At 62.6% G+C, this 56,231-nt stretch carries 52 protein-coding genes (2 of these 52 only partly in view); 24 read left to right on the top strand and 28 right to left on the bottom strand.

What is annotated here, in order from left to right:
- Window positions 1-513 carry the start of a tyrosine--tRNA ligase gene (gene tyrS, locus RPE78_RS13510; protein WP_406720850.1) on the bottom strand. The gene continues 738 nt to the left of window position 1, outside the view, so the window shows 513 of its 1,251 coding nt (coding positions 1-513); it begins with the start codon at window positions 511-513; its stop codon lies beyond the left edge, outside the window.
- Between the two features lie 59 nt (window positions 514-572).
- Between tyrS and RPE78_RS13505 the strand changes: the two genes are divergently transcribed.
- Window positions 573-1,670, top strand: coding sequence for an anhydro-N-acetylmuramic acid kinase (locus RPE78_RS13505; protein ID WP_406720849.1), 1,098 nt, complete (start codon window positions 573-575; stop codon window positions 1,668-1,670).
- A gap of 140 nt (window positions 1,671-1,810) precedes the next feature.
- Window positions 1,811-2,143: a hypothetical protein gene (locus RPE78_RS13500; protein ID WP_406720848.1), complete on the top strand. Its 333-nt coding sequence runs from the start codon at window positions 1,811-1,813 to the stop codon at window positions 2,141-2,143.
- Here the strand turns inward: RPE78_RS13500 and RPE78_RS13495 are convergent, their stop codons facing one another.
- From RPE78_RS13495 to RPE78_RS13480, 4 genes are all read right to left on the bottom strand, one after another.
- Window positions 2,144-2,569: a cupin domain-containing protein gene (locus RPE78_RS13495; protein WP_406720847.1), complete on the bottom strand. Its 426-nt coding sequence runs from the start codon at window positions 2,567-2,569 to the stop codon at window positions 2,144-2,146.
- Window positions 2,566-3,480, bottom strand: a complete 915-nt coding sequence (locus tag RPE78_RS13490; RefSeq protein WP_406720846.1) for a DMT family transporter — start codon at window positions 3,478-3,480, stop codon at window positions 2,566-2,568. The genes RPE78_RS13495 and RPE78_RS13490 overlap by 4 nt, the downstream gene beginning before the upstream one ends.
- A 222-nt stretch (window positions 3,481-3,702) precedes the next feature.
- Window positions 3,703-4,977 carry a phosphopyruvate hydratase gene (gene eno, locus RPE78_RS13485; RefSeq protein ID WP_406720845.1) on the bottom strand — a complete coding sequence of 425 codons (1,275 nt, stop codon included), beginning with the start codon at window positions 4,975-4,977 and terminating at the stop codon, window positions 3,703-3,705.
- A 219-nt stretch (window positions 4,978-5,196) separates the two neighbouring features.
- On the bottom strand, window positions 5,197-5,904 hold the full coding sequence (locus tag RPE78_RS13480) for an endonuclease/exonuclease/phosphatase family protein (protein WP_339107436.1): 708 nt from the start codon (window positions 5,902-5,904) through the stop codon (window positions 5,197-5,199).
- A 176-nt stretch (window positions 5,905-6,080) separates the two neighbouring features.
- On the opposite strand from RPE78_RS13480, the gene RPE78_RS13475 reads away from it, so the two are divergent.
- A complete protein-coding gene (locus tag RPE78_RS13475; protein WP_406720844.1) occupies window positions 6,081-6,761 on the top strand; it encodes a hypothetical protein in 681 nt (226 codons plus the stop codon).
- 2 nt (window positions 6,762-6,763) lie between these two features.
- Here RPE78_RS13475 and RPE78_RS13470 read toward each other — a convergent pair whose 3' ends face one another.
- Window positions 6,764-8,197: a protein adenylyltransferase SelO gene (locus RPE78_RS13470; RefSeq protein ID WP_406720843.1), complete on the bottom strand. Its 1,434-nt coding sequence runs from the start codon at window positions 8,195-8,197 to the stop codon at window positions 6,764-6,766.
- Between the two features lie 120 nt (window positions 8,198-8,317).
- Between RPE78_RS13470 and RPE78_RS13465 the strand changes: the two genes are divergently transcribed.
- The gene (locus RPE78_RS13465) at window positions 8,318-8,536 is read left to right on the top strand and encodes a DUF2945 domain-containing protein (RefSeq protein WP_339107433.1); all 219 of its coding nucleotides are present in this window, start codon (window positions 8,318-8,320) and stop codon (window positions 8,534-8,536) included.
- Between the two features lie 39 nt (window positions 8,537-8,575).
- A complete protein-coding gene (locus RPE78_RS13460) occupies window positions 8,576-9,601 on the top strand; it encodes a DNA topoisomerase IB (protein ID WP_406720842.1) in 1,026 nt (341 codons plus the stop codon).
- Here RPE78_RS13460 and RPE78_RS13455 read toward each other — a convergent pair.
- Window positions 9,598-10,533 (bottom strand): nucleoside hydrolase, encoded by a 936-nt coding sequence (locus RPE78_RS13455; RefSeq protein ID WP_406720841.1) that lies wholly within the window; start codon window positions 10,531-10,533, stop codon window positions 9,598-9,600. The genes RPE78_RS13460 and RPE78_RS13455 overlap by 4 nt on opposite strands.
- A 133-nt stretch (window positions 10,534-10,666) precedes the next feature.
- The gene (locus RPE78_RS13450) at window positions 10,667-11,668 is read right to left on the bottom strand and encodes a Fe(3+) ABC transporter substrate-binding protein (RefSeq protein ID WP_406720840.1); all 1,002 of its coding nucleotides are present in this window, start codon (window positions 11,666-11,668) and stop codon (window positions 10,667-10,669) included.
- 237 nt (window positions 11,669-11,905) lie between these two features.
- On the opposite strand from RPE78_RS13450, the gene RPE78_RS13445 reads away from it, so the two are divergent.
- Window positions 11,906-12,757, top strand: a complete 852-nt coding sequence (locus tag RPE78_RS13445) for a MipA/OmpV family protein (RefSeq protein ID WP_339107429.1) — start codon at window positions 11,906-11,908, stop codon at window positions 12,755-12,757.
- Window positions 12,758-12,876: 119 nt separating this feature from the next.
- The gene (locus tag RPE78_RS13440) at window positions 12,877-14,280 is read left to right on the top strand and encodes a tetratricopeptide repeat-containing sulfotransferase family protein (protein WP_406720839.1); all 1,404 of its coding nucleotides are present in this window, start codon (window positions 12,877-12,879) and stop codon (window positions 14,278-14,280) included.
- Between the two features lie 12 nt (window positions 14,281-14,292).
- Here RPE78_RS13440 and RPE78_RS13435 read toward each other — a convergent pair whose 3' ends face one another.
- From RPE78_RS13435 to RPE78_RS13415, 5 genes are all read right to left on the bottom strand, one after another.
- Window positions 14,293-16,146 (bottom strand): ABC-F family ATP-binding cassette domain-containing protein, encoded by a 1,854-nt coding sequence (locus tag RPE78_RS13435; RefSeq protein ID WP_339107427.1) that lies wholly within the window; start codon window positions 16,144-16,146, stop codon window positions 14,293-14,295.
- Window positions 16,147-16,224: 78 nt separating this feature from the next.
- Window positions 16,225-16,872, bottom strand: a complete 648-nt coding sequence (locus tag RPE78_RS13430; RefSeq protein WP_406720838.1) for a hemolysin III family protein — start codon at window positions 16,870-16,872, stop codon at window positions 16,225-16,227.
- A gap of 110 nt (window positions 16,873-16,982) precedes the next feature.
- Window positions 16,983-18,167: a hypothetical protein gene (locus RPE78_RS13425; protein ID WP_339107425.1), complete on the bottom strand. Its 1,185-nt coding sequence runs from the start codon at window positions 18,165-18,167 to the stop codon at window positions 16,983-16,985.
- 42 nt (window positions 18,168-18,209) lie between these two features.
- Window positions 18,210-18,650, bottom strand: coding sequence for a hypothetical protein (locus tag RPE78_RS13420; protein ID WP_339107424.1), 441 nt, complete (start codon window positions 18,648-18,650; stop codon window positions 18,210-18,212).
- Window positions 18,651-18,904: 254 nt separating this feature from the next.
- On the bottom strand, window positions 18,905-19,951 hold the full coding sequence (locus tag RPE78_RS13415) for an extracellular solute-binding protein (RefSeq protein WP_339107423.1): 1,047 nt from the start codon (window positions 19,949-19,951) through the stop codon (window positions 18,905-18,907).
- 163 nt (window positions 19,952-20,114) lie between these two features.
- Here RPE78_RS13415 and RPE78_RS13410 point away from each other — a divergent pair, with 163 nt between their 5' ends.
- The 5 genes from RPE78_RS13410 to RPE78_RS13390 all read left to right on the top strand — a co-directional run bounded on the left by RPE78_RS13410 (window position 20,115) and on the right by RPE78_RS13390 (window position 27,197).
- Window positions 20,115-21,530: a cryptochrome/photolyase family protein gene (locus RPE78_RS13410; RefSeq protein WP_406720837.1), complete on the top strand. Its 1,416-nt coding sequence runs from the start codon at window positions 20,115-20,117 to the stop codon at window positions 21,528-21,530.
- A gap of 80 nt (window positions 21,531-21,610) precedes the next feature.
- Window positions 21,611-22,087: a TrgA family protein gene (locus RPE78_RS13405; protein WP_406720836.1), complete on the top strand. Its 477-nt coding sequence runs from the start codon at window positions 21,611-21,613 to the stop codon at window positions 22,085-22,087.
- Window positions 22,088-22,155: 68 nt separating this feature from the next.
- The gene (locus tag RPE78_RS13400; RefSeq protein WP_406720835.1) at window positions 22,156-23,295 is read left to right on the top strand and encodes an NUDIX domain-containing protein; all 1,140 of its coding nucleotides are present in this window, start codon (window positions 22,156-22,158) and stop codon (window positions 23,293-23,295) included.
- 339 nt (window positions 23,296-23,634) lie between these two features.
- The gene (locus RPE78_RS13395; protein ID WP_339107419.1) at window positions 23,635-24,666 is read left to right on the top strand and encodes a cysteine synthase A; all 1,032 of its coding nucleotides are present in this window, start codon (window positions 23,635-23,637) and stop codon (window positions 24,664-24,666) included.
- Window positions 24,663-27,197 (top strand): DUF3772 domain-containing protein, encoded by a 2,535-nt coding sequence (locus RPE78_RS13390; RefSeq protein WP_406720834.1) that lies wholly within the window; start codon window positions 24,663-24,665, stop codon window positions 27,195-27,197. The genes RPE78_RS13395 and RPE78_RS13390 overlap by 4 nt, the downstream gene beginning before the upstream one ends.
- A gap of 199 nt (window positions 27,198-27,396) precedes the next feature.
- On the opposite strand, the gene dld is transcribed toward RPE78_RS13390, so the two are convergent.
- A complete protein-coding gene (gene dld, locus RPE78_RS13385) occupies window positions 27,397-29,076 on the bottom strand; it encodes a D-lactate dehydrogenase (RefSeq protein ID WP_339107417.1) in 1,680 nt (559 codons plus the stop codon).
- A 179-nt stretch (window positions 29,077-29,255) separates the two neighbouring features.
- Between dld and prfA the strand changes: the two genes are divergently transcribed.
- The 3 genes from prfA to RPE78_RS13370 all read left to right on the top strand — a co-directional run bounded on the left by prfA (window position 29,256) and on the right by RPE78_RS13370 (window position 32,281).
- Window positions 29,256-30,311, top strand: coding sequence for a peptide chain release factor 1 (gene prfA / locus RPE78_RS13380; protein ID WP_339107416.1), 1,056 nt, complete (start codon window positions 29,256-29,258; stop codon window positions 30,309-30,311).
- A 5-nt stretch (window positions 30,312-30,316) separates the two neighbouring features.
- Entirely contained in the window at window positions 30,317-31,150 is an 834-nt protein-coding gene (prmC, locus tag RPE78_RS13375) for a peptide chain release factor N(5)-glutamine methyltransferase (RefSeq protein ID WP_339107415.1), read from the top strand.
- A gap of 333 nt (window positions 31,151-31,483) precedes the next feature.
- Window positions 31,484-32,281: a DUF4167 domain-containing protein gene (locus RPE78_RS13370; RefSeq protein WP_406720833.1), complete on the top strand. Its 798-nt coding sequence runs from the start codon at window positions 31,484-31,486 to the stop codon at window positions 32,279-32,281.
- A 69-nt stretch (window positions 32,282-32,350) separates the two neighbouring features.
- Here the strand turns inward: RPE78_RS13370 and rsmA are convergent, their stop codons facing one another.
- The 6 genes from rsmA to lptF all read right to left on the bottom strand — a co-directional run bounded on the left by rsmA (window position 32,351) and on the right by lptF (window position 40,145).
- On the bottom strand, window positions 32,351-33,193 hold the full coding sequence (gene rsmA, locus RPE78_RS13365; RefSeq protein ID WP_339107413.1) for a 16S rRNA (adenine(1518)-N(6)/adenine(1519)-N(6))-dimethyltransferase RsmA: 843 nt from the start codon (window positions 33,191-33,193) through the stop codon (window positions 32,351-32,353).
- Between the two features lie 113 nt (window positions 33,194-33,306).
- Window positions 33,307-34,278, bottom strand: coding sequence for a 4-hydroxythreonine-4-phosphate dehydrogenase PdxA (gene pdxA / locus RPE78_RS13360; protein ID WP_339107412.1), 972 nt, complete (start codon window positions 34,276-34,278; stop codon window positions 33,307-33,309).
- Window positions 34,279-34,337: 59 nt separating this feature from the next.
- A complete protein-coding gene (locus RPE78_RS13355) occupies window positions 34,338-35,603 on the bottom strand; it encodes a SurA N-terminal domain-containing protein (protein ID WP_406720832.1) in 1,266 nt (421 codons plus the stop codon).
- A gap of 76 nt (window positions 35,604-35,679) precedes the next feature.
- Window positions 35,680-37,899: an LPS assembly protein LptD gene (locus RPE78_RS13350; protein WP_339107410.1), complete on the bottom strand. Its 2,220-nt coding sequence runs from the start codon at window positions 37,897-37,899 to the stop codon at window positions 35,680-35,682.
- A 3-nt stretch (window positions 37,900-37,902) separates the two neighbouring features.
- Window positions 37,903-39,018, bottom strand: coding sequence for an LPS export ABC transporter permease LptG (gene lptG / locus RPE78_RS13345; protein ID WP_339107409.1), 1,116 nt, complete (start codon window positions 39,016-39,018; stop codon window positions 37,903-37,905).
- Window positions 39,015-40,145 (bottom strand): LPS export ABC transporter permease LptF, encoded by a 1,131-nt coding sequence (lptF, locus tag RPE78_RS13340; protein ID WP_406720831.1) that lies wholly within the window; start codon window positions 40,143-40,145, stop codon window positions 39,015-39,017. Before lptF ends, lptG begins: the two co-directional genes overlap by 4 nt.
- A 210-nt stretch (window positions 40,146-40,355) precedes the next feature.
- On the opposite strand from lptF, the gene RPE78_RS13335 reads away from it, so the two are divergent.
- From RPE78_RS13335 to tgt, 4 genes are all read left to right on the top strand, one after another.
- On the top strand, window positions 40,356-41,819 hold the full coding sequence (locus tag RPE78_RS13335; protein WP_406720830.1) for a leucyl aminopeptidase: 1,464 nt from the start codon (window positions 40,356-40,358) through the stop codon (window positions 41,817-41,819).
- Window positions 41,820-41,822: 3 nt separating this feature from the next.
- Window positions 41,823-42,290, top strand: a complete 468-nt coding sequence (locus RPE78_RS13330; protein ID WP_406720829.1) for a DNA polymerase III subunit chi — start codon at window positions 41,823-41,825, stop codon at window positions 42,288-42,290.
- 215 nt (window positions 42,291-42,505) lie between these two features.
- Window positions 42,506-43,273: a YoaK family protein gene (locus RPE78_RS13325; RefSeq protein WP_406720828.1), complete on the top strand. Its 768-nt coding sequence runs from the start codon at window positions 42,506-42,508 to the stop codon at window positions 43,271-43,273.
- Between the two features lie 193 nt (window positions 43,274-43,466).
- Window positions 43,467-44,597, top strand: a complete 1,131-nt coding sequence (gene tgt, locus RPE78_RS13320) for a tRNA guanosine(34) transglycosylase Tgt (RefSeq protein WP_406720827.1) — start codon at window positions 43,467-43,469, stop codon at window positions 44,595-44,597.
- A 55-nt stretch (window positions 44,598-44,652) separates the two neighbouring features.
- Here tgt and RPE78_RS13315 read toward each other — a convergent pair whose 3' ends face one another.
- Together RPE78_RS13315 and RPE78_RS13310 are read right to left on the bottom strand one after the other, a co-directional pair.
- Window positions 44,653-45,357 carry a hypothetical protein gene (locus RPE78_RS13315; protein WP_406720826.1) on the bottom strand — a complete coding sequence of 235 codons (705 nt, stop codon included), beginning with the start codon at window positions 45,355-45,357 and terminating at the stop codon, window positions 44,653-44,655.
- Window positions 45,358-45,394: 37 nt separating this feature from the next.
- On the bottom strand, window positions 45,395-46,015 hold the full coding sequence (locus RPE78_RS13310; RefSeq protein ID WP_339107401.1) for a thiamine phosphate synthase: 621 nt from the start codon (window positions 46,013-46,015) through the stop codon (window positions 45,395-45,397).
- A 128-nt stretch (window positions 46,016-46,143) separates the two neighbouring features.
- On the opposite strand from RPE78_RS13310, the gene RPE78_RS13305 reads away from it, so the two are divergent.
- The 5 genes from RPE78_RS13305 to RPE78_RS13285 all read left to right on the top strand — a co-directional run bounded on the left by RPE78_RS13305 (window position 46,144) and on the right by RPE78_RS13285 (window position 51,696).
- Window positions 46,144-46,911 carry an RNA methyltransferase gene (locus tag RPE78_RS13305; RefSeq protein WP_406720825.1) on the top strand — a complete coding sequence of 256 codons (768 nt, stop codon included), beginning with the start codon at window positions 46,144-46,146 and terminating at the stop codon, window positions 46,909-46,911.
- Window positions 46,912-46,962: 51 nt separating this feature from the next.
- Entirely contained in the window at window positions 46,963-47,217 is a 255-nt protein-coding gene (locus tag RPE78_RS13300; protein ID WP_339107399.1) for a hypothetical protein, read from the top strand.
- Window positions 47,218-47,424: 207 nt separating this feature from the next.
- Entirely contained in the window at window positions 47,425-48,567 is a 1,143-nt protein-coding gene (gene ctaA, locus RPE78_RS13295) for a heme A synthase (RefSeq protein WP_339107398.1), read from the top strand.
- 4 nt (window positions 48,568-48,571) lie between these two features.
- Window positions 48,572-50,044: a carboxypeptidase M32 gene (locus RPE78_RS13290; RefSeq protein ID WP_339107397.1), complete on the top strand. Its 1,473-nt coding sequence runs from the start codon at window positions 48,572-48,574 to the stop codon at window positions 50,042-50,044.
- A gap of 197 nt (window positions 50,045-50,241) precedes the next feature.
- Window positions 50,242-51,696, top strand: a complete 1,455-nt coding sequence (locus tag RPE78_RS13285) for a sugar porter family MFS transporter (protein ID WP_406720824.1) — start codon at window positions 50,242-50,244, stop codon at window positions 51,694-51,696.
- A gap of 27 nt (window positions 51,697-51,723) precedes the next feature.
- Here RPE78_RS13285 and RPE78_RS13280 read toward each other — a convergent pair whose 3' ends face one another.
- The 6 genes in view from RPE78_RS13280 to RPE78_RS13255 are tightly spaced (at most 57 nt apart) and all read right to left on the bottom strand, a layout consistent with a single transcriptional unit that may run on beyond the window.
- Window positions 51,724-53,085 (bottom strand): cytochrome P450, encoded by a 1,362-nt coding sequence (locus tag RPE78_RS13280; protein ID WP_406720823.1) that lies wholly within the window; start codon window positions 53,083-53,085, stop codon window positions 51,724-51,726.
- The gene (locus RPE78_RS13275) at window positions 53,082-54,320 is read right to left on the bottom strand and encodes a hypothetical protein (RefSeq protein WP_339109511.1); all 1,239 of its coding nucleotides are present in this window, start codon (window positions 54,318-54,320) and stop codon (window positions 53,082-53,084) included. Before RPE78_RS13275 ends, RPE78_RS13280 begins: the two co-directional genes overlap by 4 nt.
- A 57-nt stretch (window positions 54,321-54,377) precedes the next feature.
- Entirely contained in the window at window positions 54,378-55,106 is a 729-nt protein-coding gene (locus tag RPE78_RS13270) for a M48 family metallopeptidase (protein ID WP_406720822.1), read from the bottom strand.
- The gene (locus tag RPE78_RS13265; protein ID WP_339107393.1) at window positions 55,103-55,771 is read right to left on the bottom strand and encodes a DedA family protein; all 669 of its coding nucleotides are present in this window, start codon (window positions 55,769-55,771) and stop codon (window positions 55,103-55,105) included. The genes RPE78_RS13270 and RPE78_RS13265 overlap by 4 nt, the downstream gene beginning before the upstream one ends.
- On the bottom strand, window positions 55,768-56,139 hold the full coding sequence (locus RPE78_RS13260; protein WP_406720821.1) for a hypothetical protein: 372 nt from the start codon (window positions 56,137-56,139) through the stop codon (window positions 55,768-55,770). The genes RPE78_RS13265 and RPE78_RS13260 overlap by 4 nt, the downstream gene beginning before the upstream one ends.
- Window positions 56,136-56,231, bottom strand: the 3' portion of a protein-coding gene (locus RPE78_RS13255) for a vWA domain-containing protein (protein WP_406720820.1). It continues 1,086 nt past the right edge of the window; only the last 96 of its 1,182 coding nucleotides appear in the window; its start codon lies beyond the right edge, outside the window; the stop codon is at window positions 56,136-56,138. The genes RPE78_RS13260 and RPE78_RS13255 overlap by 4 nt, the downstream gene beginning before the upstream one ends.

The following is a 56,231-nucleotide window of genomic DNA, read 5'->3' as shown; positions in this document are numbered from 1 at the left end:
GGACAGCGATTGTTCACGGTCCAGACGCGATTTCACCGACTCGAACGACAGCATGCGGTTGACCGAGAAATGCCGCCCGATATCGCGCAGGAACTCGAGGTAGTTCAGGCTGTCGAGCCATTCGGCATTGTTGAGCATCAGCGCGCCATTGCCGCCCTCTTTGTAATCGAGGTAGCGGGCGAAGACTTTCTGCATGCCGTCGATATTGGCCTGGATCTGCTCCGGCCCCAGAAGCGGGCGTTCATCCGAGCGGAAGGAGGGGTCGCCCACTTTTGTCGTGCCGCCGCCCATCAGGGTGATCGGCTTATGGCCGCATTTCTGGAACCAGCGCAGCAGCATGATGTTGAGCAGGTGGCCCACATGCAGTGAGGCGGCCGTGGCGTCATAGCCGATATAGGCAGTGACCGTCCCGGAATAGAGTTTCTGGTCCAGCTCCTGCAGGTCGGTGCAGTCGGCCAGGAATCCGCGCTCGATAATGGTGCGCAGGAAGTCCGATTTGGGATGGTATGTCATCTGGCTTGTTCCTTTCTTATGGGCATGCGTATATCCTTGTGTCACGTAAAGGGGAAGCCATGTTGAAAGCAGGTCCTGTCTGGGCAGTGGGCGCGATGTCGGGCACGTCACTTGATGGCGTGGATGCGGCGTTGCTATTGACCGATGGTCTGCGGATTCTGGATTTCGGGCGCTCCGATTACCGGCCCTATAGCGAGGCCGAGCGGGGCGTTCTGCACAGCGCATTGGGGGCATGGCAGGGAGAGACTGCGGTCGAGCCTGCCGCTGAGGTCGTCGAGACGGCGCATGCCGAAATTCTCAGTGCCTTTTCCGAGGCCGAGATCGTGGGCTTTCATGGCCAGACGCTGGCGCATGAGCCGCGCGGGCGGGGGACCCATCAGGCAGGCGATGGGGCGGTGCTGGCGGAGGTGCTGGGCAAGCCTGTGGTCTGGGATTTCCGCACGGCGGATGTCCGGCTTGGCGGGCAGGGGGCACCGCTTGTGCCCTATTTCCATTTTGCCTGCGCCAAATGGGCGGGGCTGGACGCGCCTTGTGTCTTTCTCAATCTGGGCGGGGTTGGCAATGTCACATGGGTCGATCCGCGCCGCGACGCCCCCGAGGAGGAGGAAGCGGTGCTGGCCTTCGATACCGGCCCTGCCAATGCTCCCATCAATGACCTGATGCGGCTGCGCTTCAATCTCGGTCAGGATGAAGGTGGCGCGCTTGCCGCGCAGGGCAAGGTTGACGAGGCGGTTGTCGAGGCGTTTCTTGCCCATCCGTATTTTCTGAAAATACCGCCGAAATCTCTGGACCGGAACGATTTTCATGGCGTGCTGGAACTGGTTTCGGGGCTGGGCGATGCCGATGCGGCGGCCACGCTGACGGCCTGTTCTGCGGCATCGGTCGCCCGCGGGTTCGAGCATTTCAGGGAGATGCCGCAACATCTCTATCTCTGCGGCGGCGGGCGGCTGAACGAGGCGCTGGTGGCAGAGATCGCGAGGCGTGTGCCCTGTGCGGTGGCCCCTGTCGAGGATCTGGGGCTGGATGGCGATATGCTGGAGGCGCAGGCGTTTGCCTATCTGGCCGTCAGGGTGGCGCGGGGCCTGCCGACCTCGGGTCCGGCGACCACGGGTGTTGCTGCGCAAGTCGGGGGCGGGCAGATCAACTACCCCGTGTAAAGGCGCGATTTTCCGGCAACAGAATTAATCATTCATTAACACCTTCGGGATCTCGGGTTTGTGAGCCCGCGTGATCGGCATAAATTTGCCCGGCTTTTCAACGATAAAAATACGTAAAGGCCGAGTGGATGAACAAGTTTATGATTTTGTTACCCTTTCTTCTTTGGGGATGTGGGCACACACCCGAGATCGCCTCGCGCATCGCGCCGCCCAATTTCCTGCCACATCTTCCCGATCTTCCCGCTTTGCCCGATCTTCCCAGACCGGCCCTGATGGCGGGGCAGGAGGCTCCGGGCTATATCTATAACGGCCAGATGATCACCTTCTCGGAAATCGATCACGACTTCGACGAAGACGCGCCTGCGGGCGAGAATTATGCGCAGGCGCGCGGCCTATGCAGCGATCACGGTTTCGATTTTGTCGAATACTGGGGGGTCACGGATACGGGGCAGCGGTTTTTCTGCACCAACTGATCAGCCGCGCGCGATGTCGAACCCTTCGGGCGCCAGCGTGAAGCCCTCGAAGCGGAAGCCGGGGGAAACGGTGCAGCTGACAAGGCTATAGCTGCCTGTGCTGCGGGTGGCCTGCCAGTGATGGGGCGGCACAATCACCTGCGGGCGGTCGCCCGACAGAATGTCGGGGCCAAGCCGGTGGTCGGTTGCAGGCCCCGCGTCGCTGGCCGAAAGCGACAGCGTCAGCGGTGCCCCTGCATGCCAGAGCCAGATTTCGGTGGAATCGATCCTGTGCCAGTGGCTGCTCTCTCCGGCTTTCAGCAGGAAATAGATGCAGGTGCCCGCAGCACGGCCCGTGCCCTCGGCGATCCATGTCTGGCGGTAATGGCCCCCTTCGGGATGGGGGGCCAGATCCAGGGTTCTGATGATTTGATCGGCAATGCTCATGATGCGATTGGGCCGCGGGACGGGCGTGCTGTCAAGCGCGACAGGCGCATTTGCGTCAGGGCGACACCGAGGATCGTGATGGCCGTGCCGAGGATCTGCAGCGGCGCGGGGGCTCGGCCGATGCCCCAGCCGATCAGCATGGCAAAGACCGGCACGAGATTGAACAGGATCGCCGTGCGCGCCACGCCCCGTCCTGCAATCGCGATCGTCCAGAAAATATAGGCCAGCGCCGAGCCCACGATGCCCATCCAGAGCGAGGCCAGCAGCGCGTCGGGAGCGGCCCGCCACGCGGCGCGGAGCGGGTTTCCCTCTGTCAGCGACGTCAGCACCAAGGCAATCGTGCCGAACAGCATGGTCCAGCTTGAGATGGCCAATGGCGAGGCGTCCTTTACGAAGCGTTTGCACCCCACACCATAGGCCGCCCACGCCAGAGAGCCTGCCAAGATCACCAGATCTCCCGGTGTCAGCATTGCCCCTATCGTCGCGAAATGGCCACGGCCAAGCACCAGCGCCACCCCGAACAGGCTCAGCGCCATACCGCAGAAGGTTTGCACCGCAGGCCATTTGCGCGTCAGAAGGCTTTCCAGAAGCGTCGAACTGAGCGGCGTTGTGGCCATGATTAGCGCCCCCGTCAGCGGGCTGGAGCTTTGCAGCCCGATACAGAGCGCGGCATTGAACCCTGCCACCCCCAGAATGCCCAATGCGGGGAAGGCCAGAAGATTGCGGCGCAACGGGGCCAGTGCCAGCCCCTCGGTGCAGGCCAGAAGGGTCATGATGGCGATGGTCGCAATGACAAATCGCAGGCTGGCGGCGGTCAGGGGGGCAAGGCTTTCAAGCGCGATGCGGGTGGCGTCGAAATTGCTGGCCCAGAAGGCGGTGGCCAGAATGCCCAGAAGAAGCGGTCGTTGCATGGGATGTCCTTTCGATCCCCCCGCGCGGCTTTGGCGGGAGGCTGGGAAACGGGAATGGACGCGACCGGTGCGTGGGGGCAAACTAGCCAGACAAATGCTTTCCGTCTTGCGCGAAAGTCACCTGTCAGGTTTCCGAAAGCGGAAACCTCTGGTCAAACAAACTTGACCAAAAGAAAAGGCGCGGACAGTGCCGCGCCTTTGGATCTTACCGGAGAGACCGGATTATTTCAGGATCGAGCGGCCCGCGTAGATCGCGGTCTCGCCCAGCATTTCCTCGATGCGGATCAGCTGGTTGTATTTCGCCAACCGGTCCGAACGTGCCAGCGAGCCGGTTTTGATCTGGCCGCAGTTGGTGGCCACGGCGAGGTCTGCGATGGTCGCATCCTCGGTCTCGCCCGAGCGGTGCGACATGACGTTGGTGTAGCGTGCGCGGTGCGCCATATCGACGGCGGCCAGCGTCTCGGTCAGCGAGCCGATCTGGTTCACTTTCACCAGCATGGAGTTTGCCACGCCCTGTTTGATGCCATCGGCCAGACGCTTGGGGTTGGTCACGAACAGATCGTCGCCCACAAGCTGGATCTTGTCGCCCAGCTTCTCGGTCAGGATCTTCCAGCCCGCCCAGTCATCTTCCGCCATACCGTCTTCGATCGAGATGATCGGGTATTCGTTGCACAGCTTGACCAGATATTCGGCGTTTTCTTCCGAGGTCAGCGAAAGGCCTTCGCCCTTCATCTCGTATTTGCCGTTCTTGTAATATTCGGTCGAGGCGCAATCCATCGCCAGATAGATATCCTCGCCCGGCTTGTAGCCCGCTTTCTCGATGGATTTCAGGATCACATCCAGCGCTTCCTTGGTCGAGGACAGGTTCGGCGCAAAGCCACCCTCATCGCCCAAGCCGGTCGACAGACCCATCGCGGTCAGCTCTTTTTTCAGCGTGTGGAAGACTTCCGACCCCATGCGCACCGCGTCGCGGATGTTTTCGGCCGAGACCGGCATGATCATGAATTCCTGGATGTCGATCGGGTTATCGGCATGCTCGCCGCCGTTGATGATGTTCATCATCGGAACCGGCAGTACGCGGGCCGAGGTGCCGCCGACATAGCGGTAAAGCGGCTGGGTGGTATAATCGGCGGCAGCTTTCGCACAGGCCAGCGACACACCCAGGATCGCGTTCGCACCAAGGCGGCTTTTGTTCTCGGTGCCGTCAAGTTCGATCATGGCATTGTCAATCTCGACCTGCTCGGTCACATCGGCGCCAACCAGTGCTTCGGCGATCTCGCCATTGACGGCGGCAACCGCGTCAAGCACGCCTTTGCCCATGTAGCGCGACTTGTCGCCATCGCGCTTTTCAACGGCTTCATGCGCGCCGGTCGAGGCCCCCGAGGGAACAGCCGCACGACCCATGGTGCCGTCTTCCAAAATCACGTCGACCTCGACGGTCGGATTGCCGCGGCTGTCGAGGATCTCGCGCGCGTGGATGTCGATGATGGTGCTCATTATACTCTCTTCCCTTGTCATTGCACTTTGGTGCTGTATGGGCCGTGCCAAGCTATATCCTTGGGCGGCACTGGTGAAAAGGGCGTTGTTACCGCTAACGGCGCTGTTAGCGACGCAACTTGATGAAATTTCTGAAATGCTCCCGTGACGGGGCGACATGCGCGGCCCGCATGAAGCGGCCGCGCAGGGCCGGTCCGCCGGCGCGGCGTGCTTTTGCGATCAGCGTCTGCGACGCAGCCCGCCGATATCGGCCCAGATCGGCAGGTGGTCGGAGGCACGGCGGGTCAGCTGCGTGTCATGCACCGACATATGGGTGATATGGGCGCGGTTGCAGGTGACGATTCGATCCAGTTTGCCGACCGGTGCGACCGAAGGGTAGGTCGCGCCGGGCGCATGGACGGTAAACCCGCCCAGGGCCTCGAAGCCGTTGCGGCCCGACCATTCGTTGAAATCACCGATGGCCAGTGCAGGCGACGGAGAGGCGGCCAGCATTTCCTTGGCAATCCGCGTCCATTGCGCACGGCGGTCGGTGCGGCGTAGCCCCAGATGGGCGGCAAAGATCGAGAAGGGCAGATCCTCCTCGGCCTTGAGGCTCAGATGCAAGGCTCCGCGCGGCTCCAGCCCCGGCAGTTCGATCCCTGTGCAGGACAGCATCTCGACCCCGCGCTTGACCAGAAACGCCTGCCCGTGCCAGCCCAGACTGTCGGGGCCGGTGCGGGGTTGCTCGATGGTGCGGAAGTCGGTTTCGGCCTCGATCAGGCTTGCCGACAGGGCCGCAGGGCGCGCGCCGCGCCGCCTGTCGACTTCCTGCAACGCGATGACATCGGCATCGAGCGTATTGAGGACATCGATAATGCGATGCGGGTCCCGACGGCGATCAACACCGACGCATTTGTGGATATTGTACGAGGCTATTCGGAGAGTCATTGGTTATCAGCATGCCTATCTTGAGGCCCGATATAGAATGCCGGTTCTGTTTGTCACCCTGTCTGCAGAAAAAAATCTCGTTTCGTGGCGGATTGATCCGAAAATTTTTGTGATCGCGTGGGGTCGGGCGGCACTGCGGTCTTTCCGAACCGGTGGAGTTGTCCCATATTTCGCGTATGACACGCAAGACGCCCCTCGATATCGCCCGTATGCAGCCTTGGCCGGTCAAGGTCATCTGGGGGATGCTGGCCTTTGAATTCCTGCTTGCGCTGTTCGAGCGTCAGTGGCCGCTGGCGGGGGTGGCCCTGTTTACCTTCGTGCTGACTCTGGTGCCGCTTTATGTCAGCTCGCGCATCGGGATCTCGATGCCCACGGCGCTGGTCGTGGCGGTGACGGGCTTTATCTTCGCCACCATCTTCCTCGGTGAGGCATTCGATTTCTACAACCGTTTCTGGTGGTGGGATATCGCGCTGCATGGGGGTTCGGCGCTTGGCTTCGGGCTGGTGGGGTTTGTGTTCGTTTTCATGCTGTTCGAAGGGGACCGCTATGCCGCTCCCCGTTGGGCGATGGCGCTGATCGCCTTTTCCTTCGCGGTGACGATCGGGGCGCTATGGGAGATTTTTGAATTCGGCATGGACCAGATTTTCGGCACGAATATGCAGAAATCGGGCCTGATGGATACGATGGGCGATCTGATCGTCGATGTGATCGGTGGCGCATTGGGGGCTTTGGCGGGCTGGGCCTATCTTTACGGGCGCGGCCCCGGTTTTACCCGTGCCTTCTTCGAGGATTTCGTGACCCGCAACCGCCGCTTTTTCCGTAAGATCGGCAAGCGGCGGCGCGGGCGCGGGCGCTAGGATCAGGTGCCGCAGAAGGTGCGGATGACCCGTTCCGAAAGCGCGGGTGCTGCCTCGAAAGCGGCAAACTCAGGGGCCTCGCCATAGGGCTGCGCCAGAGCCTTCATAAGCGTCTCGAAGGGGGTCAGGTCGCCATCTTCTGCGGCCATAATCGCGGCTTCAACGCGGTGGTTGCGCGGAATACGGAGCGGATTGGCGGCGGCCATCACGCCCTGCGGGTCCGCCTCCTGCGCCAGACGTGTCTGCCAGCGCGGGGTCCAGGTCTCCAGCAGCGCCGGATCGCTGAGTTCCTGTGCCGCATCCTCGCCGCGTCGCAAGGCGGTAAAGCTGCGGGTGAAATCGCCCTGTCCCTGTGCCAGGGCCGTCAGGAAGTCCTGAATCAGCGGAAGATCTTCGGGCTGTGCCTCGGCGATACCGATCTTGCGACCGAAGCGGCCCAGCCATTCGGCCTGATAAAGCGGTGTGAAGGTGTTGATGGCTGCGGTCGCCTGTTCCACTGCGGCCTCCTGCGGCCCCATCAGGGGCACGAGACAGGTGGCGAATTGCGCCAGATTCCACAGCGCGACCTGCGGCTGCGCGCCATAGGCATAGCGGCCATACTGGTCGATGGAACTGAACACCATCTCGGGATGGTAGATATCGCTGAAGGCGCAGGGGCCGTAATCGATGGTCTCGCCGGAAACTGCCATATTATCGGTATTCATCACGCCGTGAATGAAGCCGAGGCTCATCCATCCGGCGATAAGGCGCGCCTGCGCCGCGACAACGGCCTGTAGCAGATCCAGCGCGTTCTCGCAGTCGGGATAGAGCTTGGCGATGACATGATCGGTCAGGATCTGGAGCGCCTCGACATCGCCACGGGCCGCGAAATACTGGAACGTGCCGACGCGGACATGGCTGCGGGCCACCCGCGCCAGCACCGCCCCCCGCCGCCGCTTCATATCGCGCAGGAGAGTGTCGCCGGTATAGGCCGCTCCCAAGGCGCGGGTGGTGGGCAGGCCAAGGGCGGCCATTGCCTCGGAAACCACATATTCGCGGAGCACGGGGCCAACCCATGCCCGACCGTCGCCACGGCGCGAGAAGGGCGTGGGGCCTGCTCCTTTGAGCTGGATGTCATAACTGCCCTGCGGTGTGGTGACCTCGCCAAGCAGCACCGCACGGCCATCGCCCAGTTGCGGCACCCAGCCGCCAAACTGGTGGCCCGCATAGGCCTGAGCAATCGGCTGGGCGCCTTCGGGCAGGTGGTTGCCCGCCAGCATGGCCACGCCCTCGGGGCTGCGCAGGAAATCGGGGGCGATGCCAAGCTGGCGGGCCAGCGCGTCATTGACGGCAATCAGCGCGGGCGCAGAGACCGGCGTGGGGGCTTGCGGCGCGAAAAACCGCTCGGGCAGATTGGCATAGCTATTGGTGAAGGGAATGGGATGGGATGCGGTCATGGGGCCTCCTGTTGACGCAGATATAGGGGCAAGGCCGCCTTTCGGGAACCCCGCGCGTTTTCGGGAACTTCTTGCGGGCCATCCCGTTGGCGTTGCGCAGGCAGCAAGAGGAGAGAGGCGATGGGGAATGCGTTCCGGACCGGCCAGTGGGTCACATGGAGCTGGGGGCAGGGCGAGGCCAGAGGCAAGATTGCCAGCCGCCATGAGACGCGGGTAGAGCGCCAGATCGATGGCAGCACGATCACCCGCAATGGCAGCGCCGAAAATCCCGCCTACGAGATCCATCAGGAGGATGGGGCGCGGGTGCTCAAGCTTGGCTCCGAACTGGAGGCGGGGTGAATGGCAGGGGCGGCATCAGCCAGTCCGCAGGAGACGTCATTGCAGGCGGCCTACGGACCGCAGATGAAGATGCGGGCTGCGCCGGAAGATCTGCCAGAGGGGCTGTGCTTTTACCCCGACAGCCGTCCCGGCATCGCGCGCAGGCGCTGTGGGCGCGGGTTCAGCTACACGCTGCCCGACGGCACCACGCTGGCCCGTGGCCCCGAACGCGCACGTATCGAGGCTCTGGGCATTCCGCCCGCCTATGAGGAGGTCTGGATCTCGCCGCGCGAGAACGGGCATTTACAGGCCACGGGGCTGGATGCCCGCACGCGCAAGCAATACCGCTATCATCCGCTCTGGTCAGAGGCGCGGGCGGCAGAGAAATTCGAGACCCTGGCCGGTTTCGGCCATGCCTTGCCGCGTATCCGGCGCGCGGTCACCCGTGATCTGGCCGAGGGGCCGGGCGAGATATCCTTCGCACTTGCCGCGGCGGTGCTGCTGATCGACCGTCTGGCGATGCGCGTGGGCAATGCGGCCTATACGCAGGCCAATGGCAGCTACGGGGCGCTGACCCTGCGCCGTCGCCAGATGCGGCTTTGCGAGGACGGGCTGCGATTGAGCTATACCGCCAAAGGCGGCAAGAAAATACGCCGCCGCCTGACCGACCGCAAGCTGTTGAAAGTACTTGATCAGGCGCGCGATTTACCGGGGGCGGAGCTGATCACCTGGATCGACGAGGACGGAGCGCCACGCGCGCTCGGCTCTGACCAGCTGAATGCCTATCTCTCTGACTTGGGTCAGGGAAATTTCACGGCCAAAACCTTCCGCACATGGTCCGGCAGTCTTGCCGCCTTTGAGGCCGCCGAGGCGGGCGGACGGACGATCAAGGCGCTTTCCGGCGCGGCGGCCGCGCGTCTGAATAACACCCCGACAGTGGCGCGCAACAGCTATATCCACCCGAAGGTGATTGCCTTGGCCGAGGCGGGGCGGTTGCCCGATCTGGAGCCCGTCAAGCTGCGCGGGCTGTCTGCGGCAGAGGCCCGTCTGCTGGCCTTGCTGGAAAGCCCTGAAACGCGAGGCTAGAGGCGGGCGATCCGGTCCCGTATCAGGGCAAAGAAGGCATCGCGCCTGACCTCGTTCATGAACATCACATTGGGGGCGCGTGACGTGACGCGCCACCAGTCGGCCACGGTCATGCCCAATGTCAGGGGCGAAAGCACCTCGACCTCGACATTGATATGGCGCCCCGCGAAAAGGCTCGGGTCGATGAGGTAGCCGATGGTGCAGGGGTCGTGCAAAGGCGCACCTTGCGATCCGTATTTCTCCTTGTCGAAACGCTCGAAGAAATCGGTCCAGGAGGCCACGGCCTCGCCCAGCAAGGTGCCAAGATCGCGCAGGCTCCGCACCCAGTCGGCCGAGGTCAGGGCTTTATGGGTCACATCCAGCGGCATCATGGTGATCGGAACGCCGGAGGCCAGCACGATCTGCGCCGCCTCGGGATCGACATAGATGTTGAACTCGGCCGTGGGGGTGATGTTGCCGACCTCGAAATAGGCCCCGCCCATCAGCACGATCTCCTGAATTTTACAGGCCAGTTCGGGGGCGCGGCGCAGCGCGGTTGCAATATTGGTCAACGGGCCCACCGGCACCAGCGTGATGCTGGCATCCGCCGCATCGCGCAGGGTCTGCACGATGAAATCCACCGCATGCATCTGCTGCACGGGCATCATGGGGGCGGGCAGGTCGATCCCGTCAAGCCCCGTTTTGCCATGCACATGTTCGGCGGTGATCAGGGGCCGCGCGAGTGGCGCGTCGCAGCCCGCAAAAATCTTCACCTCCCGTCGGCCGGCCAGTTCGCAGATCTTGCGCGCATTGGTGACGGTCAGCTCCAGCGGCACATTCCCCGCAACGCAGGTGATCCCCAGAACCTCCAGTTCCGGACTGGCCAGCGCCAAGAGGATGGCCACCGCATCGTCTTGCCCCGGATCAGTGTCGATGATGATCTTGCGTGTCATGCCCTGCACTCCTTTTGGAAGCAGAGTGCGGGGCGTCTGCGGGAATGTCCAGCGGGCAGGCGGATCTGCGGCAACGGGTCTGCGGGGCCAGACCCGTCAGAACAGGCCCGCCCGGACAGACGCGCCGCTTGGCTCAACCGTCGAAATTCACCGCTTCGATCAGCTTGAGCGCAGCGGGGCGCATTTTCGCGATCTCGACAAGATCCAGCCCGTCGGGGGTGAAGGACCCCCAGCTTTTGACCAGCTCCGAAGGGGCCACGCCCTCTTTTACCGGAAATTCGTGATTGGTTTCGGCATAGATATGCTGCGCCTCGTCCGAGACCAGAAACTCCATCAGCGCCCGCGCGTCGTCCTTGTTCGGGGCGGATCTGGTCATGGCGACGCCCGAAATGTTCATATGGGTGCCACCGCCCTCGAAGACCGGAAAGCGGATCGACACGCTCTTGGCCCATTCGGCGCTTTCGGCATTGGCCAGCATCTGGCCCATGTAATAGGTGTTGCCCAGACTGATATCGCACTGCCCCGCCCAGATGGATTTCACCTGGCTGCTGTCATTGCCCGAGGGTTTCAGGGCCAGATTGGCCTTGAGACCGGTCAGCCAGTCGCGGGTGGCTGCTTCGCCATGATGGATCATATAGGCGGCGGTCAGCGCGACGTTGTAATCCGAGGTGAAGGGACGGGTGCAGATGCGGCCTTTCCATTTCGGATCGGCGAGATCCTCATAGGTGGTGATTTCGCCCTCGGCCACGCGCTCTTTCGAGGCGTAGATGATCCGTGCGCGCGAGGTCAGGCCGAACCACTGATGATCGGGGTCGCGGAAGGCGGGCGGGATCGCCTCATCCAGCGCGGGGTCCGCGACCGGCTGCGTGACACCGCCATCCACCACCTGCGTCAGGCGGGCGATATCGACCGTCATCACCAGATCGGCGGGCGAGCGCCGCCCCTCGGCCTGCAGACGCTCGACCATGCCCTGCGCGATATAGGCCACATTGACCTTGATGCCGGTTTTCGCGGTGAACGCATCCAGAAGCGGTTGCACCAGTTCCGGCTGGCGGTGCGAATAGATATTCACATCGGCCAAAGCGGGCAGCGGCAGGACTGCCAGAACGGGCGCAAGCAAAGAAAACGGGCGCATGGGAAACCTCCTATAGACCGTCCGAGATATGCCAATTCCGTGATCACCGGTCAATGGTTGATCATTTTGATCAAGGAAACGGGCCGGTTTCGCGGGCGCAGGAAGGCGTGATATATCCATGCAACAGTTTCGCGGGAAATTGATTGCAGGAGTGGCAAGTTTGGCGATCTGCTTTAATATCTGCGCAAATTATCGACGGGCCGCGCGATGCGGGGCCAAGAACGAGGGAATCATACCGTGACCCAGATCACTGCAAAAATCGCCGCAGCTTCGGTTGCCTTGCTGCCGCTTCTGGCTCCTGTTGCACAGGCCGAAACCAGCCAGTCCGAAGGGTATAATTTCTCGACCCCGCGCGTTTCGACGCAATCCTCCGGCGCCGGAATGAAGTTCACGCTTGGCGCGGGTGTTTCGGTCAGCCCGGAATATCCGGGATCGGATGATTACACCGCAGGCCCCGATATGGTGTTCCGCATCCATGCGCTGCAATATGGCGGCCTGACCTATGGCAATCCCGATCCCTATGCCGAGAAATCGGGCCTCGGGGTCTCGGGGTCGTTCCGCTATATCGGCAAGCGCGATTCCAGCGATTATGACGAGCTTGCCGGTCTGAGCGATGTGGACGCCTCGTTGGAAATGGGGCTGGGGCTGAGCTATGACACCGATTATTACAAGGTTTACAGCGATGTGCGCTATGGCGTTATCGGTCATAACACCTGGGTCGGGGAGGTCGGTGCCGATCTCAAATTGCATCCGACCGAGCGCCTGACCCTGACCATGGGGCCGCGCGCCTTCTGGGGCACGGAACGTTATGCGCAAACCTATTACGGCGTGTCGGCGGCGGAAGCCGCAGCCTCGGCTGCCGCAGGCGGTTCGCTGACGGCCTTCGATCCCGATGGGGGATTCTTGTCCGCCGGTGTGGAATTCGGTGCCAAATACCGCTTTGACGGCGGCTGGGGTGTTGAAGGCTCGGTGCGCTATGACAAGCTGATGAACGATGCCAAAGACAGCCCGATCACCAAAGCCGGTTCGGACGAGCAGTGGAGCATGAAGTTCGATGTCACCCGCGTCTTCACGCTTGGCGCGATGTAACGGCATCGGCCTTTGAAACGGCAAAGCCGGTCCTTCGGGGCCGGCTTTTTATTTTGGTAAAGGATTTCTTTGCTTATTGTCCCGATACTGCAGCCAAGTTCATAGGACAGGGCAGCAGAATGCGTGCAATCAGATATAGCGATACCCGTGCGGAGTTTTTGACCTTTTTCGAAAAGGGGCATTTCGTCAAGGCGCTGCACTTTCTTCAGGATCTTGCCGCACTTCACGGGGACACGCCCGAGTATATCCTCGATCTGGCCGAAACCTTCTGGCAACTCGGGGAGGAAGGCAAGGCGCTGGAACTGCTGCGTATTCTGGTTGAACGGTTCCCGAAATTCTCTGCCGGCTGGTTCATTCTCGGACAGCGTCTCATGAATTATGGCGCGACGGAAGAGGGGCGCATGTGTTTTTCCCAAGCGCTGGAGATCGAGCCGCAATCGGTCGTTTTGCGCGCGACGATCGGGCAGATCGACCCCGTTAGTCCGAATAGCGCGCAGGCCCGCTATCTGAAAAAATCGCTCCAGACAGATCTGCCGGCTTCGGTCAAAAGCGAAGTCCTGCAGGCGCTTGCACGGGCCGAGGAATGTTATGGCAGTCCGGCCAAAGCGTTCGGCTACTGGAAGCAGATGAACCGGCTGATCAAGGGCGAGTTCGATGTGGACCAGCTTGCGCGCTATGTCGACCTGCTCGACGAGATTGCCGCCGATCTTCCCAGCGCCGATCCTGCCTGTCAAATGCCGAAGGTTGTCTTTATCTGCGGTATGCCGCGTTCCGGCACCACCATCACCGAGACCTTGCTGGCGCAGCATCCCGACACGTTCGCGATGGGGGAGCATCTGTGTCTGTGCGGTCCGGCCCTGCTGTCCGGGCTGCCGGATTTCTCGCATACCGATGTCGCGCGGCTGGAAAAACTGCGCAAGCTCGACCGCCCTATGGTCGAGCAGCTGCGCTGGCATTTTTTAGGCAGTCTTCCCAAACACACCCCCGCCGGTAAGGTTCTGGTGACCAAAATGCCCGCGGATGCGTTCAGCCTCTGGGTGGCGCGGGCGGTGCTGCCCGATCTGCGGATCCTGCATATGGAGCGGCACCCGATGGATGTGGGGCTGTCGAATTTCAAGCTCCACTTCACCACCCTTGCGCCCTATCACGCCCATCTCGACAAGATCGGCGGGGTCATGCGGCAGACATGGCGGATGCGCGATATCAACAAACGGATTTTCGGCGACCGGATGCGGGTGCAATCCTACCGCGCACTGGTCGAGGATCGTGAGGCCCAGATGGCCGAGATCCTGTCTTTTGCGGGTCTTTCAGCCGCATCCGACACTCCGGCCACGACCGAAGAGGTGCGTTCGGTCCGCACCGCGTCGGTGATGCAGGTGCGCGAAGGGGTCAATACCAAGGGGCTTGATAAATGGCGTATCTATGAACGCCAGCTTGCGCCGCTTCTTCAGGCACTGGGGGGGCAGGCGGCTGTGGCGGATTGGGAAGCGCAGGACCGCGTGCGGAGCTTCCGTTTGCCCTAGGGAAAAGGCCCCTTAGGGGGCCTCTGCCGTTTCCAGCTTTTCCAAAGCGTCCATCCAAAGCGCTTCGGCACGGTCCATCGCCTCGCGCAGCTCCGCATATTTGCGGTTCCATGTTTCAAGCTCTCCGGCGCGCCCGTCCTCATACAGCGCGGGATCGGCAAGTTTGGTGGACAGCTTGCCGGCCATTTCCTCCAGCTTCTGTACCCGTTCCTCGCATTTGCGGACCTCCGAACGCAGCGCCAGCACCTGTTCGCGTGGTGCGCGTTTGGGCTTGGGTTTGGGCGCTTCGGGGGCGGCGTCCTTTTTGGGCGGGGTCAGAAGCTCTTGCCGGTAGGCATCAAGATCGGCCTCATAGGGGGCCACGCGCCCATCCTTTACCAGCCAGAGCCGGTCGGCCACCATCGACAAAAGATGCATATCGTGGCTGACCAGAATCACCGCGCCGGTATAGGTGTTCAGCGCCTCGGTCAGTGCCTCGCGGCTTTCGATATCAAGGTGGTTGGTCGGTTCGTCGAGGATCAGCATATGCGGCGCGTCGATGGTTGACAGCAGCAGCGACAGCCGTGCTTTCTGCCCCCCCGACAGCCGCCCGACCTCGGTTTCGGCCTGATCCGCGCCCAGCCCGAAGCCCGCAAGCCGTGCGCGCAGCTTCGATTGCCCCTCATCGGGGCGGATGCGTTGCAGATGCAGCAGCGGCGAGGCCCCCAGATCCAGCTCGTCCACCTGATGCTGCGCGAAATAGCCGATGCGCAGCTTGGAGGATTTCACCATCGAGCCGGTCATCGGCGCAAGCTTTCCTGCCAGCAATTTCGACAATGTCGATTTGCCCTCGCCATTGCGTCCCAGCAGGGCGATCCGGTCGTCCTGATCGATGCGCAGGTTCAGCCGTTGCAGCACCGCGCGGCCGTCATAGCCCACAGAGCCCCCTTCAAGGGCAACGATAGGCGGGGAAAGCTGTTCGGGTTCGGGAAAGGTGAAAACCTGTTTGGCCGCATCTTCGGGAGCGGTGATGGTTTCCATCTTCTCCAGCATTTTCACGCGGGCCTGCGCCTGTTTGGCCTTGCTGGCCTTGGCCTTGAAGCGGTCGACGAATTTCTGCAGATGGGCGCGGCGCTCGTCCTGCTTTTTGGCCGCCGAGGCCTGCTGTTCGCGATTGGCGGCACGCTGGCGCACGAAACTGTCATAGCCGCCCGAATAGAGCGTCAGCTTCTTGCCCTCCAGATGCAGGATCGAGCCGACCGCGCGGTTGAGGAGCCCGCGGTCGTGGCTGATGATGATCACCGTATGGGGGTATTTCGCCAGATATTGCTCGAGCCAGAGCGCCCCTTCGAGGTCGAGATAGTTGGTCGGTTCGTCCAGCAGCAACAGGTCCGGCTGGGCAAAAAGCACTCCCGCCAGCGCCACACGCATCCGCCAGCCGCCCGAGAAATCGGAGCAGGGCATCAGCTGTTGCTCGGCGTCAAAGCCCAGGCCCTTCAGGATGGACGAGGCGCGTCCTTCCGCCGACCATGCATCGATATCGGCCAGTCGGGTCTGGATCTCGGCAATGCGGGCCGGATCGGTGGCAGTTTCGGCCTCGGCCAGAAGTCCCGACCGTTCGGTATCTGCCGCCAGCACCGTATCAAGCAGGCTGGTCGCGGAGGAAGGCACCTCCTGCGCCACACCGCCCACCTTGGCGCGCGAGGGCAGCGAGATATCGCCCTTTTCCAGAACGGCCTGTCCGCGGATCAGCCGGAACAGCGTGGTTTTCCCCGCACCATTGGGGCCGACAAGGCCGACTTTATGGCCGTCGGGGATGGTGGCGGAGGCATCCTCGAACAGAGGACGGCCTTCGATGGAATAGGTGATATCGGAAATTTTCAACATGCCCGAGCCATGCCGAAAGCCGGGCGGCGCGTCAACGGAAATCTCGTTGGCCTGCCGGTTGTCGGGGCGCGGCGGATGTCAGGCGGGTGCGGCCAGCAGCACGATGGCGATAAAATGCGTCACGGCGGCGGCCAGCACATGGCCATGCCAGATCGCGCGCGAAAAGGGGATGCGTTCGATCACATGGAAAACCGTGCCTGCGGTATAGATCAGCCCGCCCGTCACGATCAGGATCACGGCCGTCAGCGGCAGGGAGGTGACAATCGGGTAGCTCGCGACCAAGCCGATCCAGCCCATCGCGAGATACATCACAAATCCCAGACGGTGCCAGCGGTTGAAAAAGCCAAGCTTCATCACCAGCCCGATGCCCGCAATCACCCAAGAGGCAATCGCCAGCGCCCATCCGGTCCGGCCCTCAAGGCCCAGCAGGGCCATCGGGGTATAGGTGCCGGCGATGAGCAGATAGATCGCGGCATGGTCGAAGCGGCGCAGAACGGCGCGGGTCGGGGCGTGAAGCGTCAGGTTATAGGCTGCGGAAAATCCGAAGCTGGCCAGCAATCCGCCCGCGTAAATGGCCAGAGGCCAGATATGGGTGACAGGGCCGGTGAGTGCCGCCCAGACCAGCAGTCCGCTGATCCCCGCAATCACGGTGACCAGCCCCAACACATGCATGACCCCGTCGGCGACATGTTCGCGCAGACTATGGGGCAGTCTGTATCTGTTCATGAGAGACATCCCGAATGGCTTCGCATCTGCAGCATAGCGCATATCGGGTGACATGGGGATGACACGGAGCGTTTCACACCCTTAGCACGGATGTTCACGCGAATGTGGCCTTATCCTTCGGCAGATATCCCGAAAATCGCGATCGCCGCGCCCAGCACCGCAAGCCCCGCATAGCGCAGGCGTTGCCCGCCTTGGGCCCGCAGCGCCGCCAAGGCCGACTGGAGTGCGTAATAGGCCGCAAAGGCGCGCGAGGCATAGGAGATGATCGCGAACAGATCGACCGTCCATGTCAGCGCGATGCCAAGGGCCACCAGCATGACATAGGCAAGGCCCGGACGCAGGCGGTTATGGCTCAGCTCTGCGGCCAGCCCGCCCGCGCCGCCGGTATCGGCCACCGCCGCCGAAAACTGCGCCGCAAGTGCTGCGGCCACCAGCATGACCGGCAGGATCGGTGCGACCACCCGCATCATTTCGATAATGGCGGTTTCGGTCAGCTTCATCTCGCCGGGCGGGAAGACATAGGCCAGAAGCACGATATACACCATATAGATCCCCGCCGAGAGCCATTGCGCCAGCTTCATCGCACGGATGCGGGTCGGGGCATCATAGTTGCGCCCCATATAGCGGGCGGTCTCGAAGCCCTGCACGGTGACAATCAGACCAAAGCCCAACCGGACCGCTTCCAGCGGCCCCAGATCGGGCGGCAGCAGATAGAGCGTGCCTTTCGAGGTCTCCGACAGGAAATAGACCGCCAGCCCCAGCAGCAGTCCCGCAATGATGGCCAGTTTCAGCGAGACACTGGCATATTCCATCCGCTCGAGCCGTTTGAACCCGCCCGACAGGCCCGCCGCCGCAATCACCACAAACACCACCGTGGTCACGATTTTGGCGTTCAGGCTGGTGTCCCACGGGGTCAGCGACACGGCGAAAGCCCCGAAAAGATTGAGGTAATAGGCGACAGAGATCACATAGGCGACCCCGAGCGCCACCGAAGACAGGGTTTCAAGCCCGCGAATGCCATGCGCGGGGGCCGTCTCGTGTTCGAGGCAGGCGATATTGTGACGGATCGCGCTGCCGAAGGCCCATGCAAGAAGGCAAAGCGCGGCCATGACCGCCGGGGCCAGCCAGCCATAACGGACCTGAAGGATCGGTCCCAGAACCAGAAAGCCCGAACCGATGATCGAGGCCAGCGGCGTGATCATTGCCCGCCATCCGGGGCGCGCGCGCATCCTCGGCCAGAACATGAACAGGCCCATAGCGGCGGCGAAGGCGAGGATGGCAATATCGAGTATCATATCGCCTATCTGGGCCGCGTGGGGGCGGAAGGAAAGGGGTTTTTATACCTCGGGGCTGGCCATTGCGCGCCAGTGTTCAATTCGTGCTGCAATATCAGGCCCATGTGTGGCAATCGCATCCTGCGCGAGCTTGAGCCGGTCCACCGCCTTTTCCAGCCGCGCCGAGATTTTCCGGATCTCGCTTTCGAGGATCGGGCAGAGTGTCTCGTTTTGCGAGATTTCACGGCGGCGGAGCAACCGGTCGAGATGGGTCTGCCACATCTCGACGGTGCGCATCTGGGCATGCAGCGTATCGGCCAGAACCTTGGCATGGGTGGTTTCGGCGCGAATAATCGCTTCGACAGATCTGTTTTTAAGCTCGGCGCTGCGCAGGCTTTCAAACCGGCTTCTCTGACCGTAGCCGGGCTGGTTGATCCCGCCCATCACAGGCGTGTCTATGCCACCGGATTCCGGCATAATCGCGATTTTGAACCCATATGTCACCGAACTGCCTACTCTGTATCACGAGACCTGCGCCTCATTGGGTATAGTTAACACAACAACTGTTGCGTGCAGTGGTTAACAGATCGTTAATCCGCGGGCAGAGCGTTACGTTCATATCCGATTTTTCTGATATATGACATCAAAGCCACGCCCCGGGGTCTGAAAAGGGGCCTCCATACGGCCATAAACCTCGATACGGCCCATAAAAAAGCCGCCCTCGGCGGGGCGGCTTTCGCGGGCTTGCAAGGGTGGGATCAGAACCCGGCCTTGATCTTTTCGAACTCCGCCAGCTGACGTTCGCGCATCTGCGGGTCATTGGGGGTCTGGGCAAGGATCGGGGCATCGACATGGCCAAGACCTGCGGCATCCAGATCCTCTTTCGAGAACTGCTCCATCGCCTTGACGTTGGTATGGCCATATCCGATGGCCTCCATCAGGGCAGGGGCTGCCGCGGGGGCCAGCCACGAATTGATGAAGTCATAGGCCTGATCTTCCGAACCGGGGCCATCCTTGAGGTTGACATAGCCGCAGAAGAAGGTGGACGAGCCTTCTTTCGGCGCGCGCTGGAAGGCCACCGGATAGCCATCGGCCTTGAGATAGGTCACGCCATCATTCCACGACCACGAAATAAGCACTTCGCCCGACGCCATGGTCTGGGCCTGTTCCGAAGGGTCGGTCCAGTAGGATTGCACATTCTGGTGGGCTTTGCGCAGCCATGCCGCCGCTGCCTGGAACTGGTCTTCGGTCACATTGGTCCAGTCCGACACGCCGGTGGCCAGATAGGCCAGCGCCCAGACATCATCCGAGCTGTCGGGCAGCGATATACGGCCCTGATATTTCGGGTTCAGGAAGACATCCAGAGAGGCCACATCCTCGGCAGGCACTTTCTCGGGATTATAGGCGATGGCGGTCGCGCCCCAGTCGGTGGGGATATACCACACGCCCTGATCATCCTTGAAGATCTTGGAATTGAGGAATTTCGGGTCGATATCCTTGAAGGCGGGAATGCGCGAGACGTCCCACGGCTCGATCAGACCGGCATCGCGATATTTCGACACCATCTGCGAACAGGGATGGGCCACATCGGCTTTGAAGCCCGAGGCAAGCTTCTGGTAGGCCTCGTCGTCATCACCGTAGAAGGTATAGCTGGGGCCGGCGCCATATTTCTGGGCATATTGCGCAAACAGGCCCGGCACTTCAAAGCCCGACCAGTCAAAGACCAGAAGATCGGGGCTTTCAGCCTGTGCCTGCAGACCGATCAGACAGGCCGCGCCTGCGAGCAGAGAGGTGAAATGTTTCATGGAAGTCCCTGTTTTATGTGTTCTCCCCCGACGCTAAAACGCAGCGCCCGACGCGACAAGAGGGATTTTCACATCGCCGTGCCGCGTCGTGAGCGGGTTTGGGGGCTGGACGTGGGTCATTTGCCAGCTATTTAGCCCTTTCAATGGTTTGACGGAGGGATTCATGGGGTTGAAACCGGTTATTCTATGGCTCAGACGCGATTTCCGTCTGCATGATCATCCGGCGATGGTGGCTGCCGAAAAAACTGGCGCTCCCGTGATCTGCGTCTTCATCCATGACGAGATCGTGGCCGGAACGGGGGCTGCGGCCAAATGGCGCTGGGGGGAGGCCATCGCCAGTTTCGCAGCACGGCTTGAGGAGATCGGCAGCCGTCTGATCCTGCGCAAGGGGGCGGCGCTGGAGGTCCTGCAGGGGCTGGTGCAGGAGACGGGGGCCACGCAGGTGCACTGGTCGCGCGCCTATGATCCGGCCTCGATTGCGCGCGACAGGGCGGTGAAGGCGGCTTTGAGGGAGGGCGGTATCGGGGCGCATAGCCATAAGGGCCATCTGATGTTCGAGCCGTGGGATGTCGCCACCGGCAAGGGCGAGCCCTACAAGGTCTACACCCCCTATTGGAATGCCGTGAAGGGACGCGGGGTGGACACCCCCTGTGACACGGTGCGCGCGCTGGCCGCGCCCGAGACATGGCCGGACAGCGAGACTCTGGCTTCATGGCAGATGGGGGCGCAGATGCGGCGCGGGGGGCCTGTGCTGGCGGAACATGCCTGCATTGGCGAGGCCTCGGCCCAAGGGCGCATGGCCTCTTTCTTCGGGAATAAGATTGACGATTATAAGGCTGCCCGCGATCAGGTCGACCAGAAGGGCACCTCGAACCTGTCGGAGAATCTGACCTATGGCGAGATCAGCCCGCGCAGCCTCTGGCATAGCGGCTGGGCGCGTATGGAAGCCGGTAGCGCGGGGGCCGAGACCTTTCTGAAGGAACTCGTCTGGCGCGAATTCGCATGGCATCTGCTCTATCATTTCCCCACGCTCGATCACGAGAACTGGCGGGCCGAGTGGAACGGCTTCGGCTGGCGGCGCGACAATAACGATGCCGAGGCGTGGCGGCGCGGTCGTACGGGCGAGCCCTTCGTGGATGCCGCGATGCGCGAGATGTTCGTCACCGGCCAGATGCATAACCGTGCGCGGATGATCGTGGCCTCTTACCTCACCAAGCATCTGATGACCGATTGGCGGGTGGGGCTGCGCTGGTTCGAGGACTGCCTGACCGATTGGGATCCCGCCTCGAATGCGATGGGTTGGCAATGGGTGGCGGGCTGCGGCCCCGATGCCGCGCCCTATTTCCGCGTGTTCAATCCCGAGACGCAGGCCCAGAAATTCGACCCCGATGGCCGCTACCGCCGCGCCTGGATTGCCGAAGGACAGCCGCAGCCCGGCAAAACGGCGCTGCAATATTTCGATGCGATCCCGAAATCATGGCGGATGTCTGCGGATGACCGTTATCCGCCGCGGCTGGTGGATCTGAAAGAAGGGCGCGAAAAGGCGCTTGCGGCCTATGAGAGGCATAAAAAAGGCTAGGCTTTCCCGCGCCTTTCCAATTTTGGACATATTCCTGCGCGATGGTGCTGCCGATCTTGGTGACGGGCAGGGGGCGCGCGATGCAGCGTATCGGCTATGACAATGCAAGGGCGCGGATGCCAACCGCCTCGCGGGCGGTTGCCGCGCTCGCGCTGGGGGGGGTGGCCTGGGCCTGTGCCGAAGCGGCGCTTGGCCTGCTGCCCGTGTCCACCGTGACCAAGGGATATGTGCCGGTGCTTGGGCTGACGGGGCTTCTGGGCGGCTGGTACGGGCTGGGCCGCGAAACGCTACGCACACCCTACCGTACCGTGCTGGCGGGGCTGCGGATGGCGCTTTATCTGGCAGCGATGACGGTGGTCTATCTGGGCGCACTCGATATGTTCCGTCATGCGCATATGGTCAAAAGCACCAATGTTTTCGGCGCTTTGCTGGATGGTCTCAGCTTCGGGTTGCGGGCTGCGGGGGAATTACTTTCTGTTGACATGCTTGGCATGGTCATTGTGGGTTGCGTTACCGCTGCTATCTTGACATGGCTGACACAGCGGCGCTGGCCCTGACCCTGGTCCTGACCCTCGGTCCGGCAGGCCACGCCCCTCCGGCTGGCAAGACTTGATAAGGTGATCGCGTGACCAAAACGTATTTCTTCTACGGAACCCTTAGCTATCCGCCCTTGCTGGAACGCGTTCTGGGCCGGATGCCGAATATGCGCCCCGCTTTTCTGGATGGCTACGAGCCGCGCGTGGCGCGCCGCAATGGCGAAGACCTGCCCTTTCCCATTCTGGTGCCCTCGGATCTGGGCGTTCCCGGTATTCTGATCGATACCGAAACTCCCGAAGAGGATGCCCGCCTTTACGCCTATGAGGGCGGATATTGCCTGCATGCCTGCGATGTCAGTGCCGATGGAATTGGCGGCACGGTTCGGGCGCAGGTCTTTTTGCCGGACGAGGGCGCGTGGCAGACGGGTGGCGCATGGGACCTTGCCGACTGGGCCGAGACTTGGGGCGAGCTGGCGACCGAGGCTGTCGAGGATACGATGGCCAGCCTGCAGGATCTGGATTTCGACCAGATCTATGACCGCCGCGAGGCCATGATGGTGCGGGCTGCGGCGCGTGTGCGCGCCCGCGAGACCGGCCCCGCCACACTCCGGCGCAGTGCGGAACGCGGCGATATCGTCGTGTCCGACCGGCGTATGCCCTATGCCAAGTTCTTCTCGGTCGAGGATTACCGGCTACAATTCCGCAAATTCTCGGGTGCGCTGTCCGCCCCGATGGAGCGCGCGGTTTTCGTGTCCTGCGATGCGGCGGTGGTGCTGCCCTATGATCCGGTACGCGACAGGGTGCTGCTGATCGAACAGTTCCGCGTGGGGCCGATGGCGCGCGGCGATGGCAATCCGTGGCTTCTCGAGGCGATTGCGGGCCGTGTCGATCCGCTGGAAACCCCCGAGCAGACCGCCTTGCGCGAGGCGCAGGAAGAGGCGCATCTGAGCCTGCGCAAGCTGGTGCCTGCCGCGCAGTATTATTCCTCTCCCGGTGCCAAAAGCGAATATGTCTATAGCTATATCGGGATCGCTGACCTGACGGATGATGCCGCCGCGCCGGGGGGGCTGGCGGAGGAGGGCGAGGATATCCGCCCGCATCTGGTCAGCTTCGACGAGATGGTGGCGCTTCTGGACGCGGGCGAGCTGAACAATTCGATGGTCGTGATCTGCGCGCAGGCCCTGATCCGCCACCGCGATGCCCTGCGCGCCGAATTCGGCCAAGCCTAGGGCGATGCCGTCCGGACGCGGCGGCCAAGGCCGAGACCCGAGGCCCGTGCAGGGGGGGGCTGCCTGTCCCTGCATGCGGGCTACGTTCGGGGGCCACGTTCGGGAGGGGGCACGGGTGGATAAGGACATTTACACAGCTTTGGCAAAGCGGCCTTGACGGCGGTCCGCCTTTTGCAAGGACCACGAACGCGCGTTTTGCAAATTGCCGATTTCGCGCGAGAATTTTCGCCTAAATTCGGCTTGAGGGCCGGCTTGCGCGACGAATATGACTTGAGGCCGCCAAACGCCCGTCCTAAGTCTGGGGCCGACAAGTGGCGCTGCAATCGATTGGAGAAGATCATGAGAGTATGCGAGGATCTGGCACAGGCGGTAGGGAATACGCCCCTGATCAAGCTGAAAAAAGCTTCCGAGCTGACCGGCTGTGAGATCTTGGGGAAGGCCGAATTCCTGAACCCCGGCCAATCGGTGAAAGACCGCGCGGCGCTGTTTATCATCCGGGATGCGGTCGCACGCGGCCAGCTCAAGCCGGGTGGCACGATTGTGGAAGGCACGGCGGGCAATACCGGCATCGGTCTGGCACTGGTCGGGGCCTCGATGGGGTTCAAGACCGTGATCGTGATCCCCGAGACCCAGTCTCAGGAAAAGAAAGACATGATCCGCCTTGCAGGTGCCGAGCTGGTGCAGGTGCCTGCCGCCCCCTACAAGAACCCCAATAACTATGTCCATTACTCGCGCCGTCTGGCCGAGGCGCTGGCCAAGACCGACCCCAACGGGGTGATCTGGGCCAACCAGTTCGACAATACCGCCAACCGCGAGGCCCATATCCAGACCACCGGTCCGGAAATCTGGGACCAGACGGGGGGCCGTGTGGATGGCTTTATCTGTTCGGTCGGCTCGGGCGGTACTTTTGCGGGCACGGGCATGGCGTTGCAGCCCAAGGGCGTGAAGATCGGCCTTGCCGATCCCGATGGCGCCTCGCTGCACAGCTTCTACACCACAGGCGAATTGAAAGCCGAGGGCTCGTCGATCACCGAGGGCATCGGTCAGGGGCGCATCACCGCAAATCTCGACGGGTTCACCCCGGATATGTCCTATAACGTGCATGATGACGAAGCCCTGCCGATCATCTTCGATCTGCTGCAGGAAGAGGGGCTGTGCCTTGGCGGGTCTTCCGGCGTCAATATCGCCGGTGCGATCCGCATGGCGAAAGAGATGGGGCCGGGCCACCGGATCGTCACGATCCTGTGCGACTATGGCAACCGCTACCAGTCCAAGCTGTTCAATCCCGAATTCCTCAAAGAGAAATCCCTGCCGGTTCCCGAATGGCTGGACCGCGCCCCCGCAGCGATGCCCGAGGTTTTCGAGGGATGATACAACAGGTCCTGCGCGCTGCCGCCACCGTCTTCTTCCTTTTGGTCGCAGGCATGGTCTGGGCGCAGGACCAAACTGCCCCTGATTATAAATCATGGGAAAAATTTGCCGCATCTGCCCAGACCTCGATCAATCAGGATACGGCGCAGATCAGCGAACAGGATCTGGAAGATCTGCGGGCAACGCTGGTCACATGGCGCGATAAATTCAATGCCGCCCGTGACACGAATGCCAGCCAGATCAAGACGATACGCGACCAAATTGAAGCTTTGGGTCCGGCACCTGCCGAAGGCGACAGCGAAGACGCGGCCATTGCCAAACGCCGCAGTGACCTGAATGACCAGCTTTCCAAATTGCAGGCCCCGTCGATCACCGCCACCGAGGCGGCCACACGCGCCGACGGGCTGATCCGCTCGCTTGATAGCGAGCTGCGCAGCCGGTCGACGGACAAGCTGCTGCGGCTGTCGCCGTCGCCGCTCAATCCGGTCAACTGGGCCTCGGCGCTGAAAGTGGCAGGGCAGTTGACGGGCAAGCTGTATGAGGAAAGCAAGGCCCAGCTTGAGGGCACCACCCGCTTCGAGGAACTGCGCGAGAATGGTCCGGTAATTGCCGGTCTTGTGCTGGTGGCCTTGGTGCTGCTGGGGCGCGGGCGGCGCTGGATGGAGGATCTGTCGCAATGGCTGCTGGGCCGGTCTTCCATGCGGGCGCGGATGGTGATCGAGATGATCGTCTCGGTGGGGCAGATCCTTGTGCCGCTGGGCGGGATCGTGCTGCTGTTGCAGGCGCTGCAGATTTCGGGACTGTTCGGCGCGACATGGCAGGATTTCCTGCGTGTTCTGGCGGGCGTGGCCACCGTCACGCTGTTCTCGGCATGGCTGGCGGGGCGGTTGTTCCCGTGGAATGACCGGCAGGCCAGCCCGTTCAACCTGCTCAGCGAACGCCGCGCGGAAGGGCGCCTGCTGGTGGTGTCGATGGGCTTCCTGCAGGCCCTGTGGGACCCGTTCGGCCATTGGGTTGTCGAACAGGCGATGGCGCTGACCCGCGCCTCGGTCAGCTCTGCAACGGCGGATGCGGCCAGCACAGCGGCCACACAGCTTGATGCGGCGCTGGCGGCGCTGACCCTGCCGTTGCAGATCTTGGCGGGGCTTGCGCTGTTCCGCACGGGGGCGGTGCTGCGCCGCCATGTGCGCAATGAAGACAAGCAGTCGGTTGACCGTGCCTTCGGTGACAGCCTGATCCTGCTGATCGGCAATGCGGTGATCGTTGTGGCGGTTGTCGGCCCGCTTCTGGGGGCGATCGGCTATGTCAATGCGGCCAACCAGCTGATCTGGCCGATGATCAAATCGCTGTTCCTTGCGGGGCTGGTGCTGACCCTGCAGCGCTTTGTCGCCGAGGTCTATGTGGTGCTGACCAAGCGCGAGGATGACGGGCGCGACAGTCTTGTGCCGATTCTGATGGGGTTTGTGCTGGTGTTGCTGGCGCTGCCGGTTCTGGCGCTGAACTGGGGCGCAAGGGTGGAAGACCTGAGCGAGGTCTGGACCACGTTCAGCAACGGGTTCGATATGGGCGGGGTACGGATTTCTCCGAGCATCTTCCTTGTGTTGGCCATCGTTTTTGCCATCGGCTATGCGATCACCCGTGGGGTGCAGGCGGCCCTGCGCAGCACCATCCTGCCCAAGACCAATATCGATAAGGGCGGGCAGAACGCGATCCTGTCGGGCATCGGCTATATCGGTATTTTCCTCGCGGCTCTGGTGGCGATCTCTTCTGCGGGGATCGACCTCAGCTCGCTTGCCATCGTGGCGGGGGCATTGTCGGTGGGGGTGGGCTTTGGTCTGCAGACCATCGTGCAGAACTTTGTCTCGGGGATCATCTTGCTGATCGAACGCCCGATTTCGGAAGGCGACTGGATCGAGGTCGGCACGCAGATGGGGGTCGTCAAGGCGATCTCGGTGCGTTCGACGCGTATCGAGACCTTCGACCGGACCGAAGTGATCGTGCCCAATGCCGATCTGATTTCGGGTCAGGTGACCAACTGGACGCGCGGCAATATGACGGGGCGGCTGATTGTGCCGGTGGGCGTGGCCTATGGCACCGATACCCGCAGGATCGAGAAACTCCTGATGGAGATCGCCGAGGACCAGCCGACAGTGATGATGGACCCCGCGCCCAATGTGGTGTTCGTGGGGTTCGGGGCCGATAGCCTGAATTTCGAAATCCGGATGATCCTGTCGGATGTGAATTTCAAGCTGCGCGTGATGTCCGAGGTGAACCACCAGATTGCCGCCCGCTTTACCCGTGAGGGGATCGAGATTCCCTTCGCGCAGCGCGATCTCTGGCTGCGCAACCCCGAGGCGCTTTCGGGGCGCTACGAGGACCGGCCGGCGCGTTGGCGTGACACGGAGGAGGAAGGCCATAGCCGCCGCGAGGCCAAGCTGAAAGAGAACGAGACGCCGCATGATCTTGGGCAGCCGATGCCCGGTGAAGGGTTCGAGGATGCCGATGCGGATGGTGGTGGGGACGCCCGCTGAGCCGCGCGGCTCAGCTGGGGGGACGCCTCCGTAAGGGCTGCAATATCTGGACCGGAACATGAAAACCGGAGGCCGTCCCGCCTCCGGTTTTTGTCTTTCTGTGGGGTGAGGGAAAGCGTTTCGTCCGTTCCGGCTTGTCCCCCGAAACGTGAACAGGCCCCACGGATGGGGCCTGTCGACAGGAAAGGACCGGTAACGGTCAGTGATAATGTTTGTTGCGCGATTGCTTGCCCAGACCGGGATTGAAGCTGTTGGTCGGGTCGCAGTCGCAATAATGCGCGGCCAGAGCGGGTTTGGCTTTGTAGAGATGCCCGACATTGTGCTCTGCCGGATATTCTGCGCCCCGTTGGTCGAGGATTTCCAGCATCTTGGCTTTCAGCGCGTGAGAATCCACGCCCTTCTTCACGACATAGTCCTGATGCAGGACATGGCAGAAGAAATGCCCGTAATAGAGCTTGTGCTCGATCTGGGCATCCAGTTCGGGGGGTAGATGCTCGAACCAGTCCTCGTCATTGCGGCGCAGGGCGATGTCGAGCGGCAGGATATCGGCCACGTCCTTTTCATGCAGGGCCATATACCGCACAGCCGCACCCGCTGCCGCAAAGCGGTGCAGACCGGCGATTTTCGTCTCGCGGGCATCGCATTCGAAGAAATCCGCATCCTTGCCGTCGCAGAGTTCGGAGAGCGTTTTCTGTGCCGCCTCGATCCCCTCATCGCGCATCTTCAGGATCAGATGGTGCTCGAAGCGGTGGCGATATTCGGTCAAGCGCTTGGGCAGGATCGCGGGCCAGAGATTGGCGACAAGTTGCAGGAATTTGTCGGTCAGGTGGCGGGTGGGGCCGAAGCGGTTCAGCCGCCCGTCAATGGCTCCTTTCAGCGCGAAGAATTGCGGCAGGCGGTCGGTGCCCAGCTTGTCGATGGCCAGCACCGTATCCTTGCCGTATTTCTCGGTGATATCATAGGCATCGCGGTGCATATATTCGCCGGAGATCGGCAGCACGGGGAAGTCTTTGAGGATGATCCGCCGCAGTTTTGTCAGCGTTTCGGTCGAATTGGTGCCGATATAGAATGTCTTCTGCCGTGCCGGGCGCGCGAAACTGTCCAGACGCACGGCGAAAACCGCAAGTTTTCCCGCACAGCCCGAGGCTTCATAGAGCCGCCCCGGATCGGCATTGAACCGCGCGGGGGTGTCAGCTTCGATATCGCGGACGCGCTCGGCATAGCCCTGATCGGAGGCATGGCGATTGCCTTCATGGTCGATCGCGCCCCAGTCGCCCTTCTCGACACGGGTCAGAATCTCTTCAGGTGTCGTGCCAAGGTCGATCCCCAAGTGATTAATAAGGTGTAAATTTCCTTCGGCATCAAGCTGGGCGAAAAGCGCCATTTCCGTGTAGGACGGGCCGCGTTCGACCAGCGCGCCGCCGGAGTTGTTGCACACGCCGCCAATCACCGAGGCCCCGATACAGCTGGAGCCGATCACCGAATGCGGGTCGCGGCCCTTCGGGTCCAGCGCCTTTTCCAGACGGAACAGCGTCGCCCCCGGCAGGGCGACCACCTGCCGCCCGTCATCCAGCAGGTGCACACGGTCCATCCGCCGCGTCGAGATGATCACCACCTCGCGGTCATAGCTACCCTTGGGGGTGGAACCTTCGGTCAGGCCGGTATTCGAGGATTGCATGATGATGATTTTATCGGCCTTCACGCAGGCCTGAATCACCTTCCACTGTTCCAGCACGCTGCCGGGGCGGACAACGGCCAGCGCCTCGCCTTCGCCCGAACGGTATCCCTGCCGGAACCGTTCGGTTGCGCGGGGATCGGTCAGGACATGACGATGGCCGACGATGGATTGGAGTTCGGAAATTAGGGATGTATCGGCCATCATAAGGGTCCTTCCAGTACAGGGTCGCGACGAATTGTCTCAGACAATAGGCGGGCAAGGCGGCTGCGTCACCTCAAAAATGCGATATTGGTAAGAAAACTGATCCAATATGGGAAAGGCGGCTTTGGAAATGGCAGATCCTCTTGACCGATGCGGCGAAAACCGCGACAGGCGATGACATGATACCGACAGACCGCCTGCACCAGATCCGCGACCGATACGGTTATCTCGAAGCCCAGCTTTCGAGCGGGCCGGACCCTGCCGAAATCGCGCGGATTTCCCGTGAATATTCCGAGCTGAAGCCCGTGGTCGAGCAGATCGAGAACTGGCTTCAGGCGCAGGCCGATCTGGCCGAGGCCGAGGGCTGGCTTGCCGATCCGGAGATGAAGGATCTGGCCGAGGAAGAAGTGCCGCTGCTGCGCAAGAAGCTGCCCGAGCTGGAACAGGCTCTGCGTCTGGCGTTGCTGCCCAAGGATGCTGCCGATGCGCGTCCGGCCATTGTCGAGATCCGGCCCGGAACAGGGGGCGACGAAGCGGCCCTTTTTGCGGGCGACCTGCTGCGCATGTATCAGCGCTATGCCGACATTCGAGGCTGGCGGGTCGAGATACTGGATTATGCCGAAACCGAACTGGGCGGCATCAAGGAAGTGATGCTGCGGATCGAGGGCGAGGGTGTTTTTGCCCGTCTGAAATACGAATCGGGCGTGCATCGCGTGCAACGCGTGCCGGAAACCGAAGCCGGTGGCCGTATCCATACCTCTGCCGCGACCGTCGCGGTGCTGCCCGAGGCCGAGGAGGTCGATATCGACATTCCGGCTTCGGATATCCGGATCGATACGATGCGGTCGTCGGGGGCCGGTGGCCAGCACGTCAATACCACCGATTCTGCCGTGCGGATCACCCATTTGCCCACCGGTCTTGTGGTGACCTCTTCGGAAAAATCCCAGCATCAGAACCGTGCCAATGCGATGGCCGTGCTGCGGGCAAGGCTTTATGATATGGAGCGCGCGCGCATGGATGCGGAGCGCTCTGCCGCGCGTAAGGGGCAGGTGGGCTCCGGTGACCGCTCCGAGCGCATCCGCACCTATAATTTCCCGCAAGGGCGGCTGACCGATCACCGCATCAACCTGACGCTATACGCGCTGAGCCAGATCATGGGCGGTGATCTGGACGAGGTGATCGACGCACTGGTGGCGGATGATCAGGCGGCCCGACTGGCCGAGATGGAGGGGTAAGGCGCATGCAGGGCGGTGTATTGTTGCGCGAGGCCGTGACCAAGCTGCGGGAGGCGGGGATCGCATCGGCTGCGGGGGATGCGCGACGCCTTCTGGCCCATGCGCTGCGGGTCTCGCCCGAGCGGCTGACGCTTGCGCTGCATGATCCCGTGGCCGAGGAAGCGCAGGCCAGATTTGCCCGCTTTCTGGCGGCGCGCATGGACTTCCAGCCGGTGTCGCAGATCACGGGGGCGCGGCTGTTCTGGGGGCGCAAATTCAAGGTCACTCAGGATACGCTCGACCCGCGTCCCGAGACCGAAATTCTGGTAGAGCGCGCCTTGCAGCAGCCTTTCCGGAACGTGCTGGATCTGGGCACGGGCACGGGCTGTATTCTGCTGAGCTGTCTGGCGGAAATGCCCAAAGCCACGGGCGTCGGGGTGGATCTCTCGCCGCAGGCTCTGGCGGTTGCGCAAAGCAATGCCGATAATCTTGGCCTGAGCGAGCGGGTGCGCTTGACGGTCTCTGACTGGTTCGATGCGGTGGATGGCATGTTCGATCTGATCGTCTCCAACCCGCCTTATATCGCGCAGGACGAGATGGCCGGTCTGGCGCGCGACGTGCTGGATTGGGAGCCGCATAGCGCCTTGACGCCGGGGGGCGACGGTCTGTCGGCCTATGCCAAGATCGCGCGCGGTCTGCTGGTGCATCTGGCCCCCGGGGGGCGCATCCTGTTCGAGATCGGGCCGACTCAAGGGGCTGCGGTTTGCGGCTTCTTGTCGGAGATCGGTCTTGACGGCTGCCGGATATGGCCCGATCTTGACGGGCGGGACCGTGTTGTGGAGGCGCGGCGTCCGCTTTAGGCCGGACTCCGGCCCTGAAATATGCCGATCCGCCAGTGTCCTGCGGTTCGTCTTCACTAAAACTTCACGATATTTCGGCGACAATACCCCGAAAAAAGAGCATAAAGGGAAAATCTATCTTGCGAGATCCGTCGTGACGTGCTTATCAGGGGACGTGCACGGAGAAACAAGTTTCCCGGCATGGCTCAGCTTAACACTGCGGGCTTGGTTGAAGGGCATAGACCCCTTATGCAACCAGACTGTCCCGCGCGGCCCGGTTGGATCGTGACGGATCTGGCCTAGACCTTGTCAAAACCGCTCGCTTTTAAAGGCGGATAAATTGAACGAAAGCAGATGAGATCATCCAAATCACGTTCGCGTTCCAAGTCGAACCGGCAGCGTTCCATCGGGAATATCATCAACCGGGTTTTTGAAAGCTCGGGTCCTGAGGGCAAGGTCCGCGGGACGCCCCAGCAAATCATCGATAAATATCTTGGTCTTGCACGGGATGCGCAGCTGTCGAACGACCGCGTGGCAGAGCAGAACTTTCTGCAGCATGCCGAGCATTACACCCGCCTTCTGCACGAGGCGCAGCGCGAGATGGCGCAGCGTCAGCCCAACGGGCAGGGCAACGGTAACCAGAACGGCGCAGGCCAGGGCAATGGCCCGTCCGGTGCCGATATGGACCAGCCCGCGCAGGCGGCGATGTCCGATGCCGCTTCCAGCCAGAATGACGGCTATGCCCAAGCGTCCGCTCCGGCCACTCCGCAGGGGGAAACCGGCGGGTGGCGCAAGCGCGACACCGCACGCGATGTCGAGCGGGTAGAGGCCGAGGATTCCAATCTGGTCGAGACGCCCGAAAGCCGCAGCGATCTGCGTGTCAGCCGCGAGAGCGAGCCTGCGCCGGTCGCAAGCGCCGAGCCGCAGCCGGAACGCCAGCCCGAGCCAGCCGCAGCCCCTGCGACCGAAGAGGCCCCTGATGCGGCTGAAAAGCCCAAGCGTCCGCGTAAGCCGCGCGCCAAAAAGGCCGACACCGCCGATGGTGAGAAGCCCAAAGCGCCGCGCAACCGTCGCAAGCCGAAAGCGGCAAGCGAAGAGGGCAATGGCGAGGCCGGTCCCTCCGAGGATGCTCCGAAAGCGGCAAACGGCTAAGTTACGAGACTGACAGAAAAACCGCCCGTGCAGCAGATCTGCGCGGGCGGTTTTTTATGGTCTGTGCGGTCAGTTTGTTTCGAGGCTGCGGGCGAGGCGGCACCATTCCTCGATCGTGACCCGTTCGGCGCGTTGGGTGGGCGGGATGCCGACCGCTTCCAGCTTGGCCTCGATATCGGGCGCGACAGATTTCAGCGAGGCACGCAGCATCTTGCGGCGCTGGTTGAAGCCCGCCGCTACAACGCGCGACAGAATCTTGGCATCCGCCGGATAGCGCGGCTCGGGCAGGGCTTTCAGATGCACCACGGCAGAATGCACTTTGGGCGCGGGGGTGAAGGCCTCGGGCGGCAGCGACATCACAATGCGTGCGGTGGTGCGCCATTGCGCCAGAATGGCGAGCCGTCCGTAATGGTTGTCGCCCGGCTGTGCGACGATCCGTTCGGCCACCTCGCGCTGGAACATCAGTGTGAGGCTGTCCCATTGCGGCGGCCAGTCCTTCGGCGTCAGCCAGCGCACCAGCAGTTCGGTGCCCACGTTATAGGGCAGGTTCGCGGCAATCTTGTAGGGCGTGCGCAGATGCGCCGTCACATCGACTTCGAGCGCGTCGCCATTGATCACCTCGAGGCGGCCCGGATAATGGTCGGCGATCTCGGCCAGCACGGGCATACAGCGCGGGTCTTTCTCGACCGCCAGCACCTTGCGCGCCCCCTCGGCCAGAAGCCCGCGGGTCAGACCGCCGGGGCCGGGGCCGACCTCAAGCACATCATGCCCGTCAAGATTGCCCGCCGCACGCGCGATTTTGGCGGTCAGGTTGAGGTCGAGCAGGAAGTTCTGGCCAAGCTGCTTTTTCGCGACCAGTTCATGGTCACGGATTACATCCCGCAGAGGCGGAAGCCCGTCTATCGCTGCCATTGCTCTATCCTGTCTGTCTTCATATGCAAAAGGTCCGGATGCGGCATCCGGACCTGTCAGGGGATATGTGAGCCGCGCGCGCGAGGCAAGCCTCTCGCTGCGCCTCGAAGGGGTCATCCGCGCGCGCGACCCATCGTATCGGCCATTTCCAACGCGGCGATCAGGCTGGCGGGGCTGGCTTCGCCCGTGCCCGCGATATTGAAGGCGGTGCCATGATCGGGCGAGGTGCGGACAAAGGGCAGGCCCAGCGTGACATTGACGCCCGCATCGAAGGCCAGCGTCTTGATCGGGATCAGGGCCTGATCGTGATAGGCGCAGATCGCCGCATCATACTGGCTGCGGGCGGCCTTGTGGAACATGGTATCGGCGGGCAGAGGGCCGGTCAGCGCATAGCCCTCGGCCTTGAGCCCCGCAATCTCGCGGATCATCCAGTCCTGTTCCTCGCGTCCCATCGCGCCGCCTTCGCCCGCATGGGGGTTCAGACCCGCAATGGCAATCTGCGGATTTTCCAGCCCGAAATCCCGCGTCAGCCCTTCATGGGTAATGCGCACGACCTGCCGCAGCACTTCGGGGGTGAAGGCGGTGGGCACATCTGCCAAAGCGATATGGATCGTGGCAGGCACGACGCGCAGCTCGTGGCAGGCCAGCATCATCGCAACCTTACACCCGCCCGCCAGATGGGCCAGATATTCGGTATGGCCGGGGAAGGCAAAATTGGCCCCGTCCTTGAGCACTTTCTTGTTGATCGGTGCGGTGCACAGGGCCGAGCCCTCGCCGCGCATCACCAGATCGACACCGCGCGCGATCACATCGATCACCGAGCGGGCATTGTCCAGGTCGGGGGTGCCGGGAATGGCGGCTTTGGGAAAGTCATGCACCAAAACGGGCATTGCCGTGCCAGCATGGGTGATGGCCTCGGCCGGAGTGCCGATCTCGCGGATCTTGGTGCCCCGCGGCAGATGTGCGGGGTCGCCAAGCCATGCAAAGGGAAGCCTTGCGCCAAGCGCCTCCCATGCTTTGACGGCGATTTCCGGACCAATTCCGGAAGGTTCACCACAGGTGAGAATGACAGGTGCTTGAGGCATAGGATTTACCCCCTATTTCCAATATGTTGGAGCGTCAGATAAGTCTGGCGCCACCAAAATCAAGGCCGTGTGATTACGGCTGCGTCGCGCAGATCGGCCAAAAGACCATCCGCCTGAATCTGGATCTGGCGGTTTTCAAGGCTGGTCATGGCCGCGTCACGGTTGGGGGTCTCGACCTTGCCATCTTCGCCCTTGCGGCTCATTTCGCGGCTGCACAGCATCAAAAGCGCGCTATTGCCGCCCTGTTGCAGCACCTGATATTCGCCCGGGTCCAGGCTGGACAGCCCCACCGAGATGTCGCGCGGTAGGCTGTCGGGGGTGCCGCTTTCACGCAGCAGACGGCTGGCGGGCAATGTGCGCGCCAACGGATAAAGCGCATCGCAGCTATGCGGGCTGGCCTGCACCTGACCCAGACGGGTTGCTACTTCCTCGCTGCCCGTCGCGCCCAGCGTGTAAAGCGCATATTCCACCGTTTGCGGGCTGGCCTGTTTTGCCCCGTTCTCGTCGATTGCGCGCAGGCGGAACACGGCCACGGCATTCGGGATCTTGATCGGGCCGGTGGCCTGACCGGGTTTCAGCGCCAGAATACGGGCGCGCAGGGGGCCGGGCAGGTTGGCCACGGGCATCCAGTCGATGGCACCACCGTTCTCGCGCGAGCGCGAGGCCGAAACATGGCTGGCGATATCGGCAAATTGTGCCGCACTGCCGCGGGTGGCCTGTTCGGCAAGCTGCATGGCCTCCTGTTCATGCCCTTCCGTCGGGATGATCAGCTCGGAGAGCAGCACGCGTGTGCCCTGACCCCGTTGGGATTCGGGGGCAAGCGCGCGGTTGATCTGCAGATCGGAAATCGAGATCCGCCCGCCGAACTGCGCGCGCACGACCTGACGCCACAACAGACCGGACTTGGTGAAATCGCGGAAGGTTTCCTCGTCCACGCCTTCCTGACCGATTGCCGCGATGAACTGCTTGGCGCTGAGATTGGCCCGCGAGGCGAATTCTTCCATGCCCTTCTGGACCGCCGCATCCGAGACGCTCAGCCCCAGACGCTTGGCTTCCCATGTTTGCAGACGATCCGAGATCAGCGCGTCGATCGCCGCCTGATGGGGGTCGGATTCGGTGGTGCCCAGCACCTCGATCATCCGCTCGCGCTGGCTGATTTCATAGGCAGAGATCCCCAGACCGTTGACGGTGATCACCGGCGAGAACATGCCGCCCTGCGCAAAGGCCGAACCGGCAGGTCCCATGAGGGCAAGCGCCAGAACCGAGACACAGCCGAGCCGCGTTACCTTGCTGCGCAATGCGTTGAAGCCTTTGCTTTTCGCCATGCCTGAAAGTGCCGTCATCATTATACCTGCTTTGTCGTCATTGGCCGCGATACGCAATCTGCATCGGGCGTCTGTCTTACCTTACACAGACCTTACTGGCCGAGGTTCCGTCATTGGCACCGCCAAATCCGGCCAAAGCCACGGAAAGTCCGACGCTTGTTTCGGGGTCCACATTAGTCGAGGAAGTGAAGCGGCGCGAGAGGGAAAGATCGACGCTCACGCAATCATTTACCCATGTCACGCCCAGTTTCGCCTTTGCCGCCCGCTCTGCGATAAGGTCGTAGCGGGCATCGAATGTGCCCGACCAGCCGCGCCCCCAATGCCATGCGCTGTCAAGCTGCAATTCGGAGATATCCTCCGAGGTGCCCGCCAGAATAGCGCTGTCCATCCACAGATAGCCCGCCGCCAGATCATAGGTCGCGCCCGAATAGGCAAGGCGCAGCTCTTCGCGGGTGGTGTTGAAATCATCGTCGAACTGCGCACGGTTCGACACGGTCAGCCCGCCCGAGGTTTGCAGGTTGCTGGCCAGAAGCCAGTCCGAACTATTGCCCGAAAGCGAGCTTTCCGACGAGAACTGTTCGAGATCCTGCGCATAGAACACGCGCCCGACAGTGGTACCCAAAGACCATCCCGCCGCGTCATAGCGGGTATAGCTGACGCCGACATTGGCGCGCAGGCCGCGTTCGCGTGCATCCAGCCCCGGATAGCGCGACAGGCTGAACAGGTTGCCTTCGTCGAACTCGCGCAGCGTGCTGTCCTCGTTGGGCGCGCGGGTGAGGTTGTTGGGGGCCCAGACGATCTGCGCGATGGGCTCGATCACATGGGCCGCGCGACCGGTGCTGCGGGTCCAGGGCCAGCGCAATTCGGTGGCAAGCTGCGGCTGGGCGCGCAGGATGGTATCGTCATAGGAGTCATCCTGACGGATCACGAAGGCATCGGCGGCAAGCTGGGCCTGCGTGCTGGCCATGATGCCGTAAGACAGCAGCCAGTTGCGCCGCCAGTTGGCGGTCAGCGAGCTGCGGGTCATGTCGCGCCCGTCGGGAATATCGTCCCAATCCGGCCCGTCCGTGGTCGAGCTGGAATTGCGGCGGAAGGTCTCGAGATCCCAGCTTGCCGTCAGCTCGCCGCCGATACGGGCGGGGTGATAGACCCGTGTCCATTCCGCATCGCCTGCCAGCATCGGCTCGGTATTGTTGTCCTCGTCCTCGCGCAGCGAATGGGTGCGACCGGCGCGGGCCCAGATCAGCTCGTCCGAGCGGACCCGTTCAAGGGTCAGCCCCGACCACAGCCGGTCGGCATCGCTGACATCGTAATTCAGCAGATAGGCATCATCGGACACCATCCGCAGTTGCAAGCCCAGCTTGAAATCATCGGGCAGGGTGAAGCTGCCATCGGCAAAGAGATAGCCGCGATTGGCCCCTTTGATGATGCTGTCATTGCTGAAGGCACCGGAAATGCTGATCTCGCCGTCATTGAAGGCGCGGCGGTAGCGCAGCCCCAGCGTGCGGGTCCAACCGCTGGAGATATAGGGCTCTACCAGCAGATCCTGACTGGGATCGATCGCGAAGAAATACGGGATCTTTATGCCCATCCCCAGACTGGAGGTGCTGCGGAAGCTCGGGGCCAGAAAGCCCGACATGCGCGTGACGGTGGGGTCGGGCAGGCGCAGCTTCGGCACCCAGACCAGCGGCACACCGGCGACGCGGAACTGCGCATCCTCGAAGCTCAGCTTACGCTCCTGCGCGTTGTGGGTGATCTTGCGAGCGCGGATTTCCCACAGGGGGCGTTCACCGACCACGCAGATATTGCATGACGAGGCCACCACATTGGTCATGGTGGTGACATTGCCGTTCTCGCGCTCGATCTTGGCGGCGGCAAGCTGCAATTCGCGCGCCATCACCATGCGCGCGCCCAACAGGATGCCATGTTGCAGATCGCGCGAGAGTTCGGCCTGATCGGCCACGATCACCGCACCGGCCTCCTGCGGCTCGGTCAGGCGGATCGGCCCGTCCATCTTGATCGTATCGGCCTTCTGGTCATAGGTGACGCGCTTGGCCGTGACGCGGTTGCCCTCGTAATAGATCTCGACCGCGCCTTCCGCGACCAGCGTGTCAGACCCCGAAAGCGAGATCCGGTCGGCCATCAGGCTGGCGGGCACATTGCTCAGGCTGTTCTGCGAGGCGTTGCTGTCTTGTGCGTAGCCGCTTGCCACAAGGCCGAAAGTGCCAAGCGCCGTGCCAAGGGTGAGGGCGGCGAGCAGCGTCCTTGCAGGAGAGCAGGTCTTGGGCAGGGTCATGGCTCAGCCATCCTCCAGATGCAAAAGCAGGGCAATCGAAAACATCAGTGCAATCACCGGCGGTGCCCATGCCGCCAGCAGAACCGGAATCTGGCCGCTATCGCCCAGAACCTGCGCGACATTGCGCAGGAAGAACACCGCCAGACCGGAGACCAGCGCCAGCAGCACCCGCTGGCCGATGCCGCCGAACCGCGTCGGGCGCATGGTGAAGGAGGCCGCCAGAAGCACCATTGCCACCATCATCAGCGGCTGTGCAAGTTCCATCTCGAACCAGACGCGGTGGCGCAATGCCGAAAACCCTGCCGCGTCCAGCGTTTTGATGAAGGCGGGCAGTTTCCACAGCGGAATGGCCGAGGGCGCGCCGAAGCTGTCGCGGATCGATGAGGCGGTCAGGCTGGTGGCGATGGTCAGTTGCGACGAGGTGGTGGCGTCGCGCTCGGGATTGGTCGAACTGCCAAGCGGCCAGTCCTTGGCGTTGAACAGCCGCCATTGGGCGGTCTCCAGAATGGCACGGTCGGCCACCACGCGGCGCACGGCATTGCTGTCGCTGTCAAGGATCAGGAAGCTGACATCATAAAGGGTGGTCGCATCGCCATTGGCCCGCGCCGCCGAGATCACGGCCTGTCCGGTGCGGATCTTGCCGCTGCTGTCCTTATAGGTCGCGCTCTGGCGCATCCAGACGCCGTTGCGCCCGACCGAGACGGTGGTCTGCATGCCGACATCGCTGCGCAGTTCGTCATAGCGGTTGGACGTGGCCGAGACCAGCGGATTGCCGACGCTGATCAGTAACCCGCCCAGCACCAGAGCCGTCAGAACGGGGCTGACCAGAATGCCAAGCGCCGACCGGCCCGAGGCGCGCATCACCACAAGCTCCGAGCTTCTGGCAAGGTTGAGAAACAGCACGACCGCCGCAAGCAGCATGATCAGCGGCATGATCGTGTAAAGCGTTTCGGGGATATTGAGCAGCGACAGCAGCACCGCCCGCCCGAAGCTTGCCTCGGCATCGAGCTTGCGGACCTCTTCCACCAGCCCGACCAGAAACAGGATGCCCCAGAAACTGGCCAGCACCAGCAGGAAGCTGCGCAGGAAACGGCGGGCAACATAGCGACCAAGGATCATGCGGCACCTTTTGCGGCCAGACGCCGTCCGGTGAATTTCCGGCGCGCGGAGAGATGCAAAAGAAGGAGACTGGCCAGCACTCCGACGGCGGCAGGCGCAAAGAGCACCGGCCAGAGGTCGGGTCGGCTGCGCGCGATGGTCTCGGTGACATTGGTCAGCACCTGCACCAGCACCAGAATGACCACCGCCAGCGTGATCTGCCGCCAGATGCCGAAGCGCGAGAAGCTGCCCACCATCAGCGCGGCAAAGCCCACAAGGGCGGCCACAGGCGCCAGCAGCGGCTGCACGAAGCGCATTTTCAGCTCCAGCCCCAGTTCGGTCGCGCTTTTGCCGGTTTCCTCCAGCACGCTTTGCGGCGCGCGCAGCAATTCGAGGCTGGAGATCTGTTCGAGCTTGCGGTCCACCTCGGTCGAGCCCTGAATGAGGCTGCTCAGGTCATAGGTGAAGTTCGAGAACCGCGTGACCGAAAGATTGCGCCCCTCGGTGCGCAGGCTTTGCGCGATACCGTCGAAAAGCACCAGTTTCGGCCCGTTATCGGTGCGCACGATAACCGCCTTCTTGGCCAGATAGCTCATCCGGTTGGTGGGAGTGCGGCTGTCCCAGAGATAGAAATCCTGCAATTCGCCATTATCGCTGATCGCGCGGATATAGATCGAAATGCCGTCGACCGGATGCTGGAACCGTCCGGGTGTCAGCAGGCTGGCGGTCACATTCTCGGCCAGCTGTGCCTGCCGCGTGGCCAGTTGCGCGCGCGATTGCGGCACCAGAAAATGGGTCAGCACCGCCATCATCAGCCCGATCAGCAGTCCGAAGACCAGAACCGGACGGGCCAGCCGCCAGGGCGAGGCCCCGGTGGCCTGCATGGCCACCAGCTCGGATTCGCTCGACAGGCGGTTGAGGGTGTAGACCGTGGCCGCGAAGGCGGCAATCGGCAGCACCACGCGGATCACATAAGGCAGGGTCAGCGCGGTGAATTCCAGCACCACAAGCGCGGTCTGGCCATCCGAGATAAGCTGTTCGAACAGGCTGACCGCCCGGTTGACCCAGTAGATCGAGACCAGAATAAGGGCGAAAAACCCGAAGATCGCCAAGAATTGCGACAAAAGATATCGGTCCAGCCGGGTCACAGTGCTGCTCTTTACTCCTGATCACGCCGCGCTGAACGCGGTCTTGTCTCTGTCTCTATCGTCTTGCGGGGCGCTGGAAAAGCCCGCATTCCGAATTTCCCCGCCAAGCGGGTCTTTTGCCGTGCAGGAATCCGCCCGTGGCTTTCCAAATCCCTTATAGCTTTGTAGGGTCGGGCCAGTCGAGCATATTGGACCATAGGAACAACACAGATGACCGAACCCCTTGCCATCAGCTTCACTGAAACCGATCTGGAGGCCGTGGCCGAGGCCAGCGGTGTCGTTGTCGTCTTTGCCGAAAGCGGGCGCAATCTGGGGCTTGCGGGGCGGCGGGTCAACCGTCTGACGCATGGCGCGCTTAAACGTGCCGTCGAGTCGGAGGCATTTGCCAAGCTGGATCACGGATCGGCGCTGCGGCTGGAATGGCCGGCGGGAATGGCTGCGGAGCTGGTGTTGCTGGTATCGCTGCCGCGGCGCTGCGAAGTTTCGGTGGCGCGCAAGGCAGGGGCGACGATTGCCCGTGCGCTGGGGGCCAAGGGGGGGCTGGTGCTGGCCGAAAGCCATGCCCGCGCGGCCGAGGTTTCCTTTGGTCTGGCGCTCAGGGCCTACCGCTTCAATTATCATAGCGCCGAGACGCCCGCTTACGGGCCGGTGCGTTTCATGGCCAACAACCCCGAGAAACTGGCGCAGGAGGCACAGCCGCTGGCCGCGCTGGCCGAGGGGGTGTTTTTCACCCGTGATCTGGTCAATGAACCGGCCAATATCCTGACCACCTCCGATTTTGCCGCCCGTCTGGCGGCCATGCAGGAACTGGGGCTGGATGTCGAGATTCTCGAAGAGGCCGATCTCGAGACGCTGGGAATGCGGGCGCTGCTGGCGGTGGGGCAAGGCTCGGAAAGCCCCTCGAAGGTTGTGGTGATGAAATGGAATGGCGGCGCCGAGGAGCCGCCTCTGGCGCTGATCGGCAAGGGCGTGGTGTTTGACACCGGCGGGATCTCTCTCAAGCCCGGTGCCGGTATGGAAGAGATGACGATGGATATGGGCGGTGCGGGCACGGTGGCGGGCGTGATGCGCACGCTGGCGCTGCGCAAGGCGCGGGCCAATGTCGTGGGGATCGTCGGGCTTGTCGAGAATATGCCCGATGGCCGCGCCCAGCGTCCGGGCGATATCGTGACCTCGGCCAAGGGCGTGACCATCGAGGTCATCAATACCGATGCCGAGGGGCGTCTCGTTCTGGCCGATGTGCTGTGGTATGCACAAGAGCATTTCGCCCCGCGCGCCATGATCGATCTGGCCACTCTGACGGGCGCGGTGATCGTGGGGCTCGGTCATGACAATGCGGGGGTTTTCAGCAATGACGACGCTTTCGCGGGCGATCTGTTGAAAGCGGCGAGGCAAGAGGGAGAGGGTGCATGGCCGCTGCCATTGCAGCCCTCTTATGACCGGCTGATCAAATCGCGGCTGGCCGATATCAAGAATTCTGCCGGACGTCCGGCAGGTGCGATCACCGCCGCAACCTTCCTCAAGCACTTTGTTGCGCCGGAGGTGCCGTGGTGCCATATCGATATCGCAGGCGTGGCGCTGCCGCCCACGGAAACGGAGCTTGCGCCGAAAGGCCCGACCGGCTGGGGCGTGATGACCCTCAATCGTCTGATTGCCGATAAGTTCGAGGGCTGAAGCATGGGCGCTGCGCTGTTTTATCACGTCACCGAAAGCTCGGTCGCGGAGGTTGTCGTCAACCTTCTTGGCCGCGCCTTGGAACAGGGCTGGAAGATAGAATTGCGCGGCACCCTGCCGGACCGGATGCACTGGTATGACCGCAGCCTGTGGGAAATGGGCGGGGCGGAGAGCTTTCTGCCGCATGGTCTGGCAGGGCGCGCGCAAGATGCCCTGCAACCGGTCCTGCTGACCACGGCCAGCCAGCCCGCCAAGGCCGGGCGTGACGCGGTGTTGAGCATCGACGGCGCAGAGGTGGCGCCCGAAGAGCTGGAGCGCCACGAGCGGGTCTGGATCCTGTTTGACGGGCATGACCACGAGGCGCTCTCGCGGGCGCGGGTGCAGTGGAAGCAGTTTACTGCTGCAGGTGCGAAGGCGCAGTACTGGTCGGAAGAGTCCGGCCGGTGGCAAAAGAAGAGCGAAAGCGGATAAATCATCCTTGAGTTGTTCTCAATATAACGCCAAGTTTATGGTTTTATGGATAAATTGATCTGATATTGGCGAAAATGTGCCTTTTATTTGCACCTTTGGCGGGAATTTGCTGCATCGCCGCATTCCCGACGTTACGCTCCTCTTGATCCGTTGCCTGCCGCCCCGACATGATGATGGAACCACATTGCATTATCCGTCATTTGCGAGGCCTCCCCATGCCCATCCGATCCGCATTCCGTCGTCACCTCTCTGTCCGTGCCATGCGTCTTTTCACCTCGCACCGGCGTGCCCCCGAGGCGGATCGCTGGCTGGGGATCGTGCTGGCCGTAATCGCCGGATCGCTGAATGCCGGTGTCTTTCTGATGATGAGCCAATATGCCTCGCATATGACGGGGCATCTGTCCCAGCTGGCGGGCAGCCTTGTCGGTGCCAATCTTTCGCTGGTGCTGCTCAGTTTCTGCGTGCTGTTTTTGTTTGTGGCAGGGGCGGCGCTGGCCTCGGCGATGATCGCGCGGGGCTTTGCCCGCCATTCTCGCCTGACCTATTATATGCCGCTGGCCTTGCAGGGGATCTTGCTGGCCGTGCTGGCCACCGCCGAATTCTTGCCGCAGCCTTGGGAAGGGCATCTGGGGCTGGGTCTGCTGGCCTTTATCATGGGGCTGCAAAACGCCACCATCACCCGGATCTCCGGCGCACGTATCCGCACCACCCATGCGACGGGCCTGCTGACCGATATGGGCATCGAGATCGGGCGCGGGCTGTACGGGCGGGGTCGTGACAGCGGCGATGACGGTTATGACCATGCGCGGCTCATGCTGTTCGTGCAGCTTGTCGCGGCCTTTGTTCTAGGCGGGATCATGGGCGGGCTGGGGCATGGGGCCTTTGGCTGGGCTTTTGCCTTCCTGCCGGCTGTGGTCCTTTTGGGGATTTCGGCGCTGACGGCCCCGCGTGCCCTGCGCGCGGTCGGACAGGGGGCGGCCTGATCCGTTTCGGGCCCTCTCTACCGCGCGCCTGCGCCAAGCACCGTTCTGCCTGCGCTTTGGGAGCTTGGTGGGGGAGAGCGGGTGAAATCTGTCATGCGGGGCTGTTTTGGCCCCGCTTTTGCATCCGCTAACCAACTGCCGCCTTTCCAAACAGCCGGTTTCATCCTATGGGGGCTGCGCAAGGAGACAGGTGATGACAGAAAAATTCAGCTTCGAGCTTCAGGCCACGGATGGCGCGGCGCGCAAGGGTGTGATCCATACGCCGCGCGGCGATATCCGCACGCCCGCCTTCATGCCGGTGGGCACGGCGGCAACCGTCAAGGCGATGATGCCGGAATCGGTGGCCGCGACGGGCGCCGATATCCTGCTGGGCAATACCTATCACCTGATGCTGCGCCCGACGGCGGAACGTGTGGCGGCCCTTGGCGGATTGCATAAGTTCATGAACTGGCAAAAACCCATCCTGACGGATTCGGGCGGGTTTCAGGTCATGTCGCTGGCAGGGCTGCGCAAGCTGACCGAAGAGGGGGTGACCTTCTCCAGCCATGTCGACGGGTCGAAACATATGCTCAGCCCCGAGCGGTCGATGGAGATCCAGAAGCTTCTTGGCTCGGATATCGTGATGTGTTTCGACGAATGCCCCGCGCTGCCTGCGACCGATAAGGAAGTGGCCCGTGCGATGGAGCTGTCGATGCGGTGGGCTGTGCGGTCCAAGGAGGCCTTTGGCGACCGTCCGGGACATGCGCTTTTCGGCATCATGCAGGGCGGTGTCACGCAAGAGCTGCGCGAGCAATCGGCGCGGGCGCTGACCGATATCGGCTTTGACGGCTATGCCATTGGCGGTCTGGCCGTGGGCGAGGGGCAGGAGGCGATGTTCGGCGTGCTGGATTACGCCACCGGTTTCCTGCCCGAGGACCGTCCGCGCTATCTGATGGGCGTCGGCAAGCCCGATGACATCGTGGGCGCGGTCGAGCGCGGCGTTGATATGATGGATTGCGTGCTGCCCTCGCGGTCGGGTCGGACGGGGCAGGCATGGACCCGCCACGGTCAGATCAACATCAAGAACTCGCGCCACCGAGATGACCCGCGGCCTCTGGATGAAAACTGCGGCTGCCCTGCCTGCCGCAATTATTCGCGCGCCTATCTGCATCACGTCTTCCGCGCGAACGAGATGATCTCGGGGATGCTGCTGACATGGCACAACCTGCATTACTATCAGGATCTGATGCAGGGCATGCGCGATGCGATCGAGGCGGGAACCTTCAAGGCCTATGTCGCCGATTTCCACGCCAAACGTGCCGAAGGCGATATCGAACCGCTTTGAGGTCATAAAAAGGGGGGCTTCGGCCCCCTTTGTTCTGGTCTTCAGGATCGGATGATCAGCTGTAATCCAGCACCCGCAGATCGGCGGCGCGGCCTTCGGTCAGGATCAGCCGCCCGTTCGGTAGGTCGTTTTCCTCGACGCGGCGGGTGATTTCCGCCGGATCGATGCCGCGTTTTTCCCAGCGGCGGATCAGGCGGGCGCGCAGTTCGTCTTCGGGCACATGCAGGCGGATCGTCAGGTCGAATAGCGGAAACAGATTGCGCCAGCCTGCACGGGTCAGCAAAAGATAATTGCCCTCGACAAGGATGAAGCGGGTTCGTGCCTCGATCTCGTCACCATCGGGGATCACGCGGTCACGGTCGCGGTCGAAGGTCGGCACATGCAGGGCCTGACCGGCGGTGCGGGCCTGCTGCAAAAGCGCGGCGAAGCCCTCGGTGTCGAAGGTTTCGGGGGCGCCTTTGCGTCCGCGCAGGCCCCGCGCGTCCAGCCAGTCATTCGAGCGGTGGAAGCCGTCCATTGGCAGGATGGCGGCACAGGCGGCAGTATGGGCATTGAGCTTTTCGCAGATCTCGCGCGCCAGCCGCGATTTGCCGGACCCCGGCGCACCGGCAACCGCCACCAGAACCCGCGCCCCTTCGATCTGGCGGATATAGCCCGCCAGATCGGCACGGTCGACCCGCAGCTCCGAATGCATGAACGCGCCCCAATCGCCCATCGGGCCGTCGCGCTGGATCGTGTTGTCTTCGGTGCGCGTTGCCATTGTCTGCCCTTTCCTGCACTCGCCGTTCTGGCGGGGATCAGCCCATTGCGGCGACAAGTGCGCCCAGAGTGGCGACCGGATCTTCGCTCTTCCAGATCTCGTCCCCAAAGGCGAACCAGTCAGAGACCGGCGCGAACTGCCTGACCAGATCCAGCGTCAGCGCACCTTCGGCCACCACCGGCACCTCGATCATTTCGGACCACCATTGGAAGAGGTCGAATTCGGCGCGCTCGCCCGTGCCAAGGGCGCTTTCGCCGATCGGGCCGAAACAGACATAATCGGCGCCGGCTTCACCGGCATTCATCCCGTCATGGCGCGAATTGCCGCAATAGGCCCCGACAATGGCATCCTCGCCCAGTTCCTTGCGGGCATGGCGGATCGAACGGGCCCCATCGGTCAGGTGCACGCCGTCCAGCCCGTGACGTTCGACCAGATGGATATGGCTGTCGATCACCAAAGCCACGTCGCGGGCATGGGCGAGTTCGCGGATGGCATCGGCGATGCGGCCCAGCTCCAGCTCGTCTTTCGAGGCATGGCACAGGCGGATACAGGCGATCTCATGCGCCTCCAGAACGGCCTTGAGTTTGGGCAGGAATGTCTCCGGCTCGAAGCTCGTGGGCGTCAGCAGGTAGATTTGCGGGCGATCTTCGTCTGCCATGATATATCCTTGACTGCGGAGGCCTTTGCAGGCCGGAATGAGGTGTTTGCGTCCTCATAGCGCAGGCGGCGCTTGCTTGAAAGAGCTTTGCGTTGTGCTTATGGAAGGCTCTGCAAAAGGAGCCCGTGATGATTGACCAGCCTGCCGACCCCAGTAACGCCCCGAAATCCAGCCAGCCGCATATCGTGCTGGTGCGTCCGCAGATGGGCGAGAATATCGGAGCGGCCGCGCGGGCGATGCTGAATTTCACGCTGTCCAAAATGCGGATCGTCGAGCCGCGTGACGGCTGGCCCAATCCGAAGGCTGTGGCGATGGCCTCGGGGGCGGCGGGTCGTGTGCTGGATCATGCGGGGGTGTTTGACAGCGTGGCGGAGGCGGTGGCCGATTGCGATTTCGTCTTTGCCACCACGGCGCGGGGGCGCGAGCTGCCCAAGCCCATCTATACCCCCGAGACCGCGATGATCGAGGCGCATCGCCGGATTCAGGCAGGGCAGAAGGTGGCGGTTCTCTTCGGCCCCGAGCGCACGGGGCTGGAAAATGACGATATCATCCGCGCCAATGCCATCATTACCATTCCGACCAATCCCGAGTTCTTTTCCCTCAACCTTGGTCAGGCTGTGCTGTTGACCTCCTACGAGTATTCGCGCCATGTTCTGGAGGCGGAAGATATTGCAGAAGGTCTGGCGGGCCATGAACCGGCCAGCGCGGGCGATGTCGAGGCGTGGGGCGATCACATCGAGGGGCGTCTGGAGGAGGCAGGCTTTTTCTATCCGCCCGAGAAAGCCCCGATGATGAAGCGCAATATGCGCAATATGTGGACGCGCTTCGCGATGACGCGCTCCGAGGTCCAGACGCTGCACGGGGCGCTCAGGCAGCTTCTGCGTGGTAAGGGCTAGGACGACAAAGGCTGTAACCGGCCCGGATGTGGCCCCGACGAAAGGACTGCCGTGACCGCTTCCCTGCTTTCGATGCTTGTCCATCCGGCCTTCTGGGCGGTTCTTTGCGTGCTGGCGCTGGTCTTTGATCTGGGCGTGCATGTCTGGATGATGCATCTGGGGCGGCAGGGGCGTCTTCAGGCGATGTTTGACGGGCTGTCACGCTGGCAGGCGCGGGGGCTGCATCTGGGGCTGCTGGTTTCGGGCAAGCTGATGGTGTTCTTCGGGGGCTGCACGGCGGTGGCTGTGCTGCACCAGATCCTTTAGGCGCGTCTTTCGCCTCTCGCACAGCCTCTGGGCCAGTCCCGCGCCGCCTCTTGCGGCCAACGACGATGCGGGCCTCCGGCCACTCTCCCCGCGCGGGCGCGCCCGGGCATGGGTCACCTTCGCGATAGGCTGCGGCAATCGGCGGAATGATGCTTGAACGCGCCCGCCCGCGCGCCTAGTTTGCGCGGCGACTGAAGGAGAGCCCCGATGAGCCAGAAACGCAGCATCTTCGAGGATGTGGCCCAGCCCACCCAAACCCGCGCCGAGCCGAAAGGCGGCATGATCGACCGCCAGCCGAAAGGGGCGCGCAAATGGATCCGCGCCTGGCTGATCGTGATTTTCGCGCTGGTCGTGTGCATGATCGCCTTGGGCGGCGCGACCCGCCTGACCGATAGCGGGCTGTCGATCACCGAATGGAAGCCGATCTCGGGGGCGCTGCCGCCGATGAACGAGGCCCAATGGCAGGCCGAATTCGAGAATTACAAGCAGATCCCGCAATATGCGCTGATCAACCCGAATATGACGCTGGAAGGCTTCAAGGGCATCTTCTGGTGGGAATGGGCGCATCGCAACCTTGGCCGCCTGATCGGCATGGTCTGGGCGCTTGGTTTCCTCGGGTTTCTGGTCACGGGCCGCATCCCCAAGGGGTGGGTGCCGAAGCTTCTGGGGCTGGGAGCGCTTGGCGGGCTGCAAGGCGCGATTGGCTGGTGGATGGTGTCTTCGGGGCTGGGCGGGCAGATGATCGCCGTGGCCTCCTACCGGCTGGCCACCCATCTGGGCATCGCCTTTATCATTCTGGGCACGATCGCATGGTTCTGCCTGCAGCTTTCGCGTCGCGAGGGCGAGCTGTTGCAGGCCCGCCGCATGGGCGAGCGCAAACTGTTCGGCATGGCCACGGGCGTGATGCATCTGGCCTTCTTGCAGATCCTTCTGGGCGCGCTGGTTGCCGGAATCGATGCGGGGCGCGGTTATATCGACTGGCCGTGGATGAATGGCGAGTTCTTCCCTTCGGATGCGCTGAATTACGACCCTCTGTGGCGCAATTTCTTCGAGAACCCCGGCATGGTGCAATTCGTGCACCGGATGGTGGCCTATACGCTGTTCGTGTTTGGCATGGTGGTTGTGCTCAAGGCGCGTAAATCGGCCCATCCCAATACCAAGGGCGCGTTTATGGCGATGGGGGCGATGCTTCTGTGTCAGGTGATCCTTGGGATTGTAACAGTGATGCATGCGGCCCCGATGCCACTTGGGCTTGCGCATCAGTTCGGCGCTGTGATCTTGTGGGTGTTGATCATCCGTGCGCGTTTCCATGCGCGTTATCCGGTGGTGCAATCCGTCAGAGGAGCCTGACCCAATGTCTGCCTATCAAGACCTTACCGCCCATCTGCGCGAAACCGCAGCCCTCGAGAAGATCGCCCAGCGGCTGTCTTGGGATCAGGAAACGGTGATGCCGCGCGGGGCTGCCGATGACCGTGCGGAAGAGACGGGGGCGTTGGAGGCAATCCTGCATGCCCGCCGCACCGACCCGCGGATCTCGGACTGGCTGGTACGGGCCGAGGCGCGCAACGAGACAGAGGCGCGGGTGCTGGATATGGTCGCGCGCGACTATAACCGCGCGATGCGTATTCCGGCGCGTCTGGCCGCAGAAATCGCGCGGCTGACCTCGCTCAGCCAGGGCATCTGGGCGGATGCGCGCGCCGCCGAAGACCCGTCGGCCTTTCTGCCCACCTTCGAGGAAGTCGTGCGGCTCAAGCGCGAAGAGGCGCAGGCACTATCGGATGGGCGCGACCCCTATGATGCGCTGCTGGAGGCCTATGAGCCCGGCACCTCGGCCAAGGACATCGGCAAGGTTTTTGACCGGATGCGCCCGCGTCTGGTGGATCTTTGCGACCGCGTGGCGGGGTCGTCCGTCAAGCCCGCAGCGCTTGACCACACCTTCCCCGAGCAGGCGCAGATGCGGCTGTCGCGGATCTGTGCCTCGGCTTTCGGCTATGACTGGACGCGGGGACGGATGGATATTGCCGTGCATCCGTTCTCGACCGGATCGGGCAATGATGTGCGCATCACCACCCGCGTGGTCGAACGTGATCCCTTCAACAATATCTATTCGACGATCCATGAAACGGGCCATGCCTGCTATGAGCAGGCCATCGATCCCGCCTATAATTTCACGCCGCTTGGGGCGGGTGTGTCGATGGGCGTGCATGAATCCCAAAGCCGGATCTATGAAAACCAGCTGGGCCGCTCGCGCGCCTTTACCGGCTGGCTCTACCAGCGCATGACCGAGATGTTTGGCGATTTCGGTGTGTCTGATGCTGACGCCTTCTTTGCCACTGTCAACCGTGTGGCGCCGGGCTATATCCGCACCGAGGCCGACGAGCTGCATTACAACCTGCATATCATGATGCGCTTCGATCTGGAGCGGGACCTGATTTCCGGCAAGCTGGAGGTGACCGACCTTGAAGAGGCATGGAACACCCGCTTCAAAGCCGATTTCGGGCTGACGGTCGATAAGCCCTCGCATGGGTTCTTGCAGGATGTGCATTGGCCGGTGGGGCTGTTTGGCTATTTCCCGACCTATGCTCTGGGCAATCTCTATGCGGGCTGCCTGATGAAGGCGATCCGTGGCGCGGTGCCCGATCTGGACGGGGCGCTGGCCGAGGGGCATACCGCGCCCGCCACCGACTGGCTGCGCGAGAACCTGCAGCGTCACGGGGGGCTACGTCCGCCGGTCGAGACCATCACCACCGCCTGCGGGACAGCCCCCGACGAGACCGCGCTTCTGGATTATCTCGAAGAGAAGTTCTCGGCCATCTACAAACTCTGATCTTTTCCGGTTTGTAAGCAAATGTAACAGAGCCGGCATTTTTTGCCGGCTTTTTCGTGGTTTTGCGCCACAGACCAAAGGCGACCCTTCGTCCGCCGCTTGACCTTGCCCTGTCTCACATCATGTGAACGGACAGATATCCGACACATGAAAAGCAGATCAGGCAAGCGCCGGACATTACGGCGCAGGAGGGGAGTATGGCGGAAATTTCGGATGACGGGGTGATGTCCGGCAGGCTTTTGATGATCGCCTGCACAGCGGCCTTGGGCGGTTTTCTGTTCGGCTATGACAGCTCGATCATCAATGGTGCGGTGGATGCCGTGCGCGATGGCTTCGGACTTTCGGCCTCGGGCATCGGCTTTACGGTCTCCTGCGCGCTTCTGGGCGCTATGGCGGGGGCTTGGTATGCGGGGGTGTGCTCGGACAGGTTCGGGCGGGTGAAGACGATGATCATCGCCTCCGCGCTTCTGTCCATCTCCGCGCTTGGCTCGGGGCTGGCCTTTGGGCAACTGGACCTGATCCTGTGGCGCTTTGTCGGCGGGATCGGCGTGGGTTTCGCCTCGGTGATCGCGCCCGCCTATATCGCGGAAGTCGCCCCCAAGGACGAGCGGGGCCGCCTTGGCACCATGCAGCAGATGGCCATTGTCTCGGGCATCTTCGTGGCGCTTCTGGTCAGCGCGATTGTCGCCCGCGTGGCAGGCGGTGCGGCTGGCACCCTCTGGATGGGCATGGAAGCATGGCGCTGGATGTTCCTTTCGGAACTGATTCCGGCGGTGCTTTACGGTGTGCTGGCGCTGCGTCTGCCGGAAAGCCCGCGTTATCTGGTGGAGAAAGACCGCATCAGCGAGGCGCGTGACATCCTCGAGACGATCGTCGGCGTCCGTCGCGCGCGTCTGGACAGCAAGATCGCCAAGATCCGCGAGACCATGAAGCGCGAGGACAGCAAGAGCTTCCGCGACCTCACCGGCGGGGCGTTCTTCTTCCGCCCCATCGTCTGGGTCGGCATCCTGATCGCCGTGTTCCAGCAGTTGGTCGGGATCAACGTGATCTTCTACTATTCCACCACGCTCTGGCAGTCGGTCGGTTTTCAGGAAAGCGACAGCTTCATGATTTCGGTCTTCTCGTCGGTCGTGAATATCGTGGCGACGATCATCGCGATCCTGCTGATCGACCGTCTGGGGCGCAAAACGCTGCTGCTTTGGGGTTCGGGGCTGATGACCGTCTCGCTTGGGGTGATGGCACTGGCCTTCAACCATGCGGTGGTCACGGCAGATAGCGTGTCGCTGCCCGCGCCTTGGGGTCCGGTGGCGCTGGTGATGGCCAATGTCTTCATCATCGGCTTTGGCGCCAGTTGGGGTCCGGTCATGTGGGTTCTCTTGGGCGAGATGTTCCCCAATAAGATCCGTGGCATGGCGCTTGGTGTGGGGGGCGCGGCGAATTGGCTGGCCAATTTCGTGGTGTCGACCACATTCCCCGTGCTGGCCGCGATCGGGCTGGATCTGGCCTATAGCCTCTATGCGGGCTTTGCGCTGATCTCCTTCTTCATCGTCTGGAAGATGGTCTCGGAGACGCGCGGTATGAGTCTAGAGGATATGGTCGAGGGCAAGCCTTCAGGCCAGATCCCCGAGGCCGAACGGGTCGCCGGAGAATAAGTTGAGACCGCCCTTCGGGGCGGTTTTTCATTGGCGCGGGGTAAGGGTCAGCCAGATGCCGTTTTTGCTGCGCACGGTCAGCTGGGCGGCAGGCCGGGGCGGGCGCTCGGGCAGGGCGGTCAGGTGGAAGTCGCGCAGGATCATCGACAGGAGCAGCACGCCCTCGGCCATCGCAAATCCCGCACCGGGGCAGACGCGCGCACCGGCCGAGAAGGGGATATAGGCCTGACGCGCGCAGCTCTTGCCGTTTTCCGTGTCCCAGCGGGACGGGTCAAAGCCATCGGGGTTGTCCCATAGCAATTCATGGCGGTGCAGATGCCAGGGCGAGATCACCACCTGCGACCCGCGTTTGACGGGGCGCTTGCGGAAGGTCTCGGGGCAGGTGGTCTCGCGCACGAACATCGGCACGGGCGGATAAAGCCGCATGGCCTCGCGGAAGACGGCGCGCGACAGCTTCAGCTGTTTCAGCAGGGCCATATCAGGGGGTTCGGTCGCAGGCAGGCAGCGCGCCTCATCAGTCAATCTCTCCTGCCACTCGGGATGGGTCGCCAGCAGATAGAGCGCCCAAGCCAGCGCCGAGGCCGAGGTTTCATGCCCGGCCAGAAAGAAGATCGCCACCTGATCGACCATCTCATCGGTACTGAAGCGCGTGCCGGTTTCGGGATCGGTCATGGTCATGATCTTGGTCGCCAGATCATCGGGGGCTGTGTCCTGCGCGATCTCTTCGGCGCGGCGGCGCGTGAGCTCTTCGATCAAGCGCCGGATCTGGGTCGCCGTTTCGCGGGTCTGGCGCGAATGCGGGCGCGGCAGCCAGCGCGGCAAGGGCAGAAGGGCCGCCAGATTGACTACAGGGGCCGACATCTGATGGGCGCGGAAGGCGGTAAATACCTGCGCGGCAGTGCGGTCCTCGATCGGTAGCGAAAACAATGTGCGAAAGATGACATCTGCCGCCACATGCGAGGTTTCGGGTTCTATATCAATAGGCTGTCCGGCACTCTTGTGAAGGCGCTTCAGGCAGTTCAACCCTGCTTGCCACATATCGGGCAGGCTTTGATGTAGCTTGCCGCCTTCAAAGGCGGGGTCGATGATGCGGCGCTGGCGGGCCCATGTCGGCCCATTCGTCACAAAGACCGAATTGCGCAGCAAAGGGGCCAGACCTTCGCGGATACGGTCGGATTTGGGGAAATCCTGCGGGCGGGTGCGCAGCACCAGATCCACCAGTTCGGGCGTGTTGCACAGATAGGACCGGAAGAAGGGCGTGCGGAACTCCGCCATCTTGGCGCGATAAAGCCGTGCCGGTTGCGCCGAGAGGATATCCTGTTTGAACAGCCGGATATAGCGCCAGAGCGAGACCTTATCGGGGCGCGGTGCGGGTTTCGGCGGGGTCATGACATGGACCGGAAGCGGTTGACGGGCGTGGCAAGCCTGCTGGGCGAAGGTGCGCGCGTGGCATAGCGTTGGGCCAAGGTCAGCGGGCCTGCGGTGATGCGGAAGTAATCATAATCCTGCACGCGATCAAAGGCGCATAAGTATTGGAAATGCAACCTGAAAAACCGTCTGCGCTCAGCCTTCCAGCGCGCCTCGCTCAGGCTTTGCCGGAATGCGGCCGAGAAGATCAGGGGGCCGGTCTGTCGGGCGGGGGCAACCCCGCTGACCCCTGCCGGATCGCAAAGCGCGAAACAGCAGCCGTCGCCCATAGCCGTGACATCCACCCAAGTGACCCTGTGGCTGGCGGCAAGCCTGTGCAGGTCTCCACGCAGCCGCTCTGCCTTGGGCAGAAAGCTGACCATCGGCACGACATGGCCAAGCGTCAACAGGGCCAGAGGCGTGTCAGAGGCGGGCGCGCGCCGGTCCAGCTCTGCCAGAACCGAGATTGCCACATGCGCTCCCGAACTATGGCCGATCACCAGCACCTCGTCCCAATCCTCGTGCAGGGCATGGGCGATCCGGTCTGCGAATTGCTGGATGCGGCTGTCGAGCGTTGCGGGATAGGCCCCGTTCCAGCGGGCGGTGAAGGCATAATCATGCAGCAGGTAATAGGCATAGAAGCGGTTATCATGGGCGCGAAACCAGCGCAGGATCACGCCCAGCACCGCGCCCGCAGGCAAAAGCGCCAACAAGGCGAGCGGGTGTCGGCCAAGCCCCAGCGCCTCGCCCGCCCAGAATGTGGCCCCATAGACCGCCGTGGCCGCCAGAAGGCCCAGCAGCAACTGGGTCAGCAACGCCACCACCGGATAAAGCGCGGCAATCACCGGACCAAGGCGGAGCCGCATCAGGCGGAACAGCGCCGCGCTGCCGATATAGCGCCACGCGGTCTGGACCAGTTGCAGATAGGTGGCGGCGATAGAGCGCCCCATCGACGCGCGCACGATATCCGACCAGAGCAGCACCTCGATCACCGCCTCGACCTGTTGCCCGTCTTGCGTCGAACTTACCTGCCAGCCGTATTTACCCGCGCTCCCACTGGCTTTCTGGCTGATCTCGTACCCCGAGATCGCTGCCTGCTGGGCGCTTTCGCGGCGATAGAGCTCGCGGTAGCGGCGCGGCGGAAACGGATCATAGCCGGGGATGTAGAACACCCGCCGCCTGCGCAGCCCCTGATCTTGTGATTGCTGGTGCACCATTGACCCTGCCTGATCTCTTTGCGGCACGATAGCGCCTAAATCCTGCGAAAGTAAGAATTATTGCAGGCGGCCCGAAGGCGGGGCCGATGGCGGCTTTGATCCCGTGCCCGTCCATTTCGCAACATTCCGGCGGATGGTCTCGACCCGCAGGCGGGTCTCGGGATGGGTCATCAGCCATGCAGGGGTGCTGCGTGGTCCCTGCCGGGTCAGGGCATCGAGCTTTTCGAAAAGCCGGATTTGCGGCTCGGCCCCGTAGCCCGCCTTGATCATCAGCGCGGTGGCGAATTCATCGGCCTCGTATTCGTCCTGCTGGCTGAGGCGCGCAGCCAAAGCCCGCGTGGCCAGATTGGCCAGCAGCGGACCGAGAAACGGCACCATCCGCCCCAGAACCGAAAAGATCAGCATCCGCACAAGGTTCTGACCCGCGAAGTCGATCATCCGCCGCTTCGAATGCCCCAGTGCCACATGCCCCAGCTCATGCGCGATGACCGAGAGTAACTCTTCGGCGCCGACCTCGCCGCTTTCGTAGCGCCGCAGGAAGCCGCGTGTCAGGAATACCCGCCCGTCCGGCGCGGCAAGGCCGTTGATCGTGGGCACTTCCTGCACATAGACCGGAATGGCGCGCAACTCCATCGCGGCGGCCAGTCGGTCGACCCCTGCCAGCAACAAAGGGTCCTTCAGGCGTGTCGCGCTTTTATCAAGGCGCCGCGCAAGGGACCATGCGGAGACCTGCCACATCACCACTGCGGCCAGCACCGGCAGCAGAAGAACCAGAAGCCGTATCATTCGGACACCTGCGGCAGGCCCTCGACGGGGACCTCCGGCAGCATTCCCTCAGCATCGGAGACCTGATGCGGTGCCTTGCGGCGGACACTGCGCCATAGCCAGCGCCCCAGAAAAATCGCGACCGTGGCGGCGGCAATCGTGCCGATGATGCTGCCCGCCAGATCCGACGCCGCCGAGAGATTGGTCCCGAACACCATGCCCAGCCCGATATAGAGCGAGACCCAGACGCTTTCGCCCGCAACCGAGGCCAGCCAGAAGCGGTGGCGCGGATAACGGGCGGTGCCTGCGGCAAAGTTGACATAGGGGCCAAGCGGCGAGAACAGCCAGCGCGACAGGAAGATCGCCCAGCCGCCATTGCGGTCCAGACGGGTCAACGCTTTGGCCATAAGGCGCGCGCGCTTGCTTTCGGGTTCGGGCAGGTGGCGGGCCACGATCCGCCCGATAGCATAGCCCAGCCTGTCACCGCAGACCGCCCCCAGCAGCGCCGCCGGAAACAGTGACCACAGATCCAGATCGCCCGAGGCCACAAAGGCGCCGCCTGCCAGCATCACGAGCGAGGCGGGCACGGGCAGGGCAAGGCAACTGCCAAAGGTAACCAGTGCAATCAGCCACGGCCCCCAAAGAGGAAGCAGCGCCAGAAGCTGGTCTGTCAGCTGCGCCATCATGGGCTCTGCTCCGCACGGACCATAGCGGGCAGACCTGTTTTCAAACGGTCAATCAAGACGGATACCGGTACTCCTTCCGCGCGCGCCAGATCGCGCAATCTCGGTTTATGCCCCAGCTCGGTCTGATCGGACAGATCCAGCAGGACCTCGACCCGATCCTGCGGCAGGTCCCATGAGCGGGCAATATAACGCGGTGTCATCCAGCTTTCCGGCGTTCTTTCGTGATGCCCCGGATCGGCCCAGTAAACCGCGCGGTCGATCGTGTGCCAGGCAAAGACCGCCGTCAGGCCGACCGCCAGAACGAAGACCAGCGAGAGTAGCCGATGGCGGCACCAGATACGGTGGCAGCGGATGAGATTGGAGTTCATGAGAGTGCCTTTACCCCTTGGGAGATACCGTCCAAGGTCAGGGGATACATCTGGTTTTCGAATATCTGCCGGATCATCTGGGTGGAGTGGGT

It is taken from the genome of Thioclava litoralis (assembly GCF_045278885.1).
In the GTDB taxonomy this organism is placed as follows: domain Bacteria; phylum Pseudomonadota; class Alphaproteobacteria; order Rhodobacterales; family Rhodobacteraceae; genus Thioclava; species Thioclava litoralis.
This window is presented reverse-complemented; position numbering and strand designations above follow the sequence as displayed.

What these genes read in the sequence shown, in the direction of transcription:
- prfA (WP_339107416.1), top strand. Translation starts at nt 29,256, where the DNA reads ATGATACCGACAGACCGCCTGCACCAGATCCGCGACCGATACGGTTAT.
- prmC (WP_339107415.1), top strand. Translation starts at nt 30,317, where the DNA reads ATGCAGGGCGGTGTATTGTTGCGCGAGGCCGTGACCAAGCTGCGGGAG.
- RPE78_RS13475 (WP_406720844.1), top strand. Translation starts at nt 6,081, where the DNA reads ATGACACGCAAGACGCCCCTCGATATCGCCCGTATGCAGCCTTGGCCG.
- RPE78_RS13465 (WP_339107433.1), top strand. Translation starts at nt 8,318, where the DNA reads ATGGGGAATGCGTTCCGGACCGGCCAGTGGGTCACATGGAGCTGGGGG.
- RPE78_RS13285 (WP_406720824.1), top strand. Translation starts at nt 50,242, where the DNA reads ATGGCGGAAATTTCGGATGACGGGGTGATGTCCGGCAGGCTTTTGATG.
- RPE78_RS13430 (WP_406720838.1), bottom strand. Translation starts at nt 16,872, where the DNA reads ATGAACAGATACAGACTGCCCCATAGTCTGCGCGAACATGTCGCCGAC.
- RPE78_RS13370 (WP_406720833.1), top strand. Translation starts at nt 31,484, where the DNA reads ATGAGATCATCCAAATCACGTTCGCGTTCCAAGTCGAACCGGCAGCGT.
- RPE78_RS13440 (WP_406720839.1), top strand. Translation starts at nt 12,877, where the DNA reads ATGCGTGCAATCAGATATAGCGATACCCGTGCGGAGTTTTTGACCTTT.
- RPE78_RS13425 (WP_339107425.1), bottom strand. Translation starts at nt 18,167, where the DNA reads ATGATACTCGATATTGCCATCCTCGCCTTCGCCGCCGCTATGGGCCTG.
- RPE78_RS13505 (WP_406720849.1), top strand. Translation starts at nt 573, where the DNA reads ATGTTGAAAGCAGGTCCTGTCTGGGCAGTGGGCGCGATGTCGGGCACG.
- RPE78_RS13305 (WP_406720825.1), top strand. Translation starts at nt 46,144, where the DNA reads ATGATTGACCAGCCTGCCGACCCCAGTAACGCCCCGAAATCCAGCCAG.
- tgt (WP_406720827.1), top strand. Translation starts at nt 43,467, where the DNA reads ATGACAGAAAAATTCAGCTTCGAGCTTCAGGCCACGGATGGCGCGGCG.
- RPE78_RS13310 (WP_339107401.1), bottom strand. Translation starts at nt 46,015, where the DNA reads ATGGCAGACGAAGATCGCCCGCAAATCTACCTGCTGACGCCCACGAGC.
- RPE78_RS13275 (WP_339109511.1), bottom strand. Translation starts at nt 54,320, where the DNA reads ATGGTGCACCAGCAATCACAAGATCAGGGGCTGCGCAGGCGGCGGGTG.
- RPE78_RS13455 (WP_406720841.1), bottom strand. Translation starts at nt 10,533, where the DNA reads ATGACACGCAAGATCATCATCGACACTGATCCGGGGCAAGACGATGCG.
- RPE78_RS13330 (WP_406720829.1), top strand. Translation starts at nt 41,823, where the DNA reads ATGGGCGCTGCGCTGTTTTATCACGTCACCGAAAGCTCGGTCGCGGAG.
- eno (WP_406720845.1), bottom strand. Translation starts at nt 4,977, where the DNA reads ATGAGCACCATCATCGACATCCACGCGCGCGAGATCCTCGACAGCCGC.
- RPE78_RS13355 (WP_406720832.1), bottom strand. Translation starts at nt 35,603, where the DNA reads ATGGCGAAAAGCAAAGGCTTCAACGCATTGCGCAGCAAGGTAACGCGG.
- RPE78_RS13290 (WP_339107397.1), top strand. Translation starts at nt 48,572, where the DNA reads ATGTCTGCCTATCAAGACCTTACCGCCCATCTGCGCGAAACCGCAGCC.
- RPE78_RS13450 (WP_406720840.1), bottom strand. Translation starts at nt 11,668, where the DNA reads ATGCGCCCGTTTTCTTTGCTTGCGCCCGTTCTGGCAGTCCTGCCGCTG.
- RPE78_RS13415 (WP_339107423.1), bottom strand. Translation starts at nt 19,951, where the DNA reads ATGAAACATTTCACCTCTCTGCTCGCAGGCGCGGCCTGTCTGATCGGT.
- RPE78_RS13335 (WP_406720830.1), top strand. Translation starts at nt 40,356, where the DNA reads ATGACCGAACCCCTTGCCATCAGCTTCACTGAAACCGATCTGGAGGCC.
- RPE78_RS13350 (WP_339107410.1), bottom strand. Translation starts at nt 37,899, where the DNA reads ATGACCCTGCCCAAGACCTGCTCTCCTGCAAGGACGCTGCTCGCCGCC.
- RPE78_RS13315 (WP_406720826.1), bottom strand. Translation starts at nt 45,357, where the DNA reads ATGGCAACGCGCACCGAAGACAACACGATCCAGCGCGACGGCCCGATG.
- RPE78_RS13500 (WP_406720848.1), top strand. Translation starts at nt 1,811, where the DNA reads ATGATTTTGTTACCCTTTCTTCTTTGGGGATGTGGGCACACACCCGAG.
- RPE78_RS13480 (WP_339107436.1), bottom strand. Translation starts at nt 5,904, where the DNA reads ATGACTCTCCGAATAGCCTCGTACAATATCCACAAATGCGTCGGTGTT.
- RPE78_RS13270 (WP_406720822.1), bottom strand. Translation starts at nt 55,106, where the DNA reads ATGATACGGCTTCTGGTTCTTCTGCTGCCGGTGCTGGCCGCAGTGGTG.
- RPE78_RS13265 (WP_339107393.1), bottom strand. Translation starts at nt 55,771, where the DNA reads ATGATGGCGCAGCTGACAGACCAGCTTCTGGCGCTGCTTCCTCTTTGG.
- RPE78_RS13470 (WP_406720843.1), bottom strand. Translation starts at nt 8,197, where the DNA reads ATGACCGCATCCCATCCCATTCCCTTCACCAATAGCTATGCCAATCTG.
- RPE78_RS13410 (WP_406720837.1), top strand. Translation starts at nt 20,115, where the DNA reads ATGGGGTTGAAACCGGTTATTCTATGGCTCAGACGCGATTTCCGTCTG.
- RPE78_RS13390 (WP_406720834.1), top strand. Translation starts at nt 24,663, where the DNA reads ATGATACAACAGGTCCTGCGCGCTGCCGCCACCGTCTTCTTCCTTTTG.
- RPE78_RS13405 (WP_406720836.1), top strand. Translation starts at nt 21,611, where the DNA reads ATGCAGCGTATCGGCTATGACAATGCAAGGGCGCGGATGCCAACCGCC.
- RPE78_RS13260 (WP_406720821.1), bottom strand. Translation starts at nt 56,139, where the DNA reads ATGAACTCCAATCTCATCCGCTGCCACCGTATCTGGTGCCGCCATCGG.
- pdxA (WP_339107412.1), bottom strand. Translation starts at nt 34,278, where the DNA reads ATGCCTCAAGCACCTGTCATTCTCACCTGTGGTGAACCTTCCGGAATT.
- RPE78_RS13325 (WP_406720828.1), top strand. Translation starts at nt 42,506, where the DNA reads ATGCCCATCCGATCCGCATTCCGTCGTCACCTCTCTGTCCGTGCCATG.
- RPE78_RS13490 (WP_406720846.1), bottom strand. Translation starts at nt 3,480, where the DNA reads ATGCAACGACCGCTTCTTCTGGGCATTCTGGCCACCGCCTTCTGGGCC.
- RPE78_RS13280 (WP_406720823.1), bottom strand. Translation starts at nt 53,085, where the DNA reads ATGACCCCGCCGAAACCCGCACCGCGCCCCGATAAGGTCTCGCTCTGG.
- RPE78_RS13495 (WP_406720847.1), bottom strand. Translation starts at nt 2,569, where the DNA reads ATGAGCATTGCCGATCAAATCATCAGAACCCTGGATCTGGCCCCCCAT.
- RPE78_RS13395 (WP_339107419.1), top strand. Translation starts at nt 23,635, where the DNA reads ATGAGAGTATGCGAGGATCTGGCACAGGCGGTAGGGAATACGCCCCTG.
- ctaA (WP_339107398.1), top strand. Translation starts at nt 47,425, where the DNA reads ATGAGCCAGAAACGCAGCATCTTCGAGGATGTGGCCCAGCCCACCCAA.
- dld (WP_339107417.1), bottom strand. Translation starts at nt 29,076, where the DNA reads ATGGCCGATACATCCCTAATTTCCGAACTCCAATCCATCGTCGGCCAT.
- RPE78_RS13435 (WP_339107427.1), bottom strand. Translation starts at nt 16,146, where the DNA reads ATGTTGAAAATTTCCGATATCACCTATTCCATCGAAGGCCGTCCTCTG.
- lptG (WP_339107409.1), bottom strand. Translation starts at nt 39,018, where the DNA reads ATGATCCTTGGTCGCTATGTTGCCCGCCGTTTCCTGCGCAGCTTCCTG.
- rsmA (WP_339107413.1), bottom strand. Translation starts at nt 33,193, where the DNA reads ATGGCAGCGATAGACGGGCTTCCGCCTCTGCGGGATGTAATCCGTGAC.